The 57671-nt window shown below is 64.3% G+C and carries 51 protein-coding genes and 2 tRNA genes (2 of these 53 running past the window's edge); 38 read left to right on the top strand and 15 right to left on the bottom strand.

Features of this window, described 5'->3' with window-relative positions; genetic code table 11:
- The 11 genes from nuoE to BJI69_RS21455 all read left to right on the top strand — a co-directional run.
- Window positions 1-210, top strand: the final stretch of a protein-coding gene (nuoE, locus tag BJI69_RS21505; RefSeq protein ID WP_046968721.1) for an NADH-quinone oxidoreductase subunit NuoE. Its footprint begins 318 nt before the window's first position; 210 of the gene's 528 nt are visible here — the last part of the coding sequence; its start codon lies beyond the left edge, outside the window; its stop codon occupies window positions 208-210.
- Between the two features lie 10 nt (window positions 211-220).
- Window positions 221-1564, top strand: coding sequence for an NADH-quinone oxidoreductase subunit NuoF (nuoF, locus tag BJI69_RS21500; RefSeq protein ID WP_046968720.1), 1344 nt, complete (start codon window positions 221-223; stop codon window positions 1562-1564).
- Complete coding sequence (nuoG, locus tag BJI69_RS21495) at window positions 1561-3873, top strand: NADH-quinone oxidoreductase subunit NuoG (RefSeq protein ID WP_046968719.1); 2313 nt, start codon at window positions 1561-1563, stop codon at window positions 3871-3873. Before nuoF ends, nuoG begins: the two co-directional genes overlap by 4 nt.
- Window positions 3874-3875: 2 nt before the next feature.
- A complete protein-coding gene (gene nuoH / locus BJI69_RS21490) occupies window positions 3876-4898 on the top strand; it encodes an NADH-quinone oxidoreductase subunit NuoH (RefSeq protein ID WP_046968718.1) in 1023 nt (340 codons plus the stop codon).
- A gap of 5 nt (window positions 4899-4903) precedes the next feature.
- Window positions 4904-5395, top strand: coding sequence for an NADH-quinone oxidoreductase subunit NuoI (gene nuoI, locus BJI69_RS21485; RefSeq protein ID WP_046968717.1), 492 nt, complete (start codon window positions 4904-4906; stop codon window positions 5393-5395).
- Between the two features lie 19 nt (window positions 5396-5414).
- Window positions 5415-6074, top strand: a complete 660-nt coding sequence (locus BJI69_RS21480) for an NADH-quinone oxidoreductase subunit J (RefSeq protein WP_046968716.1) — start codon at window positions 5415-5417, stop codon at window positions 6072-6074.
- Entirely contained in the window at window positions 6071-6376 is a 306-nt protein-coding gene (gene nuoK, locus BJI69_RS21475; RefSeq protein ID WP_036112219.1) for an NADH-quinone oxidoreductase subunit NuoK, read from the top strand. The genes BJI69_RS21480 and nuoK overlap by 4 nt, the downstream gene beginning before the upstream one ends.
- Before the next feature lie 4 nt (window positions 6377-6380).
- Window positions 6381-8471, top strand: a complete 2091-nt coding sequence (gene nuoL, locus BJI69_RS21470; RefSeq protein ID WP_046968715.1) for an NADH-quinone oxidoreductase subunit L — start codon at window positions 6381-6383, stop codon at window positions 8469-8471.
- Between the two features lie 14 nt (window positions 8472-8485).
- Complete coding sequence (locus BJI69_RS21465; RefSeq protein WP_046968714.1) at window positions 8486-9997, top strand: NADH-quinone oxidoreductase subunit M; 1512 nt, start codon at window positions 8486-8488, stop codon at window positions 9995-9997.
- Between the two features lie 13 nt (window positions 9998-10010).
- Window positions 10011-11471, top strand: a complete 1461-nt coding sequence (gene nuoN / locus BJI69_RS21460) for an NADH-quinone oxidoreductase subunit NuoN (protein ID WP_046968713.1) — start codon at window positions 10011-10013, stop codon at window positions 11469-11471.
- Between the two features lie 789 nt (window positions 11472-12260).
- Window positions 12261-12337, top strand: a tRNA-Met gene (locus tag BJI69_RS21455).
- A gap of 55 nt (window positions 12338-12392) precedes the next feature.
- On the opposite strand, the gene BJI69_RS21450 is transcribed toward BJI69_RS21455, so the two are convergent.
- The gene (locus BJI69_RS21450) at window positions 12393-12746 is read right to left on the bottom strand and encodes a hypothetical protein (RefSeq protein WP_046979100.1); all 354 of its coding nucleotides are present in this window, start codon (window positions 12744-12746) and stop codon (window positions 12393-12395) included.
- Between the two features lie 108 nt (window positions 12747-12854).
- Between BJI69_RS21450 and BJI69_RS21445 the strand changes: the two genes are divergently transcribed.
- The 4 genes from BJI69_RS21445 to BJI69_RS21430 all read left to right on the top strand — a co-directional run bounded on the left by BJI69_RS21445 (window position 12855) and on the right by BJI69_RS21430 (window position 14041).
- A tRNA-Met gene (locus BJI69_RS21445) sits at window positions 12855-12931 on the top strand.
- A gap of 107 nt (window positions 12932-13038) precedes the next feature.
- On the top strand, window positions 13039-13266 hold the full coding sequence (locus tag BJI69_RS21440) for a hypothetical protein (protein WP_046979113.1): 228 nt from the start codon (window positions 13039-13041) through the stop codon (window positions 13264-13266).
- A 19-nt stretch (window positions 13267-13285) separates the two neighbouring features.
- Window positions 13286-13534, top strand: a complete 249-nt coding sequence (locus tag BJI69_RS21435) for a hypothetical protein (protein WP_046979101.1) — start codon at window positions 13286-13288, stop codon at window positions 13532-13534.
- A gap of 78 nt (window positions 13535-13612) precedes the next feature.
- On the top strand, window positions 13613-14041 hold the full coding sequence (locus BJI69_RS21430) for a hypothetical protein (protein WP_125903156.1): 429 nt from the start codon (window positions 13613-13615) through the stop codon (window positions 14039-14041).
- 34 nt (window positions 14042-14075) lie between these two features.
- Here BJI69_RS21430 and BJI69_RS21425 read toward each other — a convergent pair whose 3' ends face one another.
- Window positions 14076-15554 (bottom strand): GGDEF domain-containing protein, encoded by a 1479-nt coding sequence (locus BJI69_RS21425; protein WP_053057227.1) that lies wholly within the window; start codon window positions 15552-15554, stop codon window positions 14076-14078.
- 287 nt (window positions 15555-15841) lie between these two features.
- On the opposite strand from BJI69_RS21425, the gene BJI69_RS21420 reads away from it, so the two are divergent.
- From BJI69_RS21420 to BJI69_RS21405, 4 genes are all read left to right on the top strand, one after another.
- Window positions 15842-16315 (top strand): antitoxin Xre-like helix-turn-helix domain-containing protein, encoded by a 474-nt coding sequence (locus tag BJI69_RS21420; RefSeq protein WP_046979103.1) that lies wholly within the window; start codon window positions 15842-15844, stop codon window positions 16313-16315.
- 382 nt (window positions 16316-16697) lie between these two features.
- The gene (locus BJI69_RS21415) at window positions 16698-19175 is read left to right on the top strand and encodes a protease pro-enzyme activation domain-containing protein (RefSeq protein ID WP_071925063.1); all 2478 of its coding nucleotides are present in this window, start codon (window positions 16698-16700) and stop codon (window positions 19173-19175) included.
- A 170-nt stretch (window positions 19176-19345) separates the two neighbouring features.
- Entirely contained in the window at window positions 19346-19909 is a 564-nt protein-coding gene (locus BJI69_RS21410) for an isochorismatase family protein (protein WP_046979105.1), read from the top strand.
- Window positions 19909-20907 (top strand): GlxA family transcriptional regulator, encoded by a 999-nt coding sequence (locus BJI69_RS21405; RefSeq protein ID WP_046979106.1) that lies wholly within the window; start codon window positions 19909-19911, stop codon window positions 20905-20907. The genes BJI69_RS21410 and BJI69_RS21405 overlap by 1 nt, the downstream gene beginning before the upstream one ends.
- 3 nt (window positions 20908-20910) lie before the next feature.
- Here the strand turns inward: BJI69_RS21405 and BJI69_RS21400 are convergent, their stop codons facing one another.
- On the bottom strand, window positions 20911-21540 hold the full coding sequence (locus BJI69_RS21400; protein ID WP_046979107.1) for a GIY-YIG nuclease family protein: 630 nt from the start codon (window positions 21538-21540) through the stop codon (window positions 20911-20913).
- A 122-nt stretch (window positions 21541-21662) separates the two neighbouring features.
- On the opposite strand from BJI69_RS21400, the gene BJI69_RS21395 reads away from it, so the two are divergent.
- A complete protein-coding gene (locus BJI69_RS21395) occupies window positions 21663-23093 on the top strand; it encodes a S41 family peptidase (RefSeq protein ID WP_125903155.1) in 1431 nt (476 codons plus the stop codon).
- Window positions 23094-23141: 48 nt separating this feature from the next.
- On the top strand, window positions 23142-23564 hold the full coding sequence (locus tag BJI69_RS21390; protein WP_046979109.1) for a GFA family protein: 423 nt from the start codon (window positions 23142-23144) through the stop codon (window positions 23562-23564).
- A 127-nt stretch (window positions 23565-23691) separates the two neighbouring features.
- Here BJI69_RS21390 and BJI69_RS21385 read toward each other — a convergent pair whose 3' ends face one another.
- Window positions 23692-24843, bottom strand: a complete 1152-nt coding sequence (locus tag BJI69_RS21385; RefSeq protein ID WP_046979110.1) for a GGDEF domain-containing protein — start codon at window positions 24841-24843, stop codon at window positions 23692-23694.
- 336 nt (window positions 24844-25179) lie between these two features.
- Between BJI69_RS21385 and BJI69_RS21380 the strand changes: the two genes are divergently transcribed.
- From BJI69_RS21380 to gyrA, 13 genes are all read left to right on the top strand, one after another.
- Window positions 25180-25725 (top strand): ribosome maturation factor RimP, encoded by a 546-nt coding sequence (locus tag BJI69_RS21380; RefSeq protein ID WP_046979115.1) that lies wholly within the window; start codon window positions 25180-25182, stop codon window positions 25723-25725.
- A 45-nt stretch (window positions 25726-25770) separates the two neighbouring features.
- Complete coding sequence (gene nusA, locus BJI69_RS21375) at window positions 25771-27285, top strand: transcription termination factor NusA (RefSeq protein ID WP_046979111.1); 1515 nt, start codon at window positions 25771-25773, stop codon at window positions 27283-27285.
- A gap of 133 nt (window positions 27286-27418) precedes the next feature.
- Window positions 27419-30367, top strand: a complete 2949-nt coding sequence (gene infB / locus BJI69_RS21370; protein ID WP_071925062.1) for a translation initiation factor IF-2 — start codon at window positions 27419-27421, stop codon at window positions 30365-30367.
- Window positions 30368-30443: 76 nt separating this feature from the next.
- Window positions 30444-30827, top strand: a complete 384-nt coding sequence (gene rbfA, locus BJI69_RS21365) for a 30S ribosome-binding factor RbfA (protein ID WP_071925061.1) — start codon at window positions 30444-30446, stop codon at window positions 30825-30827.
- Window positions 30828-30953: 126 nt separating this feature from the next.
- Window positions 30954-31871, top strand: coding sequence for a tRNA pseudouridine(55) synthase TruB (truB, locus tag BJI69_RS21360; RefSeq protein WP_071925060.1), 918 nt, complete (start codon window positions 30954-30956; stop codon window positions 31869-31871).
- Between the two features lie 140 nt (window positions 31872-32011).
- Complete coding sequence (gene rpsO / locus BJI69_RS21355; protein ID WP_046981277.1) at window positions 32012-32278, top strand: 30S ribosomal protein S15; 267 nt, start codon at window positions 32012-32014, stop codon at window positions 32276-32278.
- A gap of 25 nt (window positions 32279-32303) precedes the next feature.
- Window positions 32304-34409 carry a polyribonucleotide nucleotidyltransferase gene (pnp, locus tag BJI69_RS21350; RefSeq protein ID WP_071925059.1) on the top strand — a complete coding sequence of 702 codons (2106 nt, stop codon included), beginning with the start codon at window positions 32304-32306 and terminating at the stop codon, window positions 34407-34409.
- A gap of 541 nt (window positions 34410-34950) precedes the next feature.
- Complete coding sequence (locus BJI69_RS21345) at window positions 34951-35607, top strand: poly(R)-hydroxyalkanoic acid synthase subunit PhaE (RefSeq protein ID WP_071925058.1); 657 nt, start codon at window positions 34951-34953, stop codon at window positions 35605-35607.
- A complete protein-coding gene (locus BJI69_RS21340) occupies window positions 35604-36671 on the top strand; it encodes a class III poly(R)-hydroxyalkanoic acid synthase subunit PhaC (RefSeq protein ID WP_046981279.1) in 1068 nt (355 codons plus the stop codon). Before BJI69_RS21345 ends, BJI69_RS21340 begins: the two co-directional genes overlap by 4 nt.
- A 29-nt stretch (window positions 36672-36700) precedes the next feature.
- Window positions 36701-37210: a DUF2165 family protein gene (locus BJI69_RS21335; RefSeq protein WP_046981280.1), complete on the top strand. Its 510-nt coding sequence runs from the start codon at window positions 36701-36703 to the stop codon at window positions 37208-37210.
- Window positions 37211-37317: 107 nt separating this feature from the next.
- Entirely contained in the window at window positions 37318-38331 is a 1014-nt protein-coding gene (gene mtnA, locus BJI69_RS21330) for an S-methyl-5-thioribose-1-phosphate isomerase (protein ID WP_046969119.1), read from the top strand.
- A complete protein-coding gene (locus tag BJI69_RS21325; protein ID WP_046969097.1) occupies window positions 38328-38741 on the top strand; it encodes a GtrA family protein in 414 nt (137 codons plus the stop codon). The genes mtnA and BJI69_RS21325 overlap by 4 nt, the downstream gene beginning before the upstream one ends.
- Before the next feature lie 139 nt (window positions 38742-38880).
- Window positions 38881-41511 (top strand): DNA gyrase subunit A, encoded by a 2631-nt coding sequence (gene gyrA / locus BJI69_RS21320; RefSeq protein ID WP_046969098.1) that lies wholly within the window; start codon window positions 38881-38883, stop codon window positions 41509-41511.
- A gap of 135 nt (window positions 41512-41646) precedes the next feature.
- Here the strand turns inward: gyrA and BJI69_RS21315 are convergent, their stop codons facing one another.
- Window positions 41647-42129: a peroxiredoxin gene (locus BJI69_RS21315; RefSeq protein WP_046969099.1), complete on the bottom strand. Its 483-nt coding sequence runs from the start codon at window positions 42127-42129 to the stop codon at window positions 41647-41649.
- 156 nt (window positions 42130-42285) lie between these two features.
- Between BJI69_RS21315 and BJI69_RS21310 the strand changes: the two genes are divergently transcribed.
- Both BJI69_RS21310 and BJI69_RS21305 read left to right on the top strand, forming a co-directional pair.
- The gene (locus BJI69_RS21310; protein WP_046969100.1) at window positions 42286-42738 is read left to right on the top strand and encodes an Hsp20/alpha crystallin family protein; all 453 of its coding nucleotides are present in this window, start codon (window positions 42286-42288) and stop codon (window positions 42736-42738) included.
- A 90-nt stretch (window positions 42739-42828) separates the two neighbouring features.
- Window positions 42829-43746, top strand: a complete 918-nt coding sequence (locus BJI69_RS21305) for a DnaJ C-terminal domain-containing protein (protein ID WP_046969101.1) — start codon at window positions 42829-42831, stop codon at window positions 43744-43746.
- Window positions 43747-43891: 145 nt separating this feature from the next.
- On the opposite strand, the gene pilH is transcribed toward BJI69_RS21305, so the two are convergent.
- From pilH to BJI69_RS21265, 8 genes are all read right to left on the bottom strand, one after another.
- Window positions 43892-44257 (bottom strand): twitching motility response regulator PilH, encoded by a 366-nt coding sequence (gene pilH, locus BJI69_RS21300; RefSeq protein ID WP_046969102.1) that lies wholly within the window; start codon window positions 44255-44257, stop codon window positions 43892-43894.
- Between the two features lie 236 nt (window positions 44258-44493).
- On the bottom strand, window positions 44494-45084 hold the full coding sequence (locus BJI69_RS21295; RefSeq protein WP_046969103.1) for an LOG family protein: 591 nt from the start codon (window positions 45082-45084) through the stop codon (window positions 44494-44496).
- A 207-nt stretch (window positions 45085-45291) separates the two neighbouring features.
- A complete protein-coding gene (gene lpdA / locus BJI69_RS21290) occupies window positions 45292-46719 on the bottom strand; it encodes a dihydrolipoyl dehydrogenase (protein WP_046969104.1) in 1428 nt (475 codons plus the stop codon).
- A 110-nt stretch (window positions 46720-46829) separates the two neighbouring features.
- Window positions 46830-48038, bottom strand: coding sequence for a 2-oxoglutarate dehydrogenase complex dihydrolipoyllysine-residue succinyltransferase (gene odhB / locus BJI69_RS21285; RefSeq protein ID WP_046969105.1), 1209 nt, complete (start codon window positions 48036-48038; stop codon window positions 46830-46832).
- A 7-nt stretch (window positions 48039-48045) separates the two neighbouring features.
- Window positions 48046-50898: a 2-oxoglutarate dehydrogenase E1 component gene (locus BJI69_RS21280; protein WP_046969120.1), complete on the bottom strand. Its 2853-nt coding sequence runs from the start codon at window positions 50896-50898 to the stop codon at window positions 48046-48048.
- Between the two features lie 132 nt (window positions 50899-51030).
- Window positions 51031-51525, bottom strand: coding sequence for a DUF7931 domain-containing protein (locus tag BJI69_RS21275; RefSeq protein WP_046969106.1), 495 nt, complete (start codon window positions 51523-51525; stop codon window positions 51031-51033).
- Entirely contained in the window at window positions 51522-52724 is a 1203-nt protein-coding gene (locus BJI69_RS21270) for a cupin domain-containing protein (protein ID WP_071925115.1), read from the bottom strand. Before BJI69_RS21270 ends, BJI69_RS21275 begins: the two co-directional genes overlap by 4 nt.
- Window positions 52725-52757: 33 nt before the next feature.
- The gene (locus BJI69_RS21265) at window positions 52758-53741 is read right to left on the bottom strand and encodes a hypothetical protein (RefSeq protein WP_046969107.1); all 984 of its coding nucleotides are present in this window, start codon (window positions 53739-53741) and stop codon (window positions 52758-52760) included.
- A gap of 217 nt (window positions 53742-53958) precedes the next feature.
- On the opposite strand from BJI69_RS21265, the gene BJI69_RS22695 reads away from it, so the two are divergent.
- Window positions 53959-54132 carry a hypothetical protein gene (locus tag BJI69_RS22695; RefSeq protein ID WP_169749268.1) on the top strand — a complete coding sequence of 58 codons (174 nt, stop codon included), beginning with the start codon at window positions 53959-53961 and terminating at the stop codon, window positions 54130-54132.
- A 67-nt stretch (window positions 54133-54199) separates the two neighbouring features.
- Here BJI69_RS22695 and purB read toward each other — a convergent pair whose 3' ends face one another.
- The gene (gene purB, locus BJI69_RS21260; RefSeq protein WP_046969108.1) at window positions 54200-55567 is read right to left on the bottom strand and encodes an adenylosuccinate lyase; all 1368 of its coding nucleotides are present in this window, start codon (window positions 55565-55567) and stop codon (window positions 54200-54202) included.
- Between the two features lie 214 nt (window positions 55568-55781).
- Here purB and BJI69_RS21255 point away from each other — a divergent pair, with 214 nt between their 5' ends.
- A complete protein-coding gene (locus BJI69_RS21255; RefSeq protein WP_046969109.1) occupies window positions 55782-57176 on the top strand; it encodes a class II fumarate hydratase in 1395 nt (464 codons plus the stop codon).
- A 17-nt stretch (window positions 57177-57193) separates the two neighbouring features.
- Here the strand turns inward: BJI69_RS21255 and BJI69_RS21250 are convergent, their stop codons facing one another.
- Window positions 57194-57671: the 3' end of a hypothetical protein gene (locus BJI69_RS21250; protein ID WP_162201002.1), read on the bottom strand. 3032 nt of this gene lie beyond the right edge of the window; only the last 478 of its 3510 coding nucleotides appear in the window; its start codon lies off the right edge, out of view; it ends in the stop codon at window positions 57194-57196.

Here is a 57671-nt window from a genome sequence, read left to right as displayed (position 1 = left end):
TTGAACGGGGCCGAAGGCCTGGTTCGCCATTGCGAGAAGAAACTCGGCATCAAGACCGGCGAGAGCACCGCCGATGGCCGCATCTATCTCAAGCAGGAAGAGGAATGCCTCGCCGCTTGCGCGGGCGCGCCGATGATGGTCGTCAACGGTCACTACCACGAGAAGCTGACGACCGATTCGGTCGACGCGATCCTCGACGGTCTTAAGTGAGGTAAGGGCAATGGCTAGCACCACTGGTCCGGTCGGACCCGCACCGCAGGAACACCAGGTCGTCTACACGACCCTGCATTTCGAGAAGCCCTGGGCGCTCGAGAGCTATGAAAAGGTGGACGGTTACAAGGCATGGCGCAAGATCCTGGCGGAAAAGCCGGATCCGGCCGCCCTGATCGAAGAGATCAAGAAGAGCTCGCTGCGCGGTCGCGGTGGCGCCGGCTTCCCCACGGGCCTGAAGTGGAGCTTCATGCCCCGCACGGCACCGGGCCAGAAGTACATCCTGTGCAACTCGGACGAATCGGAGCCGGGTACCTGCAAGGACCGTGACATCCTGCGCTTCAACCCGCATTCGGTCATCGAAGGCCTGGCGATCGCCTGCTACTGCACGGGCTCGACCGTCGCCTACAATTACCTGCGTGGCGAGTTCCACCACGAGCCGTTCGAGCACATCGAAGAAGCCCTGAAGGAAGCCTACGCGGCTGGCCTGCTCGGCAAGGACATCGATGGCACCGGCATCGACGTGGACATCTACAATGCCCTCGGCGCCGGCGCTTACATCTGCGGCGAAGAAACCGCGCTGATGGAATCGCTGGAAGGCAAGAAGGGCCAGCCGCGCTTCAAGCCGCCGTTCCCGGCCGGCTTCGGCCTGTACGGCCGTCCGACCACGATCAACAACACCGAGACCTATGCCTCGGTGCCGGCGATCCTGCGCAATGGCGCGGAGTGGTTCCTCAACCTCGGCAAGCCGAACAACGGCGGCCCGAAGATCTTCTCCGTCTCCGGCCACGTGGCCAACCCGGGCAACTTCGAGATCCGTCTCGGTACGCCGTTCTCCGAGCTTTTGCAGATGGCCGGCGGTATCCGTGGCGGCAAGAAGCTCAAGGCCTGCATCCCCGGCGGTTCGTCGATGAAGGTGCTCACGGCCGAGAAGATCATGGAATGCACCATGGACTACGACTCGCTGCAGAAGGCGGGTTCGGGTCTGGGTTCGGGCGCCGTGATCGTGATGGACGAGACCACCTGCATGGTCCGCGCCTGCCACCGCATCTCGCGTTTCTATATGGCGGAGTCGTGCGGCCAGTGCACCCCGTGCCGCGAAGGCACCGGCTGGATGCACCGCGTGCTCTCGCGCATCGTCGAGGGCAAGGGCACGCAGGAAGACCTGCATCGCCTGAAGGCCGTCGCCGGCCAGATCGAAGGCCACACCATCTGCGCGTTCGGCGAAGCCGCCGCGTGGCCGGTACAGGGCTTCCTGGCCAACTTCTGGCACGAATTCGAATACTACGTGGAGCACGGCCGTTCGATCGTTGACGGTCCGGCGGACACGGTCACCACTGGAGTCGCTGCATGAGTGCGCAGCCCGTAGCCAATGCCGCGCCGGACCTCGTCAATATCGAAATCGACGGCGTCCCGGTGCAGATCGCCAAGGGGCGGATGATCATCGAGGCGGCCGACGCCGTCGGGATTCCCATCCCGCGCTTCTGCTACCACCGCAAGCTTCCGATCGCCGCCAACTGCCGCATGTGCCTGGTGGAAATCGAGAAGATGCCGAAGCCGGCACCGGCCTGCGCCACGCCGGTGGGCGAGGGCATGAAGGTGTTCACGCGTTCGGACAAGGCGCTGAAGTCGCAGCGCAACGTGATGGAATTCCTGCTGATCAACCATCCGCTGGACTGCCCCATCTGCGACCAGGGCGGCGAGTGCGAACTGCAGGACGTCTCGCTCGGCTACGGCCGTTCGGTGTCGCGCTATAACGAGCGCAAGCGCACCGTGTCCGACGAGAACCTCGGGCCGCTGATCGCGACCGAGATGACCCGCTGCATCCAGTGCACGCGCTGCGTCCGCTTCACCAGCGAGATCGCCGGCACGTACGAACTCGGCGGCATGAGCCGCGGCGAGAACCTGGAAATCGGTACCTACATCGGCAAGACGATCGAGAGCGAACTGTCGGGCAACATCATCGACGTCTGCCCGGTCGGCGCATTGACCAACAAGCCGTTCCAGTTCCAGGCCCGCGCCTGGGAGCTGGTCGCCCGTCCGTCCGTCGGCTATCACGACGCGCTGGGTTCCAACCTGTGGATGCATACGCGCCGCGGTGAAGTGCTGCGCAACGTGCCGCGCGACAACGAGACGATCAACGAATGCTGGTTGTCCGACCGTGACCGTTACAGCCACCAGGGCCTGTACGCCGCGGATCGCGTGAAGTCGCCGATGGTCAAGCGCAACGGCCAGTGGTCGGCGACGACCTGGGACGACGCGCTCGCGGTCGCCTCCGAAGCGCTGAAGAGCGTTCCGGGTTCAGACCTCGGCCTGCTGGTGAATCCGGCGACGTCGAACGAGGAGGGCGAGTTGCTCGTTCGTCTCGCTCGCGGTCTGGGTAGCGCCCACATCGACCACCGCCTGCGTCAGCTCGACTTCGCCGACAACGCCTTCGCGAAGGCCTTTGCCTCGTCCATCGCGTCGTTCGACAAGGTCAAGGCCGCGCTGCTGGTGGGCTCGGACCTGCGTAACGAAGTGCCGCTGCTCAACCACCGCATCCGTCAGGCGGTGAAGAAGGGCGCCAAGGTTTACGCGGTCAACCCGGCCCACTTCAACTTCAACTACCCGCTGGCTGGCGAGTCCGTCGCCGCGCCGCATGCGCTGGTTGCCGAACTGCTGGTCCTGGCCAAGGCTGCCAGCGAGAACGGCGCCACGGTGCCGGAGTCGATCGCGTCCGCCCTCAACGGCGTGCAGACGACCGACGCCCACCGGGCCGCGTTCAAGGCGCTCGGTGAGAATGCGGTGGTCATCCTCGGCCACGCCGCCGTGACCCATCCGGAAGCCTCCTGGCTGCGCGCCATCGCGCGCTTCATCGCCCAGGCCGCCGGTGCCTCGTTCAACGAGATTCCGGTCGGCGCGAATGCACTCGGCCTCGCGTCGGTCGGCGTACTGCCGACCGCCGGCGGTCTCGATGCGCGCGGCATGCTGGCCCAGGCCCGCAAGGGTTACGTGCTCTATAACGTCGAGCCGCCGCACGACTTCGCCGATGGCACGCTTGCCCTGCAGGCGATGCATTCGGCGCAGACCGTGGTCGCGTTCGCCGCCTTCGCCAGCGATGCGCTGAAGGACTCGGCCGATGTGATCCTGCCGATCGGCCTGACGCCGGAAATCGACGCGACCCTGGTCAACGTCGAAGGCACCGCACAGAGCGTGCTGCCGGGTGCCAAGGCACCGGGGGAGGCACGTCCGGGCTGGAAGGTGTTGCGCGCGCTCGGCGGCATGCTGGGCGTCGCCGGCTTCGAGTTCGACGATCTGGTCGGCCTGCGTGCCGGCCTGACCGAGCGTGCGTCGGAGGTTCGTCCTTCGCTCGCCACGCGTGCCTCGGGCGTGACCTTCTCGCGCCTGGCCACCACGCCGATCTACCGCGTCGATGCGGTAGTCCGTCGTGCCGGCGCGCTGGCCTCGCACCCGCTGAACCGTGCCGCCGCCATCCGCGTCAATGCGGATGACGCCGGCAAGCTCGGCATCATCGATGGCGCGAACGCGCGTATCGGCGATGTCGTCCTTCCGGTGGCGATCGACGCCTCGGTGCCTGACGGTGCCGTGTGGATCGAGGCCGCGCACTCCGAAACCGCCATGCTGCCTCCGTACGGCGCGGCCATCACCGTGAGCAAGGCGTAACCATGGGCGCTCAACTCTTCGATCACGTCTTGATGCCGGTGATCTACATCCTGGCGATCGTGCTGCCGCTGGTCATCGGCGTCGCATTGTACGTCTGGTGGGAACGCAAGGTGCTCGGCTGGATGCACGTCCGCATGGGGCCGAACAAGGTCGGTCCCGCCGGTCTGCTCCAGGCCTTCGCCGACGTCGTCAAGCTGCTCCTGAAGGAAGTGGTGCTGCCGACCAACGCGAACCGCGCGTTGTATTACCTGGCCCCCTTGCTCGCCCTGGTCCCCGCGCTCGCCGCGTGGGCCGTGGTGCCGTTCGGTCCGGAAGTCGTCCTCGCCAACGTCAATGCCGGTGTGCTCTACCTGCTGGCGATGACCTCGATGGGTGTCTACGGCATCATCCTCGCCGGCTGGTCCTCGAACTCGCGCTACGCGATGCTCGGTGCGATGCGCGCCGCGGCGCAGGTGATCTCGTACGAACTGTCGATGGGCATGTCCATCGTCTGCGTGCTCGTCCTGACCGGTAGCCTGAACCTCTCGGCCATCGTCAACGCGCAGTCGGGCAACTTCTTCACCTGGTACTGGCTGCCGCTGCTGCCGGTGTTCGTCATCTACTTCGTCTCGGGCGTGGCCGAAACCAACCGCGCACCGTTCGACGTGGCGGAAGGCGAATCCGAAATCGTCGCGGGCTTCCACGTCGAATACTCCGGCTCGCCATTCGCGCTGTTCTTCCTGGCCGAATACGCCAACATGATCCTGGTCAGCTTCCTGACCTCGATCTTCTTCATGGGCGGCTGGCTGTCACCGTTTCCGGAAAGCTGGGGCCTGATCGGCCACGGTGGTTTCCATTGGCTGTTCATCAAGGCCTTCTTCTTCGCCTTCCTGTTCCTGTGGTTCCGCGCGAGCTTCCCGCGCTACCGCTATGACCAGATCATGCGTCTCGGCTGGAAGGTCTTCATCCCCATCACGATCGTCTGGGTCCTCGTCGCCGGCTGCATGAAGTATTTCGGCCTGGTCCACGTTGGCACGGGAGCCTGAAAGCCATGACCCGCGTAACCCATTATTTCAAGAGCCTGCTGCTCATCGAGCTGTTCAAGGGCATGGGCCTGACCATGCGCTACATGTTCAGCCCGAAGTACACGATTCGTTACCCGTTCGAGCACATCCCGAAGTCGAACCGCTTCCGTGGCCTGCATGCCCTGCGCCGTTACGCCAACGGTGAAGAGCGCTGCATCGCCTGCAAGCTGTGCGAGGCGGTGTGCCCCGCGCTGGCGATCACGATCGACTCGGCCCCGCGTCCGGAAGATGGCCAGCGCCGCACCACGCGCTACGACATCGACCTGTTCAAGTGCATTTTCTGCGGCTTCTGCGAGGAGAGCTGCCCGGTGGATTCCATCGTCGAGACGCACGTGCACGAGTACCACTTCGAACATCGCGGCGAGAACGTAGTGACCAAGGCCCAGCTGCTGGCCATCGGTGACCGCTTCGAGCAGGACATCGCTGCCGCCCGCGCGCAAGACGCGGCTTACCGCTGAGCGCCCGGAGAATCACGCGATGAATACCGATCTGCTTCAACTCATCTGTTTCTACCTCTTCGCCGCGGTGGCCGTCATCGGTGCGCTGATGGTGATCACCGTGAAGAACTCGGTCCACGCCGTGCTCTCGCTGGTGCTGACCTTCTTCAGCATGGCCTGCGTCTGGCTGCTGGCCGAAGCGGAGTTCCTGGCTGTCGCCCTTGTCGTCGTCTACGTCGGCGCGGTGATGGTGCTGTTCCTGTTCGTGGTCATGATGCTCGACATCAAGCAGGAGGTCGTCCGCGAGGGCTTCATCCGCTACCTGCCGGTCGGCATCGTCGTCGCCGTCGTCATGCTGGTCGAAATGCTGGCGATGATCGGCGTGAAGGCCATGCACGCCCACACGCTCGGTCCCAACCCGGCCGGTAACTCGAACGTCGCGTGGCTGGGCCAGGCCCTCTACACCGACTTCCTGCTGCCGTTCGAGATCGCCGCCCTGATCCTCACCGTGGGTATCGTCGCCGCCGTGGCCCTGACCCTGCGTCAGCGTACCGGCGTCCGTCACCAGTCCGCGGCGCAGCAGGTCGAGGTCCAGGCCACCGATCGCGTTCGCGTGATCAAGGTCGCCAGCGAACAGATGGCATCCGTCAGTCCGGCTCCGGCCCAGGCTGTCGACCCGACGCAGGAGAACGCCAAGTGATCACGCTTTCCCATTACATCGTCCTCGGCGCGATCCTCTTCTGTATCGCGGTCGCCGGACTCTTCATCAACCGCAAGAACGTGATCGTGCTGCTCATGGCGATCGAGCTGATGCTCCTGGCGGTGAACACCAACTTCGTGGCCTTCTCGCGCTTCTTCGGCGATGTCGGCGGCCAGGTCTTCGTGTTCTTCATCCTTACCGTGGCCGCGGCGGAATCCGCTATCGGCCTGGCGATCCTGGTCCTGCTGTTCCGTAATCGCAGCACGATCAATGTCGCCGAAATCGACAGCATGAAGGGTTGATCCGATGAGTCTCTCGCTTTCAATCCTGCTGACGATCGCACTGGCCCCCCTGGTCGGCGCGATCCTGGCCGGCCTCTTCGGCAAGCTGATCGGCCGGGCAGGGGCGCATACCGCGACCATCCTGGGCGTGGCGATCGCCTGTGGCCTGTCCTTCTACGTTCTCTACCAGCTGGTCTGGGGTGGCGCGCAGAACTTCAACCAGGACGTCTACACCTGGTTCGAGATCGGCCGCTTCCATGCCTCGGTCGGCTTCATGATCGACCGCCTCACCGCCATGATGATGGTGGTGGTGACCTTCGTGTCGTTGCTGGTGCATCTGTACACCATCGGCTACATGGCGGAAGACCCGAGCTACCAGCGCTTCTTCAGCTACATCTCGCTGTTCACCTTCTCGATGTTGATGCTCGTGATGAGCAACAACTTCATGCAGCTGTTCTTCGGCTGGGAAGCGGTGGGCCTGGTGTCGTACCTGCTGATCGGCTTCTGGTACAAGCGCCCGACGGCGATCTTCGCCAACCTCAAGGCCTTCCTGGTCAACCGCGTGGGCGACTTCGGTTTCCTTCTCGGTATCTCGGCGATCCTGTACTTCCTGGGCACGCTGGATTACCAGACGGCCTTCGACCACGCTCCCGAGCTGGTCGGCAAGACGCTGCAGATCACCCAGAACCATGCCTGGGACGCCGCGACCGTAATCGGCATCCTGCTGTTCATCGGTGCGATGGGCAAGTCCGCCCAGGTGCCGCTGCACGTGTGGCTGCCGGACTCGATGGAAGGCCCGACCCCCATCTCCGCGCTGATCCATGCGGCGACGATGGTGACCGCCGGTATCTTCATGGTCGCGCGCATGTCGCCGATCTTCGAGCTGACCGAGGGTGCGCTGTCCTTCATCCTGGTGATCGGTTCGACCACGGCGCTGTTCACCGGCCTGATCGGTATCGTCCAGAACGACATCAAGCGCGTCATCGCGTACTCGACGCTCTCGCAGCTCGGCTACATGACGGTCGCGCTCGGCGTCTCCGCTTATAGCGGCGCCGTGTTCCACTTGATGACGCACGCCTTCTTCAAGGCGCTGCTGTTCCTTGGCGCCGGCTCGGTCATCATGGGCATGCACCATGAGCAGGACATGCGCTACATGGGCGGCCTGCGCAAGTACATGCCGATCACCTGGATCACCATGTGGATCGGTTCACTGGCGCTGGCCGGTACGCCGTTCTTCGCAGGCTTCTACTCGAAGGACGCGATCATCGAAGCCGTCGGCGAGTCGCATCGCTGGGGTGCGGGTTACGCGTACTTCTGCGTCATGGCGGGTGTGTTCGTCACCTCGCTGTACAGCTTCCGCCTGCTGTACATGACCTTCCACGGCAAGGAACGCTTCAAGGTCGAGCACAAGGCGCACGGCCATGGTCATGACGCCCATGCCGTTCACCATGACGCTCACCACGATGATGCGCACGGTGCGCACGACGTGCTGCACGACGATGACGATCACCACGGTACGCCGGGCGTGCTCGAGCATGCGCCGCACGAGTCGCCGTGGGTTGTCACCGTTCCGCTGCTCCTGCTCGCTATTCCGTCGGTCATCATCGGCGGTCTCACGGTCGGCCCGATGCTTTTCGGTGACTGGTTCGGCAAGGCGATCCACGTAGACGAGGCGAACAACGTGCTCGCCGAAGTCGGCCACGAGTTCCACGGCGCCATCGCCATGGGTCTGCACGGCTTCATCCAGTTGCCGTTCCTTCTGGCGCTGGCGGGCTTCATCGTCGCCACCGTCATCTACCTGTTCAAGCCGTCCATCGCCGACAAGGTGAAGAGTGCGCTTTTGCCGGTCTACAACCTGCTCGACCACAAGTACTGGATCGATGAACTCTACTTCGCGGTGTTTGCGAAGGGTGGCGTGAAGCTGGGCGAAGGCCTGTCGAAGGTAGGCGATACCGCCATCATCGACGGTGCGATCGTCAACGGCTCGGCCAACCTTGTGCAGCGCATCGCCGGTGGCGTCCGCCGCCTGCAATCCGGATTCCTCTTCCACTACGTGTTCGCCATGATCCTCGGCCTTATCCTGCTCTTGGGCGGATACTGGCTGATCGGGCAATAAGGGAAACGAGCTCTATGTCGAATCACTTGCTCAGCCTGCTGATCTGGCTCCCGGTCGTCGGCGCCATCCCGGTGCTGCTCGCCGGGACCGGTCGCCCCGGCCTTGCCCGCTGGATCTCGCTGCTGGTCGCGGTTGCTACCTTTGCCGCCAGCCTGGCCCTCATCCCTGCCTATGACGCCACCACGGGTACGATGCAGCTCAACGAATCGTTGAGCTGGATCCCGTCCCTGGGCATCAACTACTCGCTCGCCGTCGACGGTATCTCGGTCGCGCTGATCATCCTCACGACCTTCACCCAGATCCTCGTGATCGTGGGCGCGTGGGAAATCATCCAGAACAAGCCGCATCAGTACATGGCGGCGATGCTGCTGCTCGAAGGCGCCATGATCGGTGTCTTCTGCGCGACGGACGCGATGCTGTTCTACGTGTTCTTCGAAGCCATGCTGATCCCGATGTTCATCATCATCGGTATCTGGGGCGGTCCGCGTCGTGTCTACGCCACGCTGAAGTTCTTCATCTACACGTTCTTCGGCTCGATCTTCATGCTGGTCGGCCTGCTTTACCTCTGGCACAAGACCGGTGGCAGCTTCGCGATCGCCGACATGGCGGCCGTGCACCTGACGCTGACCGAGCAGAGCTGGCTGTTCTTCGCCTTCCTGCTGGGCTTCGCGATCAAGGTCCCGATGGTGCCGGTGCACACCTGGTTGCCGGACGCCCACGTCGAAGCGCCTACCGGTGGTTCGGTAGTGCTGGCGGCAGTGATGCTGAAGATCGGTGGCTACGGTTTCATCCGTTTCAGCCTTCCGATCGCGCCGGATGCCTCGCAGCATTACGAGTGGCTGATCGTCGTCCTCAGCCTGATCGCGGTCTGCTACATCGGCTATATCGCGCTCGTCCAGCAGGACATGAAGAAGCTGGTGGCGTATTCGTCCATCGCGCACATGGGTTTCGTCACCCTGGGCATCTTCATCGCCTTCATCCTGGTTCGCGAGACCAATAACCCGGATGCCGCCCGCCTGGGCATGCAGGGTGCGATGGTCCAGATGATTTCGCACGGCTTCATCTCCGGCGCGATGTTCAGCTGCATCGGCGTCCTGTACGACCGCATGCATACACGTCAGATCAAGGACTACGGCGGCGTCATCAACGTGATGCCGATCTTCGCCCCGTTCTACGTACTGTTCGCCATGGCCAATAGCGGCCTGCCGGGCACGAGCGGTTTCGTCGGCGAGTTCATGGTCATCCTGGCCGCGTTCAGTGCCAATCCGTGGATCGCGCTGTTCGCTGCGTTCACCCTGATCATCGGCGCTGCCTACACCTTGTGGATGGTGAAGCGCGTGCTCTGGGGCAAGGTCACGAACCACCACGTCGCGGAACTGAAAGACGTCAACGGTCGCGAAATCTTCATGCTGAGCGCGTTCGCCGCCGGTGTGCTGCTCTTCGGCATCTGGCCGGAGCCGCTGGTCCACCTGATGGATGCGTCGGTTGCTCGGATTGTCGAGCAGCTGGCCATTACCAAAGTCTGAGCGGGAACTATCCATGCCGAGTATCAACGACATCCTGATCCTGCTCCCCGAGATTTATCTCGTGTTGGCAGCCTGCGTGCTGCTTCTTCTGGATGCTTACCTCAAGCCGGGCCAGAAGGGCGCGGTGCATTGGCTCTCCATCCTCGTCCTGCTGGTCGGCGCGTACCTGGTCGTCAGCGGCCAGCCGCCATCGTCGGTCAGCGCCTTTGGCGGCATGTTCATCCGCGATGGCGTGGCCGAAGTACTGAAGGTGTTCTCGCTGCTGATCTCGGCGATGATCTTCGTCTACGCGCGTCCGTACCTTAAGGATCGGGCGATCCCGTTCGGCGAGTTCTACACGCTGACGATCTTCGCAACCGTCGGCATCATGTTCCTGGTCTCGGCCGGCAGCCTCGTGACCGTGTACCTCGGGCTCGAACTGCTGACGCTCTCGTCGTATGCCCTGGTCGCGCTCAACCGCGATTCGAGCCTCTCATCGGAAGCGGCGATCAAGTACTTTGTGCTGGGCGCACTGGCCTCGGGCATGCTGCTGTACGGCATGTCGATGGTCTACGGTGCCACGCACAGCCTCGACCTGCACACGATCCACGCCGCTATCGTCGGCACCGAGTGGAAGACCCTGCTGCTGTTCGGTCTGGTCTTCATGATCACCGGCATCGGCTTCAAGCTGGGTGCGGCGCCGTTCCACATGTGGATCCCGGACGTCTACCAGGGCTCGCCGACCGCCGTGACCGTGTTCATCGGTTCGGCGCAGAAGCTGGCGGCCTTCGGCATGGCCTACCGTCTGCTCTCGACCGGCATGGGCGATGCCGCCGGTGGCCTCACCGGTCTGGCCTCGCAGTGGCAGTTGATGCTGGCTGTGCTGGCCGTGCTCTCGCTGGCGATCGGTAACCTCGTCGCCCTCGTGCAGACCAACCTCAAGCGCCTGCTGGCCTATTCGACCATCTCGCACATGGGTTACCTGCTGGTCGGCTTCGTCAACGGCGGTCCGGACGGCTACTCGGCGTCGATGTTCTATGCGGTGAGCTACGCGCTGACCAGCGCCGCGGCCTTCGGCATGATCATCGTGCTGTCGCGCTCGGGCTTCGAGTGCGAAGAGATCGACGACCTGAAGGGCCTCAACCAGCGTTCGCCGTGGTTCGCCTTCCTGATGCTGCTGGTGATGTTCTCCCTGGCCGGCGTGCCGCCGCTGTTCGGCTTCTACGGCAAGCTGCTGGTACTGAAGGCCGCCGTCGAAGCGGGCATGCTGTGGCTGGCTCTGGTGGGCGCGGTCGCCGCGATCATCGGTCTGTACTACTACCTGCGCGTGGTGAAAGTCATGTACTTCGACGCACCCGTCGAAGGGACTGACGTACGCGCCACCGCCGATGCACCGGCTCGTTGGGTGCTCTCGCTCAATGCGCTCGCGCTCCTGGTCCTTGGCTTCACCTGGTCGCCGCTGCTGGCCTGGTGCCAGAAGGCCTTCGCGGGCTGAGCTTCGCTGACGTCGATACGAAATGGGCGCGGACTTCGGTTCGCGCCTTTTTTTTGGTTCTGCGCGCATTTCCGGGGCGGCTCGGCTTCGCCGTCGCTCCTCACACTTGGGCGTCTCGCGGGGGAGACCTTGGTGTCCACCCTCGCTGCTCAGACAGGTCCTCCGCGTTCCGTAGCGGAAAGGCCGCTACCGCGGCCCGTGTACTTATCTGGCCTACGGCCGCTCCACTTGTGCGGAACTCGCCTCGAGGGTGGACACCAAGGTCTCTCACGACGATACGGTCAGCGGGAAGGAGAGCCGTTGGAGTGGGGGCGGTCGCCGAAGCGGGCCGTTACGGCAGGTGTGCGGGTACGTACACTCCGGCTCCGTGAACTCATTCCGCGCCGCGGCGCTACCTCGCGAGGCCGATCGCGAGGCAGCGCCGGGGTCGACTGTTTGGCGATGGCGAGGAGCTCGCAGCCAAAGCGGCGTTGCTTCGTCGGCTCGACCCGCACGAACCTCAGGGACGGGAAGAGTCTTCGGTGTCCACCCTCGAGGCGAGTTCCGCACAAGTGGAGCGGCCGCAGGCCAAATAGAACCATGGGCCGCGGTAGCGGCCTTTCCTTTACGGAACGCGGAGGACCTGTCTGAGCAGCGAGGGTGGACACCGAAGGCTCTTTGCCTCAAGCCCACCCCCCGAAGGCTCTGCGCGACGAACCTCCACGCAAGCGATGGCGCCATCAATTGTTGATTTATCGTTGCAGAATGCTTGCAAGAATCTAGCCACCTCCGTATACTTGCCGACTCTGATGCGGGGTGGAGCAGTCTGGCAGCTCGTCGGGCTCATAACCCGAAGGTCGTAGGTTCGAATCCTACCCCCGCTACCAGCTTTATAAGAAAAGGCGCGAACCTCACGGTTCGCGCCTTTTTCTTTGATGGCGATCACTGGCAGTTTCGGGCGATCTTCACCGTCGGATCTCGCGCTGGCTGCATGGAGGAGGCGGTGCGTATGACCACCATGGCACCGCCGCCTACGCCGTCAGCCACATCGATGACGGCGACGGGGGCCGCTGAAGGGTCGCCGCTGACCAGGATTTCCTTCCCCGCTTTTCCGGGGTCGACCCGACTGGCCGGGAAATCGGTTCGGAGTGCCTCGGACATGCACCGGGCGAAGTCATCCGACGTCTTGTGCGTGCTGAAGCTGCTGAGCGGCGACCGGCGGGTCACCCCCTCGGGCGCCTGAGCGAAACCGGTCGTGGTGACGAACATGAGACAGACGATGAGCATGCGGTACAAGGCACTCTCCTTAGCGGCGCGGGACCTGAGTCGAGCCTACGCCGGTCGACGGACAGTGTCGCGGTCATGGTCGAGCGCCGTGTTTCCGGGTATACTTGGCGGCTCTGATGCGGGGTGGAGCAGTCTGGCAGCTCGTCGGGCTCATAACCCGAAGGTCGTAGGTTCGAATCCTACCCCCGCTACCAGTTATTTTTAAAAAGCGCGGACCTCACGGTTCGCGTTTTTTTTTGCTCTGTCTCAGCTCTTGCCGACACAAGGGTCCATGATGGCGGCTTACTCCGAAGGCGACACCATGGAAACGATCTACGTAGTGCAAGGTTTCAAGACGGGGAAACGCGGCAGGACCGAAGCCATGACGCCCCTGTCGTTCAAAACGGAATCCGAGGCGCGGCGCAGGGCCGTGAAAATGGGCGAGACCTGTCTTGGCGTGATCGCGTTTGCGCAGGCGGCCAACCCTGAAACGGGCGACTACGCGGACCCGATCATGCTCGAGAGCATTGGTAACGTACCCGAGATGTGATGGCAAACGAGGCGAGAGCATGAGCCTGGTGACAATCGTTGCAGCCAACCTGACGACCACCGGCGTGGGCTTGCTCATCGTCGCTGTCTCATTGAACCGTTTGCTCGGCATGCTGTGGCCTTTCGCACTCGTCGTTCCCCTGATACCGGTGTTCCTGCTCGCGTACTCCGGCTACCCCGATGCGGTGTACCTGTGGAGCTATCTGCCGATCGGCCTGGCGATCTACGTCCGGAAGAAGGTCGGCACATTTCCCCGGGATTTGTCCTGAGGCCAGGCGTTGCCTTGGGGCTGTCACGAAAACATCGTCCAATGGGCTTTCTGTAAGCTTTTTCTAAGGTCAGGCATTGTGAGCACGACCGCCATGGACCCCGTGATCCCGTCTTCCCGGGCCCTGAATCCTGCCGCCTTCGCTGTGGCCCCGTTGGTTGCCGTGCTCTTCGCGATCGCGACGCCGTTCGTCGTGCCGGATAGCCCGGTGGCGCCAGACGAGGCGGTGATGCATTTGCCGCTCACAGCGATGTTCGGAGCTGCCTACGGCTACGGCGCCATGCTTCTGGTCGGCGTTCCCGCAGCGATCGTTCTGCGTCGTGTAGCGAGACCCTTTGGCGCCGCGTATGTGCTTGCAGCTTTGCTGACCGGTGCGGTCGCGGGCCTGCTGTCAGGATGGAGTGGCCCGATGGTCGTCTGGGGTAGCGTTGCCGGTGCCGCCACCGGACTGGCCTTCCTCGGTTTGAACATCGGCATGGCACCGGATGCGGACCCGTCCGGCCGCTGACACCCCGTCGGAGCACCCGCAGTAGGATGCGCGCTTAGTCCGCCGTCTCCGCCACGAAACGGTTCCTGCCTGCGTGCTTGGCGCGATAGAGCGCACGGTCCGCGTGGGTCACCACGCCATACATCTTCTCGGGCGCACGCGTCGCCACGCCGATGCTGACGGTAACGCGGCTATCGATGCCGTTGATGTGCTCGAGCTGGGCGTCATAGACCACGCGGTTCATGCGCCGGGCAACGACCTGGGCGCCCTCCTGATCGGTTCCTGGCAGGAGAACCACGAACTCCTCGCCACCATATCGGGCGATGAAATCGGTCGGGCGCCTCAGCGCACCGGCAAGCAGGCGGGCTACCGAGCGCAGCGCGACATCGCCTTCGGGGTGGCCGAGCGTGTCGTTGAATGTCTTGAAGTGATCGATATCGATCATCAGCACGCTGAGCGGGCGTTGCTCGCGCACGGAAGCTTTCGTCCGTTCGTCCAGGGCCTGGTCGAAAGCGCGCCGGTTCGGGATGCCGGTCAGCTCGTCCAGCAGGGACACGCGTTCGACGGTGGATAGGGCCTCGGCCAGGCGATCGCGCGTGCGGGCGAACCAGAACTGGGTCTGGGTAACGCGCACCACATAGGCGAGCATGGCCAGAGCGAGCACGGTGCGGCCAAACATGCCTTGCCGCTCGGTGATGCCCAGGCTGAGGGCGAAGATCGCGGCCAACAGCAAGCCAGGGGCCAGGCTCATCGAAAGCTGACGCGCCCAGGCATGCCGGATCGGTTCAAACGGCCGGGGCGCGGCATTCGCGTGAAGCAGGCAGATGAGGGCGACGAAGGGCACCGTTGGCAGGACATCGGCGATGCGCTGCAGTGCGAGCGTTGCCGGATAGAGCTCGTCGTGGTTGTGGACGCCGACACAGATCGCGTAAAGCGCGAGGAAGGCGGTACCGATCCCGAAGAAGCGACGGTCGCCTTCGTTGGGCGCCGTGAGATAGCGCACCAGGAACGTGCCGAGCAGGAAGAGGTTCTCGACGTCGAAAGCCACGACGACCCAGCCCATGTCCTCCGGCTTGAGGAAGCCGTTGCCGTCGGTCAGGTCGCGTACGCCGAGGTAACAGAGCACCACCAGGAGGATCAGCAGGATCCCGTCGACGACCCGGCGCGGATGCGAGGAGGGCTCATCGGAGGTGGTGACAGCGGCATAGAGCAGGGGAGCGCCATAACTGACGAAGAGGACATACGTCGAGACGAGGTTCTCGTCCGTTCCCGATCGCGCAATGGCGTAGCTCATGCCGGCGATCCAGCAGCCGACGCCGAGTGCGAGGCACACCATGTAGCGTCGGTCGTAGCCCGGCTTACGCAGGCAGAGCACGGTGTAGGCAAACGCGAGTACGGCGGAAAGGAGCATCGCGTAGTCGGCGAGTTCGGGCGTCTGCTCGTGAATGGCCGAGGGTACGAGAAGGTGGGCGAGCGGTAATACCGCAATCAGCACGGCGTACATCGCGTAGTGCGTCAGTGGTTGCCTGGCCATGCCTCATCCCCAAATGCGGCGGTTCCCGGTCCCATCCTGACACGATCCGGAGAACGCGCCAAAAAAATGCGGCGCCGAAGCGCCGCGGAAAGCCAATGATCCGGGGGAGGGCCATTGGGATGGGACGAGGCACACATTAAGGGGATTTCATACGCTCGTCTGTCGGCCCGTGCCTACACGTTTTCGGCGCCTCACGACGGCGTCGCTTGGTTCGGTCAGAATTCTCAAGTTAATGCTTGATATTCCTGCCACCTTGGGTGTTTGACATTCCCAAGGAGCGACACGACATGGCGGTTACAACCGAAATCACCGTGCGTTATGCGTCGTACATCGACCTGATCCAGGCGACGCCCGACGAGCGCATGGAAAGGGTTCGCCGCGGTTTTCAGCCAGCATGGCTTGCGCAACTGGCGCATGACCTGCGCGTGCCCGATCGCGATCTGGCGCTCTACCTCGGCCTCAACCGCGCGATGTTGCGGCGGCGCGTCGTCGACGAGGAGCGGCTCAGCACGCAGGAATCGGAAGGTCTGATGGCGATGGCATCACTCGCCGGAAAAGTGATCATGGCGTGTCGACATCCATCGGTGGAACGCGCCATCGTCGCGGATCCGCTCGCCTGGCTGGGTCGGTGGCTGCGCACGCCGGTAACGACAGGCGCGGACGGCCGTCGGGCACCCATTCAGTACATGGATGTCGCGGAGGGCAGGGCAGTCGTCGCGGCGTGGTTGTCGGCGACGCTCAGCCCGGACCGTTCGCCATGAGTTTTCATCGCCGACACGCCATAACGGCAAAAACGCAAGAAGATGCGGATGCGTAAGCATCGACCGATCGTCCTGGGCCGCCGGAAAGTGGCGCAGCTGGAAAAAGTCGGTGTCCGTTTTTGCGGTACCCATCACGACAGCCCGTCGGTCGGCTTGCGAAGACACCCCCCGGAAAGCGTAGTGAAAGATTCACGTCGCATGGCTGAAAGGGAAACAGGGGAGCAAGACGCGGAATGGTGGGGAGATCGTGATTTCCTGCGCTTTATCGAAGTCGGTGCAGGGATACGGGGGACCGGCGGGGAACATGCCGCTTAGCCAGTTCGCCAGTGTGTCAGGGCTTCCGCCTTGGCGGAGGCAAATACGGGCTAACGAAGGATCACACATGAAGATTGCAAAAACGGCGTTGACAGTGGCGATTGCACTGGCGATGACCTCACTTTCCGCGCACGCGGAAGACGCATGGGTTTCCACGCATACCAAGGCCGCGATGCTCCCCGTCGCCGCACCGCAGGCGCTTGCTGCGAGTTCCACGACGTCGACGCCGGTGACCAGCGGGTACGCACTGAACATGACCGGTTCGCCGCACATCGAAGGCGCGGCCGTTACCGCACTCGAAGCCGATCATCCGCTGCACGTCGTGGTCAGCCTCAAGCTGCGCAATCCCGACCAACTGCAGACCTTCCTCGCCGGCGTGACCACGCCAGGCAACGCGCAGTACGGCAAGTTCCTCTCGCCCGCGCAGTTCAAGGCGCAGTTCGGTCCGACGCAGGCGCAGGTCGACGCGGTCGTCGCGCACCTGCAGCAGGCGGGCTTCAGCAATATCGAAGTGGCGCCCAACAACCTGTTGATCTCCGCCGACGGTAACGCCGGTGCCGCGACGACAGGCTTCCACACGTCGATCAAGCGTTTCACTTCAAATGGCCGCGAGTTCTTCGCCAACGACACCCCGGCACTGGTGCCGGCGGCGCTCGGCGACGCCGTCGGTTCGGTGCTCGGTCTGCAGAACGTGTCGGTCAAGCACACCTTGCATCATGTCTATCACCCGGAGAACGTGACCGTGCCGGGGCCGGCGTCGAGCACGCAGGCAGCCGCTGCCGTCGCCGCGCATCATCCGCAGGACTTCGCCGCCATCTACGGCGCGAGCGGTGTGCCGGCAGCGACCAACACCGCCGTCGGTATCATCACCTGGGGTTCGATCACCCAGACGGTGACCGATCTGAACAGCTTTACATCGGGCGCGGGCCTGGCCACGGTCAACTCGACCATCACCAAGGTCGGCAGCGGTACGTTCGCCAACGACAACGACTCGAACGGTGAGTGGTCCCTCGATAGCCAGGACATCATCGGCATCTCCGGTGGCGTGAAGCAGCTGATCTTCTACACCTCGCCCAATGGCGACTCGAACTCCAGCGGCATCACCGATGCGGGTATCACCGCGACGTACAACCGGGCGGTGACCGACAACATCGTCAAGCTGGTCAACGTGTCGCTCGGCGAAGACGAAACGGCGGCCGAAGAGTCCGGTACCCAGGCGGCGGACGATGCGATCTTCCAGCAGGCCGTGGCCCAGGGCCAGACGTTCTCCATCGCCTCGGGCGATGCAGGCGTTTACCAGTGGTCCACCGATCCGACCTCCGGCTCGCCGGGTTACGTGGCCAACTCCGCCGGTACGGTGAAGATCGATCTCACCCATTACTCGGTCAGTGAGCCGGCGAGCTCGCCGTACGTCATCCAGGTCGGCGGCACGCAGTTGTCGACCAGCGGAACGACGTGGTCCGGCGAAACCGTGTGGAACGAAGGCCTCTCGGCCATTGCGCCCAGCCAGGGCGACAACAACCAGCGCCTGTGGGCGACCGGTGGCGGCACCAGTCTCTATGAGACCGCGCCCTCGTGGCAGTCCGTCGTGTCGAGCTCGACCAAACGCGTGGGTCCGGATCTTGCGTTCGATGCCGCCTCGGCATCGGGTGCGTTGATCATCATCGCTGGCCAGACCGAGCAGGTCGGCGGTACCAGCCTGGCCTCGCCGTTGTTCGTCGGTGCGTTCGCGCGTATCGAATCCGCCGCCAACAACGCCATCGGCTTCCCGGCGTCGAAGTTCTACGGCGCCTTCCCGACGCAGACGTCGCTGCTGCACGATGTGACGTCGGGTAACAACGGTTACCAGAATCACGGGTACACCGCCGCCACGGGCTTCGACGAGACGACGGGCTTCGGCAGCTTCGACATCGGCAAGCTCAACACCTACGCGCAGGCCAACTGGGTCACCGGTGGCGGTGGTGGCACGAATGTTCCGCCGGTGGCGAACTTCAGTGTCGTGACCAGCGGCCTCACCGCGACCTTTACCGATAGCTCGACGGACAGCGACGGCAGCATCGCCTCGCATGCCTGGAACTTCGGTGACGGCAGCACGTCGACCGCGACGAGCCCGAGCCACACGTATACGGCGGCCGGCACGTACACGGTAAGCGAGACGGTGACCGATAACGCCGGTGCCACCAATGCCAAGAGCTCGTCGGTGACGGTCACGTCCAGCGGTGGTGGCGGTGGCAACACGTTGCAGAACGGTGTGGCGGTGACGGGCCTCTCGGCTGCGAAGAACGCCAAGCTCAACTACACCGTGGCGGTTCCCGCGGGCGCGAAGAACCTGAAGATCGTGATCTCGGGTGGTTCGGGCGATGCCGACCTCTACGTGAAGTTCGGCTCGGCACCGACGACGTCGACCTACGACTGCCGTCCGTACGTGACCGGGAACGCGGAGACCTGCTCGTTCACGACGCCGTCGACGGGTACGTACTACGTGATGCTCAATGCCTACGCCGCCTTCTCGGGCGTGTCGCTGAAGGCTAGCTGGACCAACTGATCGTGGTTTGAGTGAGGAAGAGGGCGCCCCTTCGCAAGAAGGGGCGCTTTGTTTTTTTGCTCCTACAGGGAGCTATGGCGTGAATTGTCCGGCAATGGTCCCGCCTGGACCTCTCCCTCTTGCAACGGTAAGCGGAAAATGCGATCCATTCCCCCAAGAGGATGCTCGCCATGACTGTTTCCGACACCGCCCTGATCGTCATCGATGCCCAGGAATCCTTTCGCCAGCGCCCTTACTGGCGGGACGAGGACGTGGCCACGTATATCGATCGCCAGCAAGCGCTCATCGATGGCGCGAGAAAGGCCGGCATTTCCGTGGTTCGTATCTTCCATGTGGAGGCGAGCGGTCCGTTCTCCGAGGCGTCGGGTTTCGTGACGACCCTGGCGCCTTTGCACATCGAGCCCGCGGTCACCTTCCGCAAGCAGCGGCACAGCGCCCTGGTCGGCTCCGGACTCGATGTATGGCTGGTTGAGCACGGCATCCGTCGCGTCATCGTGTCGGGTATCCGTACGGAACAGTGCTGCGAAACGACCACCCGGCATGCCTCGGACCTCGGTTATGAGGTCGATTACGTGGGCGAGGCGACACTGACCTTCCCCATGACGGATCGCACCGGTCGCGAGTGGAGCGCTGCCGAGATTCGTGCACGCACCGAGCTGGTGCTGGAAGATCGCTTCGCGCGTATCGCCACGGTCGAGGAGGCGCTCGCCGGGGCGCTTCGCAAGGCCGCCTGATGAAACGCGCCGCACCTCGTGTCATTCCCGTCTTCGTCGTGCTGCCGCCGCGCGTGCTGCTGCTCGACGTGGCGGGACCGATCGAGGTGCTGCGCAAGGCCAACCTCGAGCAGGAGGACGTGCGTTTCGATGTCCGCTTCGTCGGGCCGGCGCGCAAGCTCGGCAGTTCGATCGGATTGGCGGTGACGGGCATCGCGCCTTTGCCCGCGCGTTTGCCGGACGGCGCCATGCTCGTGGTCCCAGGGCATGCCGACGTACCATTGGGCGAGCCGGTGACCACAGCGGCGCAGAACGATCAGTACGAGGCCGCGATCGTCGCCTGGCTTGGCCGTGTGGTTCGACCGGGCATCCGGCTCGCGACGATCTGCTCCGGTGCCTTGCTGGCGGGAAGAGCGGGTCTGCTCGACGGCTTCGAATGCACGACGCACCACGGTTGCGTCGCTGAACTCGCCCACGACGCGCCCGCTGCCCAAGTGCGCGAGAACCGGCTTTACGTGGTGGACGGCGAGCGGATGACGAGTGCCGGTATCACTGCTGGCATCGATCTCATGTTGCATGTCGTTGCGGGTGAAGTGGGGCCGGGATGTGCCCTGGCGGTCGCTCGGTTTCTTGTTGTGTACCTGCGCCGGGCGGGAGGCGATCCGCAGCTTTCGCCCTGGCTGGAAGGGCGCAACCACATGCACCCGTCGATCCATCGCGCACAGGATGCAGTCGCCGGCGATCCGGCGCGCGACTGGACGGTGCCGGCGCTGGCGCGCGAAGCGGCCACCAGTCCGCGCCACCTGTCGCGCCTGTTCAATGAACACGCCGGCATGAGTGTCACCGACTACGTGAACCGCATGCGGGTCGCCCTTGCCAGTGAACTGCTCGCCGGCTCGCGACTCGACATGGAGGCCGTCGCCGAGCGCTCGGGTTTTGGCTCCGCTCGCCAGTTGCGAAGGGCCTGGGGGCGCTTGCACGCCGAACCGCCGAGCCGGTCGCGCGACGCGCTCGCCTGATCGTCAGTCGAAGAGGCGCCGGTGTGCGCCATTCGCGTACCACTCGACCACGCGATCGGGAAGCAACGGTTCCACGCTCACCCCGGCGGCGATGAACATGTCCAGCGTATCGATAAGCGCCCGGCGCAGGCGTTCGGCACCGCGATCGTCCGGCGCGTTGTGCGCAGCCCAATCGAGCGTGTCGACGATGCGTGCGGACCAGTCGTGGAGGCGATCGGCGCGTTCGTTCAGGTAACCGCGCAGCCAGGGAACGAGGCTTCGGTCCAGGGTCAGACCCTCCGCGCTGGCGACGTCATCGAGCAGGGCGGCGACCTCCGCATGAACGCCCCGATACCATTCCGTATGGCCAGCCGCCGATACCGGCACGACGAGCGGTGCCATGGCCCGCTGCTCGGAAAACGTCTCGATCAGCCGTCGCTCGATGCGCCGCGCGTGGACCACGAGCTCGGCGTCGAGAAGCAGCCCGCGTTCGAGATCGAAGAAGTCGTAGAAGCGGCGATGCAGGGTGCTGAATCGCGTGAACGGATCACGCGAGAAGCCGACCTTCAAAAGGTCCTCGTCGCGGCACGGCAGCACATAGACATACGCCTTGCCACGCGAGGCGAAGCGGGGGTAGGGAGCATCGTCTTCCATCGGCCAAGTATGGCGCCTTGGCGACCGCATTTATCTGCGGCGCGAAATGTGCGCAGGGGCCGTGACACCGTCGTGGCATCGTTGCATGATCGGCTCCCTATCCATGGACCGGTGGAGTGCCTGTGCACGGACGTACACGTGATGGAGAAGAGTGCGGCTGGCTGGCGCGTTCTCGCGAGTTCGCCGCTGGGTGCCTGATGGTTGTTGCGGTGACGGCTACCGGGGCAGGGATCGTTGAAGCGCAGACCGCTTCGACGGATGTCCCAACCTTCAAGGCCTTTCCCTGGGCTGCCTACGCGGTCCAGGTCACGGGTAACGCACGTGATGCGGCAGGCGCGACGGTGCGCCTGACCACTAAGGATGGCGAGGAAAAGCCCTTTGGCTCGGCCACGGCGAATGTCGACGGGACGTCGCTGCATCACCATCGCCTTCGCCTGTCTGCCGACCTGACAACACACGGTTCCATCGACGGTGCCGCGATCTGGCTACGTGCGGATGCCGCGGGAAAATCCCGTGCCTTTATGAACTCGGAGAAGGATCTGGTCAACGACCGTGCCGGCCCCGCGCATCGGCAGGTCGAGATCGATGTGCCGGACGATGTGGATCGCATCGCCTTCGGCGTGCTCCTGGAGAAGCATGGCGAGGTTACGGCCGATCGGCTCATCTTCCAGGATCTGGGCGAAGAGCCGTCCTCGTCGCTTGCCGAGCCGACCCTGGATGCCGCGATCGACACTATTCGTAAGAACGCGTACCACGCACGGGATATCGACTGGTCCAGCATCGAGCCTCAGGTGAGGGCGCGCGCAGGCACGGCGGGAAGGCTCTCCGATGTGCACGCGGCAATCAAGGTGTTGCTCGCATCGTTGAACGACCACCACAGCTTCTGGATGGATGCGGACAGGGCGACGGCCTATCGGCACAGCGGCCAGCCCCCGGGCGCTGCCACGGTCGAACGGCGCGGTGACGATCTTGGCTACATCGCCATGCCGGGTTTCATGGGTACGGACCCGACCCTGTCGGCAAACTTCGCCGCGACGATGTCGAAAGCCATCGTGGAGCTTTCGCCGCGTTGTGGATGGGTCGTGGATCTTCGTGGGGACAGTGGCGGCAACATGCGTCCCATGTTGGCCGGGTTGCGGCCGTTGCTCGGGGCGTCACCGGCAGCCTCGTTTGAGCAGGCCAATGGACACGTCATCCCGTTTCCGGTCATCGGCACGACGACCGTGGATCAGTCCGCCGTGCCGGTCGCGGTCTTGACGGGCCCGCACACGGCCAGCTCGGGCGAGGCGGTCGCGGTGGCCTTCCGGGGACGACCGAACACCCGATCGTTCGGCGCGGAAACGGCCGGATTGTCGAGCGGTAATTCGGCGTTTCCGTTGCCGGACGGCAGCGAGATCCTTCTCATGACGACGATCGACCGGGATCGCGACGGTCATCGCTACGGCGGTGTCTTGGAGCCCGACGAAGCTGCCGAGGATGCGGTGGCCGAGACGACGGCTTCGACATGGCTTCGACGCACGTGCCCGGCGGGCGCGAGCAATGCCTCCCGTTAGGAGCGTATCCTCGGCTCCGTTTTCGACTCGATCACCCGGGAGCGATACATGCTGATCCACGGTAGCTGTCACTGCGGCAACCTTTCATTCGAGTTGGTCTGGCCGGTCGCATCGGAGACGATCGCCGCCCGGGCCTGCTCATGCACCTTCTGCGTGAAGCATGGTGCGAGGTGGACGGCGAATGCCGCCGCCGGACTGACGGTTCATCGCAAGGATGCGTCGCTGGTTGAGGCGTATGCCTTCGGAACGAAGACCGCCGACTTCCATGTGTGCAAGGTATGCGGTGTGGTCGCCTGCTCGACGAGCCGTATCGACGGAAGGCTGTATGCCGTCGTCAACGTCAACTCGTTCGACGACTTCGACGCGTCGCGACTGGTGATCGGCGATGTGAATTTCGACGGCGAAGAGGAATCTGAACGGCTGGCCCGTCGTGAGGCGAACTGGATCGGCGATGTTCGTTTCCTCGGTTAACCAGCATCGCTTTCCCATGGCCCCCTACGCGAGGGGAGGGCATCTGCAGCAGAACTACGAACTGGAATGCGCGGAGCGCGCGATCGGCGATGCCCTGAAAGCCATCCGTCCCCGCGCGGCCTCACGCTTAAGCCACTTCGACCCGATTCCGTCCGGCGTTCTTCGCCCGATAGAGCGCTTCGTCCGCGGCCTGGATGAGTACGTGGACCTCGGGGTCGGTCGAGCTGCAGACGCCGACGCTGGTGGTGAAGGCGATCCATTCGCCCGAATAGGGTGCCGGGGCGCTTTCGATCCGGGTGCGCAGGCTCTCCGCCAGGCTGCTGGCGGTGTTCGGCGAGGCGCCGGGCAGAAGTAGCAGGAATTCCTCGCCGCCGTAACGGGAGAACAGGGCGTGTTCCGGGATGCCGCTGGCGCGGACGGTCTCGGCGAAGTGCTTGAGCACGGCGTCGCCACCGGCGTGGCCCCAGGAGTCGTTCACCGCCTTGAAGTTGTCCAGGTCGAAGAGCAGGGCGGAGTTGGTGCGGCCCCGTGTGGTCGCGAGACGACGGTTGGACTCGCGTACGACGGCGGTGCGGTTGAGCAGGCCGGTGAGCCCGTCGATTTCGGCGGCGCAGCGCAGGTCGTGCACCAGGCGCTGGGCCAGCATCAGGGTGAAGCCGGTGCTCAGCAGGAACGTGCAGAGGATGCCGAACAGGTAGTTGGACGTGGTCAGGATCGACGCAAGCATGGCGTGCGAGGCCATCTCAGGGTGCAATGAGATCGCCGCCCGCGCCAGATAGAAGAAGGTGTCGATGACGAAGACCAGCGCAGTGAACGCACAGCCCGTCTTCAATTCGCGCGGTGCCCGGAACAATAGGAGCCAGATCATCCAGACATCCCAGATGATGCTCTTCACGCCGAAGACCGTCGCCTCGACCGCCTGGGGCGGGGGCGCGATGAAGAACGCGACCTGGATCGCGAGGAACAGCGCGATCAGCATGGCCGGCCAGCGCCAGCGCAGGGGGTACTTGATGTGGATGGCGATGCCGCCGAGCATGGCGCCATTGGCGGCGGCTATCAGTACGCTCCCGACGATAGCCGAGAGAAAGCTGCCATTTTCGTCGTAGCCCTCGGCCAGGCCGGCCAGGGTGAGTAGCCAGAACGCGCCAGCCCAGATGTGCAGGGCGAGCATCCCGCGCAGCACCATACTGAGCAGGGTGAAACTCAACGCAATGGTCGCGCCCACGGCCAGGCCGATGATGCCTAACGTGTGGACGTCGAGATTCGCCGTACCATCCATCCTGTCCCCCGGTTTCGCCCCTGGGGCCATTCTAGGGCGGGACCGTCGACCTTGCACGAAGACATTAAAATACGATAGACTTGGTGAATCTTAAGCGCCGTTGGGCCCCGGTTTAGGCCTGACCCAGTGGGCGCTTCAGGAACTTTCTTTTTACAAGAAAGCCTCCTCGTGAGGCTTTTTTGTTGGGCGCACGGAGGCGCCCTGCGACACACTGTGAGCGCCGTCAGGGCATCGCGGCGGGCGCTGGAGGAAAGTGTCGGATACATCGGCGACGTAATGGAATGGGCCGCTCGCGCCCTTTTTTTGTTTCTGGCGAATGGAAAAACCGCAGGTAACGTGGATACCAACGCACTTACACAACGCTTTTCAGACATCGTGGCTGAACTCGGCCTCGAAGTGCTGGGTATGGATTTCGCCCCGTCCGACGGGCAACAAACGCTGCGCGTCTACCTGGACGTGCTCGGCGCCGAACGCGAGCGTCGCGAAGCGGCGGAGCTGCCGGTCGAAGTGACGGTGGAGGATTGCGAGGCCGCGAGCCGCGAGTTCTCCGCCTATCTGGACGTTGAAGATCCGATCCCTGGCAACTATGTATTAGAAGTCTCCTCTCCCGGCATCGACCGCCCCCTGTTCACGGCGGAGCAGTTCGCTCGCGTGAGCGGCCAGGAAGTCAAAGTGCTGCTGAAGGCCCCGATCGAGGGTCGTCGGCGCCTCAAAGGCAACGTCATTGAAATCAATGGCGAGCACATTGTGGTCGAGGGCGAGGCTGGCCGATTCGAATTCGAGCATGCGGACGTCGAAAGCGCCCGCGTGGTTCCCGACTGGGTGGCTCTCGGCTACGCGCCGAAGCCCAAGCCCACGCCGGGCGGAAAGAAACCCAAATAACGAAACGACGGGGTGCCGCGGGGCATCCTTACGGGAGTAGCGGCAATGAGCAAAGAACTTTTGCTGGTAGTCGACGCGGTCGCCAACGAAAAGGGCGTACCGCGCGAAGTCATTTTTGACGCCATGGAAGCGGCGCTGGCCTCGGCCGCCAAGAAGCGCTACCCCGATGAGGATCCGGACATCCGTGTCGAGATCGATCGCAACACGGGTGATTACGAGACCTTCCGTCGCTGGGAGATCGTCGCCGACGACGTCGAGATGGAGGATCCGTCCTACCAGATCCGTCTGATGGATGCCGAAGACGAAGCCGGTGAAGGCGAAGTGGCCGAGATCGGCGGTGCCATCGAGCACCAGGTCGAGAACGCCGAGTTCGGCCGTATCGCCGCGCAGGCTGCGAAGCAGGTCATCGTGCAGCGCGTTCGCGAAGCCGAGCGTCAGCAGGTGGTCGACGCCTTCGTCGATCGCGTGGGCGAACTCGTCACCGGTATCGTCAAGCGCGTCGAGCGCGGCAATGTTTACCTGGACCTCGGCAGCAATGCCGAAGCCTTCATCCCGCGCGACAAGACGATTCCCCGTGAATCGGCCCGCGTCGGCGACCGCGTTCGCGGTTACCTGTACGAAGTGAAGTCGGAAGTCCGTGGCCCGCAGCTGTTCGTTTCGCGCAGCGCGCCGGAATTCATGATCGAACTGTTCAAGCTCGAAGTGCCGGAAGTCGGCCAGGGCCTGGTCGAGATCAAGGGCTGTGCCCGTGATCCGGGTGACCGCGCCAAGATCGCCGTCGTCGCACACGATAGCCGCACCGATCCCATCGGCGCGTGCATCGGCATGCGCGGTTCGCGCGTGCAGGCCGTGTCGAACGAGCTCAACGGCGAGCGCGTCGACATCATCCTGTGGCACGAGAACCAGGCGCAGTACGTCATCAATGCGATGGCGCCGGCCGAAGTCCAGTCCATCATCATGGACGAAGAGAAGCACTCCATGGACATCGCCGTTGCCGAGGACAAGCTGTCCCAGGCGATCGGTCGCGGTGGCCAGAACGTGCGTCTCGCCAGCAAGCTCACCGGCTGGCAGCTCAACGTGATGACGCAGGACCAGGTCACGGCCAAGAGCGAGGCCGAACAGGCCGCCGCCCTGCAGCTGTTCCAGGACAAGCTTGAAGTGGACGAAGAGATCGCCGGCATCCTGGTGCAGGAAGGCTTCTCGTCGATCGAAGAAATTGCTTACGTGCCGAGCGCCGAGCTGCTCAACGTGGAAGGCTTCGACGAGGATATCGTCGAGGAACTCCGTGCTCGCGCCCGCGACGCCCTGCTGACCGAGGCACTGGCTGCCGAGGAAGGTGTGGAAGAAAACCCGCCTTCCGAGGAACTGCTCGGTCTGGACGGCATGGACGATGCGACCGCCTTCGCGCTGGCGGATCGTGGTGTGAAGACGCTGGACGACCTGGGTGACCTTGCCGTCGACGAACTCATCGATATCGATGGCATGACAGAGGAACGCGCTTCGCAGCTGATCATGGCTGCGCGTGCTCCGATGATCGCCCGCCTGGAAAAGGGTGGCTAAGCGCGAGACCGGAAGCGTCCTGGACGGACGCCTCGAGGGAGGCCATGAGGTCTCCCGCCAAGGATGGAGGCAGCCGTACGGGTCATCGTCGGCACGTAAGGTTACGCGCGGGAACGGCGGAGAATAAAGAACGATGTCGGACGTCACAATCAAACAACTCGCCCATCAATTGGGCCTCCCGGTCGACAAGCTGCTTGGACAGCTTGGCGAAGCCGGCATGAAATTCTCCGATGCGGAGCAGGTCATCAGCAGCACCGAAAAGGTGAAGCTGCTCGGATTCCTGCGTCGCACGCACGGCAAGAACGACGCCGCTCCCGAAACGGATGAGACGGCGCCTCGCCAGATCACCCTCAAGCGCCGCACGGTCGGTGAGCTGAAGGTCAGCTCCGGCACGGGGCGTGGCGCTGGCGCGGCAAAGACGGTCAACGTCGAAGTTCGCACCAAGCGTACCTACGTCAAGCGCAGCACGATTGCCGACGACGCCTCGCACGATCCGGAACGTGAGGACGCCGCGCGCAAGCTCGCCGAGTCGCACGCCCAGCGTGAGAGCGACGAGGCACAGCGCCGCGAGGAAGCCGAGCGTCGCCAGGCCGAAGAGGCCCGTCACGCCGCCGAAGCCGAGGCACGCCGTCAGGAAGAGGCGGCCGCCGAGGCACGTCGTCGCGCGGAGGCCGAGCAGGCCGCCGAACGTGCGCGTGCCGAAGCAGCACAGGCAGCGGCCCAGTCGTCGCCGGCATCCGCCGATGCGAAGCCCGCGCCGACGCCCGCTGCCGCTCCGGTCGCGCCGCCCGCTCCGGTGACCACGTTCACTGACGAAAATGGCGTGACCCACCAGACCGGTAAGCTCGATACGCGCAAGCTCGGCATGATCATGCCGACCATTCATGAGCCGCGTAAGCGCGAGCGCGTGATTCCCAAGCCTGCTCCCGCTCCGGCACCGGCGCCTGCGCCCGCACCGGTCGCGGCAGCTCCGGCACCCGCGGCCGCACCCGCACCGCGTGCGGCCGCGCCTTCACCGGCGCCGCGTCCGGCACCGGGTTCCGTTGCCGCTGCCAACGATTCGCGCGGTAACGCGCGTCCGAAGCATGGTGGCGGTGGTGGTGGCGGCGGTAACAGCGGCGGCCCCGGCCGTGGCAACGACCGCGACTCCGGCGGCAAGCGTTTTGGCGGTGGCGAAATGCACCTGTCCGATGCCGACCGCGCGCGTCGCTCCAATGCCAATCGTCGTGGCGGCGGCAAGGTCCGCGGTCGCGCCGAGGCCCCGCGTGGCGGTGCGTCGTCCGGTGGTCCGCATGGCTTCACGCGTCCGACCGCTGCGGTGGTTCGTGACGTCGTGATCGGCGACAACAACCTCGTCACCGATCTCGCCCAGAAGATGGCCGTGAAGGGTGCCGAAGTCGTCAAGGCGCTGTTCAAGATGGGCGTCATGGCGACCATCAACCAGACGATCGATCACGACACGGCGGCGCTGGTTATCGAAGAACTCGGCCACAACCCGGTTCGCGCCACCGAGAACGATGCGGAAGCCGCGCTGCAGACGCAGACGCAGACCGCCGAGCTCGAAGGCGAAAAGGTCACGCGTCCGCCGGTGGTCACGATCATGGGTCACGTCGACCATGGCAAGACCTCGCTGCTGGATTACATCCGTCGCACCAAGGTCGCCTCGGGCGAAGCCGGTGGCATCACGCAGCACATCGGCGCGTACCACGTCGAAACCAGCCGCGGCGTCATCACCTTCCTCGACACCCCGGGCCATGCGGCGTTTACGTCGATGCGTGCCCGCGGTGCGCAGTCCACGGATATCGTGGTCCTCGTGGTGGCCGCCGACGATGGCGTCATGCCGCAGACGATCGAAGCCGTTAAGCATGCGCGCGCCGCCAAGGTGCCGCTGATCGTCGCGCTGAACAAGATGGACAAGGCCGGTGCCAACCCGGACAACGTCAAGCAGGGCCTCGGCCTTCTCGAAGTCATTCCCGAAGAGTGGGGTGGCGACACGCCGTTCGTGCCGCTCTCGGCGAAGACGGGTGATGGCGTCGACGCGCTTCTCGATGCGATCTCGGCCCAGGCCGAAGTCATGGAGCTCAAGGCCGTGGCCGATGGCCGCGCTTCGGGTGTCGTGATCGAATCCAGCCTCGACCGCGGTCGCGGTCCGGTGGCTACGGTGCTGGTCCAGCAGGGCACGCTGAAGAAGGGCGACTTCGTCGTCTGCGGTGTCGAATACGGCCGCATGCGTGCGCTCGTCGACGAAACCGGCAAGCAGGTCAATGAAGCCGGTCCGTCGATTCCGGTGCAGGTGCTGGGTCTGTCCGGCGTACCGGAATCGGGTGACGATTTCGTCGCCGTGAAGGACGAGCGCCTGGCCCGCGAAGTGGCGGCCGAGCGTTTGCTCAAGCGTCGCGAAACCCGCCTGGTCAGCAAGTCGAACCGTCTGGAAGACATCATGGCCCAGATGGGCCAGGGCCAAGGCCAGCAGACCCTCAACATCCTCGTCAAGGCGGATGTGCAGGGCTCGGTCGAAGCACTGCGCGATTCGCTCACCCAGATCGGCAACGACCTGGTCAAGGTGAACGTGATCTCCTCCGGCGTCGGTGGCATCACCGAGTCCGAAGCCACGCTGGCCACGGCCTCCAAGGCGCTGATCATCGGCTTCAACGTCCGTGCCGACGCGTCGGCACGCAAGGTGATCGATACCAACGGCCTCGATGTCCGTTACTTCTCGATCATCTACGACGTCATCGACCAGGTCACCCAGGCGGCTACCGGCCTGCTGGGCATGGAGATCCGCGAAGAGATCATCGGTGTCGCCCAGGTGCGTGACGTGTTCCGTTCGTCGAAGTTCGGCGCGGTCGCGGGCTGCATGGTCATCGAAGGCAACGTCAAGCGCAGCAAGCCGATCCGCGTCCTGCGCGACAACGTCGTCGTCTTCCAGGGCGAACTCGAGTCGCTGCGCCGCTTCAAGGAACTCGTCGACGAGGTCCGTAACGGCATGGAATGCGGTATCGCCGTCAAGCAGTACAACGACGTCAAGGTCGGCGACCAGATCGAGTGCTTCGAGCGTATCGAAGTGCCTCGCACGCTGTAACCCGCGTCAGCTCGCCTCCCCGGTTCGCCGGGGAGGCTTTATTCGTTTATGCACCTCTCAAAAACTGGAGGCGGATATGCCGTCCCGTGATTTCAAGCGTACCGATCGCGTGTCCGCCCAGCTTCGCCGCGAAATCAGCGAACTGCTGCATGCCGCCGTGCGCGACTACGCGCTGCCTTCGGCCAGCGTGTCGGATGTGGAAGTAACCCGTGACCTCGATTGGGCCACCGTATGGGTCACTGCGCTCAAGCCGGAAGAATCGCCGGTGGTAATGAAGGCGCTGAAGGAGCTCGCTCCCGAGTTTCGTCATGCCCTGTCGAAGTCCATGATCCTGCGCAAGGTGCCCCAGCTGAAGTTCAAGTACGACGAGTCCGTCGATACCGGCGAACGGATCGAGCGCCTGCTGCGTGAAAATCCGGTTCCTCCGGCCGATCCGGCCGACGAGCCGAAAGAAGACTGACATAGGTCATGTGGGAGCCGCTTCAGCGGCGAAAAGCCAACGGAGCGGTTTCGCCGAATGCGCTATCGCCGGCATAGCCGGCTCCCACATGGCCCCGTTCCACATCTCCGTGACTTCCCCTCTGCCATGACCCGCCGAACCTTCCGTGATATCCACGGCATCCTCCTGCTCGACAAGCCGCTCGGCCTGAGTTCCAACCAGGCCCTGCAGACGGCGCGACGTCTCGTGGGCGCGGCCAAGGGCGGGCATACCGGTAGCCTGGATCCGCTCGCCACCGGACTCTTGCCGCTGTGCTTCGGCGAGGCGACCAAGCTGGCCGGCTGGTTGCTCGGCTCGCGCAAGGCCTATGAGGCCGAGGTGCGCCTGGGCATGACGACGACGACCGCCGACCTCGAAGGCGAGGTGGTGGAGACGCGTCCGGTTCCCGTGCTGGACGACGCGACGATCGAGGCGGCGCTGGCGCCATTGCGCGGGCTTATAGTGCAGATCCCCCCGGCCTACTCGGCGATCAAGCAGGACGGCGTACCGCTTTACGTGCGTGCCCGGCGGGGAGAGGTCGTGGACGTCCCGGCGCGCGAGGTCGACGTCTACCGGCTCGAGGTCATCGGGCGTGAAGGCGATACCGTCCGTTTGCTCGTGGAATGCGGGTCCGGTACGTATGTGCGCAGTCTTGCCGTGGATTTCGGCGCCCATCTCGGCTGTGGTGCCCACCTGACCGGCTTGCGCCGGCTCTGGGTCGAGCCGTTCATGGCGCCGCCCATGGTCACCCTGGACGAATTGCGCGATGCCGCGGAGATCGGTCCGGACCAGCTCGAAGCGTTCGTGATGCCGGTGGACGCCGGCCTGACACATATCCCCCGGGTGGAACTGGACCCGGAGCAGACGCGTATTTTCGGCTTCGGCCAGCCGGTGCCGCTGGGGCAGGGCGCTGAACCGGGGCGATGCGCGGTGTGGGGGGTGGACGGGCGTCTCATGGCGCTCGGGGAAATCGCCGACGACGGGCTGCTCCGCGTGCTTCGGGGTCTCAACCTCCCGACCGCTTGACCGGGCTTGTTGCCGGTACGCGCACGACGTTACAATAGAGTGCTCATTTCATAGCTTTCAACACAATGCGAAGCTTGCGCAACTTCAGCGGTCCGCTGAGGTTGCGCAAGCTTCGCACCCGCTTTTAAGGAATCGATTCAATGCTTACTCCCGAACAGACCGGTCAGATCATCAAGGATTTCGGCCGCAAGGAAAACGACACGGGCTCGACCGAAGTCCAGGTCGCCCTGCTGTCCGCCAACATCCTGCAGCTGCAGGACCATTTCCAGGCTCACAAGCAGGACCACCACTCGCGTCGCGGCCTGCTGAAGATGGTCAACCAGCGCAAGAAGCTGCTTTCCTATCTGAAGGCAAACGACCTGGGTCGCTATCAGACCCTGATCGAACGCCTCGGCCTGCGCCGCTAAAACGAACCAGGACGAGGAGAACACGGTGGCGAAAGTAACCAAGTCATTCCAGTACGGTAGTCACGAAGTCACACTGGAGACGGGCGAAATTGCCCGCCAGGCCTCCGGTGCAGTCATGGTCAGCATGGGCGGCACTGTCGTTCTGGTCACTGTCGTCGCTGCCCCCAAGGCGCGCGATGGCCAGGACTTCTTCCCGCTCACGGTCGACTACATGGAGAAGTTCTACTCCGCGGGTCGTATCCCGGGTGGCTTCTTCAAGCGCGAAGGCCGTCCGACCGAGAAGGAAACGCTTACCTCGCGCCTGATCGATCGTCCGCTTCGTCCGCTGTTCCCGGAAGAGTTCCGCAACGAAATCCAGGTCATCGCGCAGGTCGTGTCGCTGAACCCGGAAGTCGACGGTGACATCCCGGCGCTGATCGGCGCTTCCGCTGCGATGCGTCTCGCCGGTGTGCCCTTCAAGGGCCCGATCGGTGCAGCTCGCGTCGGTTACGCCGGTGGCCAGTACATCCTCAACCCGACCGCTGCCCAGCTGAAGACCTCGGACCTCGACCTCGTCGTGGCCGGTACCTCCAGCGCGGTGATGATGGTCGAGTCGGAAGCCAAGCTCCTCAGCGAAGACGTCATGCTCGGCGCGGTGGTCTTCGGTCACCAGCAGATGCAGCTCGCGATCGACACGATCAACGCCTTCGTCGCCGAAGCCGGCGTCAAGACGTTCAAGTGGGAAGCTCCGGTCGCCAAGACGGCGCTGTACGACGCGGTCAAGTCCGCTGTCGGCAACCGCTTCACCGAAGCCTTCCAGATCCGCGACAAGCTGGCCCGTCGTGACGTCGTCAGCGCGCTCAAGAGCGACGTGAAGACGGCTATCGCCGCCGATGCCGAAGCCAACGGCTGGACCGATGCCGACATCGGCAACGCGTTTGGCGAAGTCGAGTACCGCACCCTGCGCGACGGCGTGCTCAGCACGAAGGTCCGCATCGACGGTCGTCAGCTCGACGACGTTCGCCCGATCTCGGTGCGCGTCGGCGTCCTGCCGCGCACGCACGGTTCGGCGCTCTTCACCCGCGGTGAAACGCAGGCCCTGGTCGTTGCCACCCTCGGCACCACCCGTGACTCGCAGCTCATCGACGCGCCGGAAGGCGAGTGGAAGGATACGTTCCTCTTCCATTACAACTTCCCTCCGTTCTCGGTCGGTGAAACCGGTCGCGTCGGTAGCCCGAAGCGTCGCGAAATCGGTCACGGCCGCCTCGCCAAGCGTGGCGTGCAGGCTGTCAAGCCGACGATCGAAGAGTTCCCGTACGTGATCCGCGTCGTCTCGGAAATCACCGAGTCGAACGGTTCGTCGTCGATGGCGTCGGTCTGCGGTTCGTCGCTGGCCATGATGGACGCGGGCGTCCCGCTGAAGTCGGCTGTTGCCGGTATCGCCATGGGCCTGGTGAAGGAAGGTAACGACTTCGTCGTCCTCTCCGACATCCTCGGTGACGAAGATCACCTCGGCGACATGGACTTCAAGGTAGCCGGTACCGCCGATGGCGTGTCCGCGCTGCAGATGGACATCAAGGTCGACGGCATCACCGAAGAGATCATGCGTTCGGCGCTGGCCCAGGCCAAGCGTGGTCGCCTGCACATCCTCGGCGAGATGGCCAAGTGCATCACCGAAGCCCGCTCGGAAATGAGCGAGTTCGCACCGCGCCTGCTCACGATCAAGATCCACCCGGACAAGATCCGCGAAGTGATCGGCAAGGGTGGCGCGACCATCCGTTCGATCACCGAAGAGACCGGTACCACGATCGACATCACCGATGACGGCAACGTGGTCATCGCGTCGGTCAATCGCGAAGCCGCCGAAGCCGCGCGCAAGCGCATCGAGCAGATCGTTTCGGACGTCGAGCCGGGCCGCATCTACGAGGGCAAGGTCGCCAAGCTGATGGACTTCGGCGCTTTCGTCACGATCATGCCGGGCAAGGACGGTCTCGTTCACGTCTCGCAGATCTCCAGCGAGCGCGTCGAGAAGGTCTCCGACAAGCTCAAGGAAGGCGACATCGTCAAGGTCAAGGTCCTCGAAGTCGACAAGCAGGGCCGTATCCGCCTGTCGATGAAGGCCGTCACTGAAGACGAGAACGTCACGGGCTGAGTCCAGTCGTAGCTGTTCTTCAGGAAGCCCGGCGTCTAGCGACGCCGGGCTTCTTCGTTTTGTAGCAGCCGATTCATCGGCGATTGAGACATGTGGGAGCCGATTCATCGGCGAAAAGCCAACAGGGCGGCTTGGCAGCAGACAGTTTCCTGAGACCCTCCACGCGGTACGATTACCCCATGTCCGATAAGCCCAACGATTTCATCGATCAGTACCAGGCCTTCGTGCGCGCGGGGCTGGAAACCTGGTCGCGCCAGTTCGATCCAGCCAGTCAGACGGCGGCGGCCCCGTCCGCCGACATCATGGGGCGGATGTTCAACGGCCTGAGTGGCTATGGCGACTGGATGCGCTCCATGGCCGTCGGCGAGCCTGGCGCGGCTCCGTTCGCCATGGGCGGTGTGCCTCCCTTTGGCGGCTCGGGTGTCGCGGGTAACTCACCCTACGGCCCCCCCGGCGCCTTTCCGCCCGGTGCGGCGCCGTTCGGTTATGGTCCCCGCCGGGCGCGGCGCCTTTTGGCTATGGTCCGCCGCCCGGTGCCGAGATGCCGCAGCCGGGCACCGAACAGTTCGACGAGTGGGCACGCGTGGCGCGCGAAACACTGTCGATGCCAGCGTTCGGGCTCACGCGCGAGCAGCAGGAAGAACAACAGGCGCTGTTCCGTGCCTGGATCGATTACGCCGAGCATTACGCGCGTTTTCAGGCCCTGTTGCAGGGTGTGAACGATCGCGCCGGCGCGGCGCTTCGCGAGCAGCCTGCGCCGACGGACGCGGAGTCGATGCGTTCGGTTTACGACCGTTGGGTTAATCTCGCCGAGGAAAACTACGGTCAGGCCGCGCTGTCCGACGAATTTCGCGAGGTGTACGCGTCCCTCGTCAATGCGCAGATGCGCTTGAAGGTGCTGCAGCAGAAGCAGGTCGAGCGCGTGACGAAACAGGCCGGCATGCCGACGCGCACCGAAGTGGACAGCCTGGGTGAGCGGTTGCAGGCGATGCGGCGCGAGTTGCGGCAGATGCACGGTCTGGTGGCTGAAGTGGAAGCACTTCGTGCGGAAGTGGCTGCGTTGAGAGGTGCTGCGGCGCCTATCGCCGCTGAAGCGGCTCCCACAGTGAAGCGGGCTTCCGGGAAGGTGCCTGCGAAGCCCACGGTGAAGACTTCTGCAAAGACTGCAAAGCCTGCAACGAAGGGTCGTACGCGATGAACGGTCATCCGTTTTCGTTCGATCCCGAGGCGGCGCGTGCGGAAGTCGAAGCGTTCCGTCGCAAGCTTGAAGCCGGGATGGAAACGCTCAAGCATATGGGGCCGATCGAGCTCGGTACGACACCGCGCGAGGCGGTGTACACCGAAGACAAGCTCACGCTCTGGCACTTCAAGGGTTCGAAGAAGCCGACCGCAAAGACGCCGTTGTTGATCTGCTACGCACTGGTCAATACGCCGTGGATGGTCGATCTTCAGGAAGATCGCTCGATGGTGCGCAACCTGCTCGCCCAGGGCGAGGATGTATACCTCATCGACTGGGGGTATCCCGATGGCGCCGACCGCTGGCTCACCCTCGAGGATTACATCGACGGCTACCTCGATCGCTGTATCGACGTGATTCGCCAGCGCCACGCCGTGGAATCGCTGAACCTGCTCGGCATTTGCCAGGGCGGCGTTTTTTCGCTCTGCTATGCCACGCTGCATCCGGAAAAGGTGCGCAACCTGGTGACCATGGTCACGCCGGTAGACTTCCATACGCCGGACAACATGCTGTCGCACTGGGCACGCAACATCGACATCGACCTGTTCGTCGACACCTATGGAAACGTTCCGGCGGATGTCATGAACTTCGCGTATCTCACGCTGAAGCCGGTGCGCCTGAACCAGCAGAAGTACGTTGGACTTGTCGATATCCTCGACAACCCGAAAGAGGTCGAGAACTTCCTGCGCATGGAGAAATGGATCTTCGATTCGCCGGACCAGGCAGGCGAAGCCTTCCGCGAATTCGCCCGCGATTTCTTCCAGAAGAATCAGCTGATCAAGGGCGAGGCGCGCATCGGTGGCAAGGTCATCGATCTGAAGAAGATCACGCATCCCGTGCTCAACATCTACGCCGAGCAGGATCATCTCGTGCCGCCGGCAGCGTCCACGCCGATGGCCGGTGTGATCGGCAGCAAGGACTACACCGCGCTCGCCTTCAAGGGTGGTCATATCGGTATTTATGTCTCGGGGAGGGCCCAGGCTCAGGTGCCTCCGGCGATCCACGAGTGGTTGGCGAAGCGCTAGACCTCGTCACGCAAGGAAGGCCTTTCACGATGACAGCACGCCTGGCCAAGATCCTCCTTTCACTCACGCTGGCCGCTTTTGCGCTGGTGGTGGCGTACGACAATCTCGTCGACTACGGCTCGAATTTCGCCTTCGTTCGCCATGTCCTGTCGATGGATACGACCTTTCCGGATAACGCGTTGCGGGATCGCGCGATCACCCGGCCATGGATCTGGCATGCGGGTTACCTGCTGATCATTGCCGGGGAGGCGGCCACGGGTCTGTTGCTGCTTATCGGAAGCGCTGTCCTGTGGCGTGCGCGGCGGCAGTCGGCAGCGGGTTTCCAGGCGGCCAAACGATGGACTGTCGCGGGTTGCGCCCTGGGCTTCGTCGTCTGGTTCTTCGGCTTCATGGTGGTGGGCGGTGAATGGTTCGCCATGTGGCAGTCGAAGGTCTGGAACGGGCAGGAAGGGGCATTCCGGTTTTATATGGCGATCATCGGGGTGCTGGTTTTTGTCAACCAGACCGACGGCGAGTTGGGCGGAGAGCATCGCCGCTGAAGCGGCTCCCACAGGGGGCGCGCGAGCCAAGGCCTGCGCGGGTCTTGTGTGGGAGCCGCTTCAGCGGCGATTCGCGCGGTAGCGCGGCTGGATGCGATAATGGCCGCATGACTACGAACGACTCCCACGACTCCATTCGCGCCGTGCAGTGGCAGGGCGATCGACTTCGCCTGCTGGACCAGCGCCGCCTGCCGGCGGAAGAAATCTGGTTCGATTGCGTGAACTCGAACGACGTCACCCGCGCTATTCGTGACCTCGCTGTGCGCGGTGCTCCAGCCATCGGCATCGCCGCCGCGTGGGGCGTGGTGCTCGCCGCGCAGAAGGGTGAAGACCTCGTCACCGCGATGGCGACGCTGCGCGCGGCGCGGCCCACCGCGGTGAATCTCATGTGGGCGCTGGACCGCATGAACCGGGGTGTCGTCGCCGGTGCCGATGCCGCTGCGCTGGAGACCGAAGCGCAGGCCATCCAGGACGAAGACCTCGCCGCCAACCGTCACATGGGCGAACTCGGCGCTTCGCTGATCGAAGCCGGCTCGCACGTGCTCACCCACTGCAATACCGGTTCACTGGCCACTGCCGGCTATGGCACCGCCCTGGGCGTGATTCGTGCCGGTGTCGCGATGGGCAACATCGAGCAGGTCTACGCCGGCGAGACGCGTCCCTGGCAGCAGGGTGCGCGCCTCACCATGTGGGAGCTTGTGCGCGACGGGATTCCCGCCAAGCTGATCGCCGATTCCGCTGCCTCGCACCTGATGAAGGATGGCAAGGTGAAGTGGGTGATCGTCGGCGCCGATCGCATTGCCGCCAACGGCGACACCGCCAACAAGATCGGCACCTACCAGCTCGCGATCGCTGCCCGCCATCACGGCGTGAAGTTCATGGTGGTTGCGCCGTCGACGACCGTCGATATGGCGACGGCCACTGGCGCGGATATCGAGATCGAATTGCGGGACGCGACCGAACTGCTTTCCATCGGTGGCACGCGCACGGTGATCGAAGGCGCCGATGCCTGGAACCCGGTGTTCGACGTGACCCCGGCCGACTTGATCGATGCCATCGTCACCGAGCGCGGCGTCATCCTCAAACCGGACGAAGATCAGATGCGGATCCTGTTTCCGTGAGTCCGCTCCGCCGCGAAGTCGCGCTTTTCGCGGTGGGGGGGCTGCTGGGTTTCATCGTGGACGCCGGTATCGCCCAGGGCCTGGTCGGCCTGGCCGGGTGGAGCGTATACACCGCGCGCGTCGTATCGTTCCTCAGCGCGGCGACCGTCACCTGGTGGTGGAACCGCAACCACACCTTCGCACAGCGCGATTCGGGTCGAAGTCAGGGCGCCGAATGGATCCGCTGGATGGGCTTGATGGCGGTCGGCGCCTTGATCAACAACGGCGTCTACGTACTCGCTTTCCAGCTGTTTCCCGCGCTGCGTGAGTGGCCTGCGGTCGCCGTGGCCGCGGGGTCGGTGGCGGGCTCCGTGGCGAATTTCGTGTTCGCCAGGACACTCCTTTTCGGCGCCGCCAAAACACCTGCGTAAGTCATTGATTTAGAACGTCTTTTAGCTGTCTTTTAGACGCCCGTTGTGCTACCATCGACGGGTTGGGTCGGCCGCGTCGCGATACCGCGAATCGCGCGGCCGGCGGGGGCCTATTGATGGATATCCAGGAAGCCGATTGATGGCAGAACTCGCCAAAGAAGTCATCCGCGTCAACATCGAAGACGAGATGCGTCAGAGCTATCTCGACTACGCGATGAGCGTCATCGTCGGGCGTGCACTGCCCGATGTGCGCGACGGCCTCAAGCCGGTACATCGACGCGTGCTGTTCGCCATGAACGAGCTGAGCAACGCCTGGAACAAGCCGTACAAGAAGTCGGCCCGCGTGGTCGGTGACGTGATCGGTAAATACCATCCGCACGGCGACGCGTCGGTTTACGACACGATCGTCCGCATGGCTCAGCCGTTCTCGCTGCGCTACATGCTCGTCGACGGCCAGGGTAACTTCGGTTCGGTCGATGGCGACAACGCCGCCGCCATGCGATACACCGAGGTGCGCATGGCGCGCCTCACGCATGAGCTGATGGCCGATATCGACAAGGAAACCGTCGATTTCGGACCGAACTACGACGAAAGCGAACACGAGCCGCTGGTCCTGCCGACCCGCGTGCCGAACCTGCTCGTCAACGGTTCGGCGGGTATCGCCGTCGGCATGGCGACGAACATCCCGCCGCACAACATGACGGAAGTCATCAATGCGGTGCTCGGCCTGATCGAGGATCCCTCGCTCGGCGTCGACGAGCTGATGACCTTCATTCCCGGTCCGGATTTCCCGACCGCCGGCATCATCAACGGCTCGTCCGGCATCGTCGAGGCGTACCGCACCGGTCGCGGCCGTATCCTCGTGCGCGCGCGCACCTCGATCGAAACCGAAGCGAACGGCCGCGAGACGATCCTCGTCCACGAGCTGCCGTACCAGGTGAACAAGGCTCGCCTGATCGAGAAGATCGCCGAGCTGGTCAAGGAAAAGAAGCTCGAAGGCATCAGCGAACTTCGCGACGAGTCCGACAAGGACGGCATGCGCGTGGTCATCGAGATCCGTCGCGATTCCATGGGCGACGTCGTGCTGAACAACCTGTTCCAGCAGACCCAGCTGCAGGTCACGTTCGGTATCAACATGGTGGCCCTGCTCGACGGCCAGCCCAAGCTGATGAACCTCAAGGACATCCTCGAGGCCTTCATTCGCCACCGCCGTGAAGTCGTCACGCGCCGTACCATCTTCGAACTGCGCAAGGCACGCCAGCGCGCACATATCCTCGAAGGCCTCACGGTCGCGCTCGCCAACATCGAAGAGATGATCGAGCTGATCCGCACCTCCGCATCGTCGGCCGAGGCGCGCGAGCGCATGGTCGCCCGTCGCTGGGAGCCGGGCCTGGTCAAGGCGCTGCTCGCCGCCACGGGTGCCGAGTCGTCGCGTCCGGAAGACATGGATCCGCGCGACGGTCTCAATGAGAACGGCTACCAGCTGTCCGAGGCGCAGGCCACCGAAATCCTGCAGATGCGTCTGCATCGCCTCACCGGCCTGGAGCAGGAAAAGCTCTCGGACGAGTACCGCGAAATCCTCAACACGATCCGCGCGCTCATCGAGATCCTCGAGAATCCCGCGCGCCTGCTCGAAGTCATTCGCGAAGAGCTCGAGCAGATTCGCACGGACTACGGCGACGCGCGTCGCACCGAGATCCAGCACTCGCAGGAAGACCTGAACGTGCTCGACCTCATCGCGCCGGAAGACGTGGTGGTGACGCTTTCGCACACCGGTTACATCAAGCGCCAGCCGGCCAGCCTCTACCGCGCGCAGAAGCGTGGCGGCAAGGGTCGCTCGGCCTCGGCACTGAAGGACGAAGACGTCGTCCAGCAGCTGTGGGTGGTCAACACCCATGACACGCTGCTGACCTTCACCAGCACCGGTCGCGTGTACTGGCTCAAGGTGTACCAGATGCCGGAAGCCGGTCCGGGTGCGCGTGGCAAGCCGATCGTCAACCTGCTGCCGCTGGGCGAGGGCGAGAAGGTGCAGGCCCTGTTGCCGGTGCGCGAATACGATCCCACCTGCTTCGTGTTCTTCGCCACCCGCAAGGGCACGGTGAAGAAGACGCCGCTGACCGAGTTCGCGTTCCAGCTGCAGAAGGGCAAGGCCGCCATCAACCTCGACGAGGGCGATGCCCTGGTCGATGTCGCGATGACCGGCGGCGAGAGCGATATCCTGCTGTTCGCGTCGAACGGTAAGTCGGTGCGCTTCGACGAAGGCACGGTCCGCTCGATGGGCCGCACCGCCACCGGCGTGCGCGGCATGCGCCTGGCCGACGAGGCCGAAGTGGTCTCGCTCATCGTGGCGGCGGGTGAGGGCGACATCCTCACCGCGACGGCACGTGGCTTCGGCAAGCGCACGACACTCGACGAGTTCCCGAAGAAGGGCCGCGGCACGCAGGGCGTCATCGCCATCCAGTGCTCGGACCGTAACGGCAGCCTCGTCGCGGCCACCCAGGTCACCGAGACCCAGCAGCTCATGCTGATCTCCGACCAGGGCACGCTGGTCCGCACGCGCGTCTCGGAAGTTTCGCAGCTCAGCCGCAACACGCAGGGCGTGACGCTGATCAAGCTACCCAAGGACGAGACGCTCATCGGCGTGGTTCGCCTGGAAGCCGAGGAAGAGCTGGAGATCGAAGGCGAGGGTGAGGTCATCGATGGTGATGTCGCTGCCGATCTGCCACCGATCGAAAGCGGTCCCGTCGGAGACGAACCGAGCGACGCGTAAGAACAAAAAAACCCGCCGAAAGGCGGGTTTTTTTTGCAGGTTTTTTGTAGGAGCCGATTCATCGGCGATTGGGTGCTCGCGACATCCTGGCCCGCTGCCGCGGGATCGCCGATGAATTGGCTCCTACATGAGCGCTTAGGCGTCGATGGCTTCGAGCATCGCCTCGGCGGCCGTGACGCGGAACTCGCCGGGTGCTTCCACGTGCAGCAGCTTCACCACGCCGTCTTCGGCATAAATCGCGAACCGCTTGGAGCGAATGCCCATGCCGTTCTTCGTGCCGTCGAGCTCGAGGCCGAGGGCGATGGCGAACGTGGCATTGCCGTCGCCCAGCATCAGCAGATCGTCCGGCACGCCCTGCGAGATGCCCCAGGCGTGCATCACGAAAGCATCGTTGACCGAGATGCAGGCGACCTTGATGCCGCGCTCGCGGAAGTCTTCCATGTGCTGGATATAGCCGGGCAGGTGCTTGTTCGAGCAGGTGGGGGTGAAGGCACCCGGCACCGCGAACACGACGACCCTGCCCTGGCCGAGGACGTCGAGGCTGGAGACTGTCTCGAGACCGTCCTTGAACTGGGTGAGGGTGTGATCCGGGAGCTTGTCGCCAACCGCGATGGTCATGGGGTGTCCTTTGTGGGGAGAGATGTCCGAGCTTAGCGCGAACGCCACGTCTCGCCCAATCGGCACGGCAGGGGCGGCACTTGAATCCCGTCAGGTCGGTCATATGTTTGTTCCCAGACGGCCACGGGGCCGAAAAACTTCTTGGGAGTCAAACAGATGAACCAGCTTCGTCATGTGTCGTTCCGTCGTGCGCCGGTGTTCGGCAGCGACGTCCGCAACGTTTTCGAACAGCTCTTCGGCAACGAGATTGCCGCGCCGGTGGCTTCCACGCAGTCCGCCTGGGCACCGCGAGTGGACGTTCGCGAAGAGGACGGCCGTTTCCTGATTCTCGCCGACGTGCCGGGTGTGAACCTTGCCGACATCGAGATCCAGATGGAAAAGAACGTGCTCACGATCAAGGGCGAGCGCAAGGCTTTTGCCAGCGAGACCGAGGGTAAGTTCAGCCGCGTCGAGCGCACCACCGGTGCTTTTACGCGTAGCTTCACCTTGCCGGAAAGCGCCAATGCGGAAGGCATCACGGCCTCCGGCGCTCACGGTGTGCTCGAAATCGCGATTCCGAAGAAGGCTGAGAGCGCGCCGCGCCGCATTGAGATCAACGCGGCGGGCTGATTCGCTTTAAGCTTGTAAACTGGCCCGCGGTGGACATGCGCCACCGCGGGCATTCTGCTTTTTGTTTTCGACACAAGCCCGGGAGAGCCTGTGGAGTTCAAGGATTACTACGAAGCACTTGGGGTGAAGCCCGAAGCGACCGACGCCGAGATCAAGGCGGCGTACCGCAAGCTCGCCCGCAAATACCATCCGGACAAGAACAAGGAGTCGGGTGCCGAAGAAAAATTCAAGGCGATCAACGAGGCCAACGAGGCGCTGAAGGACCCCGAGAAGCGCCGGGCCTACGATCAGCTGCGCGCTGGCGGTTACCGCCAGGGCGAGCAGTTCCGACCACCACCGGGCTTCGGCCAGGGGGGTGGTAGCTACGATTTTGGCGACATGGGTGGCCGCGGTGGCGGCGACTTCAGCGACTTTTTCGAGAGCCTGTTCGGCGGCGCGGGCCGTGGCCGGGGCCATCAGCAGTCCCAGGCGCGGCGCGGCCGCGATATCCAGGCGAAGATCGAAACCGACCTGCAGACCGCCTTCAACGGCGGCAAGACCCGCGTCGTGCTCAATGACGCCTCCGGTGGCGAGCGCGTGCTCGAGGTGAAGATCCCGGCCGGCATCACGCCAGGCCAGACGATCCGTCTTGGCGGGCAGGGGCATCCCGGGATGGGCGGTGGCCCGTCGGGCGATCTGCTGCTCGAGATCGGCATCCGTGACGACGTGCGCTTCCGCCTGGAAGGTCGCACCGTCACGCATACATTGCCGATTACCCCCTGGGAAGCCGCGCTGGGTGCCACGGTGCCGGTGCCGACGCTGGGTGGCCATGTGGACCTGCGTATTCCCGCGGGCTCGCAATCGGGCCGCAAACTGCGTCTGAAGGGTCGTGGCCTGCCGGGCTCGGAGCCGGGCGACCAGATTGTCGTGCTGGAGATCCGCGTTCCCGTGCCGGAGACCCACGAGGAGCAGGCGGCCTACGCGGAATTCAAGGATGCCTTCGCAGGCTTCGACCCGCGGCAGGGGTAGCTGCAGATAGTTGCGGCTGCGCCGCCATGTTTCGGATTCGCCGATGAATCGACTCCTACCCGATGCCGCCCGCTACAAGGCGTGCCCGGTGGGAGCCGATTCATCGGCGAATAAGGGCACGGCGGCGAAGCCGCCTCCATAACCATCAGCCCGGCAGGTGCTCCTTCAGTGCCTTGACCAGCTCTTCTTCCTTGATGGGCTTTACCACGTAGTCCTTGGCGCCCTGGCGCAGGCCCCAGACCTTGTCCGTGTCCTGGTCCTTGGTGGTCACCAGGATGATCGGGATGTGCTTGGTGGTCTCTTCCTTGCTGATCGTGCGCGTGGCCTGGAACCCGTTGAGGTTCGGCATGACGACGTCCATCAGGATCAGGTCGGGAATCTCGCGCTTGGCGACTTCAACGCCCTGCGCGCCGTCCTCGGCCGTGATGGCCTCATGGCCCAGCTTCTCAACGATGCGCTTGATGCCCAGCAGCTGCGACGGCGAATCGTCGACGATCAGGATACGAGCCATTCACTTTCCCCCGGGACCAGGCCCGATGTGTTGTCCTTGATGACGTCCGCCTTCCAGGCGGCCGTCTCGAATACTGCGGCGACGTAAAAACGTCGCGCGTTGCGCCTCTGGCGTGCGCTCATTCTACCGGCCAGCGCGCTTGTATCAATGGTGCAACGGTCGAAACCTGCTTTGGCAGGGTTCCGGGCCTCGCTCCGGGTCGGCGATCGACCGAAAATTGCCCGTTCTATCGGCGATCAGACGGCATCGGAGGTGATCCACTTCGGCGTATACGACGACTCGTACTGCTTCATCCAGTCGAACAGCGCGTCGATGCTCGCGCCGAACCAGACCTGGTCCCGCTGGCTTTTCTTGACGAAACCCTCGGCCACCATGTGGTCCATGCTAGCGGCAAGGCCCGTGTAGAAGCCGCGTACGTCGAGGAAGGCGCAGGGGTAGCTGTGCAGTCCGAGCTGGGCCCAGGTGAGCATCTCGAACATTTCGTCCATGGTGCCGAAGCCGCCGGGCAGGGCGACGAAGGCGTCCGACAGCTCGTACATGCGCGTCTTGCGCTCATGCATCGTCTCGACCACCTGCAGTTCGGACAGGCCGATGTGGGCCACTTCCTTCTCCACCAACTGGCGCGGAATCACGCCGATGACCCGACCGCCAGCCGCCAGCACGGCGTCCGCGACCGTGCCCATCAGGCCGACCTTGCCGCCGCCGTAGACCAGGGCGATGCCTTCCTGTGCGAGGCGCTTGCCGAAGGCTTTCGCCGCCTCGGTGTATTCCGCGTTACCGCCGCTGCTGGAACCGCAGTAGACGCAGAGGGATTTGATGTCACGCATGTGAATTCTCCGATATGTTTGCCAGAGCCCGCGCCTTGGTAGGAGCCGATTCATCGGCGATCCCGCGGAAGCGGGCCGGGTGAGGCAAGCACCCATTCGCCGATGAATCGGCTCCTACAGAAAAGCGGGCTCTGGAAAACACACCCTGAAACGACGAAGCCCGCCCATGCTAATGGCATGGACGGGCTTCGGGTCACACCGGGGCGATCAGTTGCCCTTGTGGATGGCGCGCTTGTCGACCGACAGGGCGGCTTCGTGCACGACTTCCGACAGCGCCGGGTGGGCGTGGACGATGCGCGCGAGGTCTTCCGACGAGCCCTTGAACTCCATCGCCACGACGCACTCGTGAATCAGCTCGGAGACGACCGGGCCGACCATGTGCACGCCGAGGATGCGATCGGTTTCCGCGTGGGCGATCATCTTGACCTGGCCGATGCCTTCGTTCATCGCCACGGCGCGGCCGTTGGCAGCGAACGGGAAGGCGCCGGTCTTGTACGGGATGCCTTCTTCCTTGAGCTGCTCCTCGGTCTTGCCGACCCAGGCGATCTCAGGCTCGGTGTAGATGACCCAGGGCACGGTGTCCAGGTTGATGTGGCCCGGCTTGCCGGCGATCAGCTCGGCGACCATGACGCCTTCTTCGGAACCCTTGTGCGCAAGCATCGGGCCGCGCACGGCATCGCCGATCGCCCAGACGCCATCGACGCCGGTGTGGTTGTGCTCGTCGACCACGATGCGGCCGCGCTCATCGAGCTTCACGCCGGTGTCGTCGGCCAGCAGGCCGGCGGTGTAGGCACGACGGCCGACCGCGACCAGCAGCTTGTCGACGACCAGCGACTGTGCGGCGCCGTCCTTGTCGGTGTAGCTGACATGGACTTCGTCACCCTTGACCTCGGCGGCGGTCACCTTGGCATTGACCTTGATGTCCAGGCCCTGCTTGGCGAACTCGCGGGCGGCCATCTTGGCGATGTCCTGGTCGGCGACGGCGAGGAACTTCGGCAGCGCTTCCAGCACGGTCACGTCGGAACCCAGGCGCTTCCACACGCTGCCGAGTTCGAGGCCGATCACGCCGGCGCCGATCACGCCCATGCGCTTGGGCACGGCGGTGAGGTCGAGCGCGCCGGTGTTGTCGATGATGTGCGTGTTGTCGAACTTCGCGAACGGCAGCTCGATGGGCACCGAGCCCGAGGCGAGGATGACGTTGGTGGCGGAGATCGTCTGGACCGTACCGTCGTTACCGGTGACTTCGACCTGGTTGCCCTTGAGCAGCTTGCCCTTGCCGAAGAACGAAGTGACCTTGTTCGCCTTGAACAGCATGGTCACGCCGCCGGTGAACTGCTTGACGATCTTGTCCTTGCGGCCGATGAAAGTCGCAATGTCGATCTGCGGATTCTCGGCGGTGATGCCGTGATCCTTGAAGTTGTGCGTCAGGTTGTGGAACTGCTTGGACGAATCCAGCAGTGCCTTCGACGGGATGCAACCGACGTTGAGGCAGGTACCGCCGAGGGCGGCCTTGCCGTCCTTGCCGACGAAGGCGTCGACCACGGCGGTCTTGAGGCCCAGCTGCGCGGCGCGGATCGCGGCCACATAGCCCGCGGGGCCCGCACCGATGACGATGACGTCGAACTTGTCGCTCATTGCTTTGCTCCGGATGTCACTGCGGTATCTGCTACCGCCCAATATGGGGTCGGAACATAAAAACGGGAGTCTTTCGACTCCCGCCTTCACATTTGACGTTTAGCCGACCATCAAAGGCCGAGCAGCATCCGCTGCGGGTTTTCCAGCTGGTTCTTGATGTCGACCAGGAAGAGCACGGCGTCCTTGCCATCGATGATGCGATGGTCGTACGACAGGGCGATGTACATCATCGGGGCGGCGATCACCTGGCCGTTCTCGACGATCGGGCGCTCCTTGATCGTGTGCATGCCGAGGATGGCGCTCTGCGGCGGGTTCACGATCGGGGTGGAGAGCAGCGAACCGAAGGTGCCGCCGTTGGTGATCGTGAAGGTGCCGCCCTGGAGGTCGTCCAGGCCGAGCTTGCCGTCACGGGCCTTCTTGGCGTAACCGATGATGCCCTTCTCGACATCGGCGAAGGACATGTCCTGCACGTCGCGGAGGACCGGCGTAACCAGACCCTTCTCGGTCGACACGGCGATCGAGATGTCCTGGTAGCCGTGATAGATGATGTCCGAACCGTCCACCGAGGCGTTGATCACCGGGTAGCGCTTGAGCGCTTCGGTGGCCGCCTTGACGAAGAAGCTCATGAAGCCGAGCTTGACGCCGTTGGCCTTCTCGAACTGCTCGCCCAGGGCCTTGCGCAGCTTGACGACCTCGGCGAGGTTCACTTCGTTGAACGAGGTGAGCATCGCGATCGAGTTCTTCGACTGCATCAGGCGCTCGGCGATGCGCGTACGGATACGCGTCATGGCCACGCGCTCTTCCGGACGGCTGCCCGGGGTCGGCTTGGCGGCCGGAGCGGGTGCGGCGGCGGGAGCGGCGGTGCCACCCTTGCCGGCGTTGACCAGGTCTTCCTTGGTCACGCGGCCGTCGCGGCCGGTGCCGGCGACCTTGGACGGGTCGATGTTGTCTTCGACGGCGACGCGGCGGCCGGCCGGGGAGAGCTCGTCGACGCCCTTCGGCGCGGCGGCTTCGGACTTCTCGGCCTTCGGGGCCTCGGCGGCGGCTGCGGCCGGTGCCGGGGCGGGCGCGGCAGCGGCGGCGCCTTCCTCGATCACGGCGATGACCTGGCTGCTGGTGACCGTCGAGCCTTCCTCGAACTTGATTTCCTTCAGCACGCCGTCGACCGGCGAGGGCACTTCGAGCACGACCTTGTCGGTCTCGAGGTCCAGCAGGTTCTCGTCACGCTTGACCGCATCACCGGCCTTCTTGTGCCAGGTGGCGATGAGCGCGTCGGAGACCGACTCGGGCAGGACCGGGACTTTGACTTCGATGGACATGCTTGCCTTACTCCGCTGCGTGATCGGTGCCGACTGGCGCGACGAGTGCTTGCTCGACGAGCGCCGTCTGTTCGGCGATATAGGTGTTGAGATGGCCCGGAGCCGGCGACGGCGAACGCGAGCGTCCTGCGTAGGACAGGCTCTGCTTCGAACCGATGCAGGCCTGGAGGTGGTGACGGATCTGGAACCAGGCGCCCTGGTTCATCGGTTCTTCCTGGGCCCAGACCACTTCCTTGGCGGAAGCGAACTTTTCCAGCTCGGCCGAGACTTCCGGGCGCGGGAACGGATAGAGCTGCTCGACGCGCACGATGGCGACGTCGGTCAGGCCGCGCTTGTCGGCGTCTTCGAGGAGGTCGTAGTAGACCTTGCCCGAGCACAGCACCACACGCTTGACCTTCTTCGCCGGCAGATCGCGATGTTCGCCGATCACCAGCTGGAACTTGCCGTTGGCCAGTTCGTCCAGGGACGACACGGCCAGCTTGTGACGGAGCAGGGACTTCGGCGTCATCACGATCAGCGGCTTGCGCACCGGGCGCACCTGCTGGCGGCGGATCATGTGGAACGCCTGGGCCGGGGTGGTCGGCACGCAGACCTGCATGTTGTCGAGCGCGCACAGCTGAAGGAAGCGCTCCAGACGGGCGGAGGAGTGCTCCGGGCCCGCGCCTTCCTGGCCGTGCGGCAGCAGCAGTGTGAGGCCGCAGAGGCGGTCCCACTTGGCTTCACCCGAGCTGATGAACTGGTCGATCACGACCTGGGCGCCGTTGGCGAAATCGCCGAACTGGCCTTCCCAGATGGTGAGCTGGTCCGGCGAGGTGGTCGCTTCGCCGTATTCGAAGGCCATGACGGCTTCTTCGGACAGCAGCGAGTCGATCACGTCGACGCGGGCGTCGGCGCGCACCTTGGACAGCGGCATGTAGGTGTTGTCGCTGGACTGGTCGTGGAGCACGGCGTGGCGGTGGAAGAACGTGCCACGGCCGGCGTCCTGGCCGACGATGCGCAGATCGTTGCCTTCGGCGATGAGCGTGCCGTAGGCGAGGTTCTCGGCGAAGCCCCAGTCACCCGGGAGCTCGCCGGCGGCCATCTTGCGGCGGTCGTCGTAGATCTTGGCGACGCGCGCGTGGAGCGTGACATCGGACGGGATGGACAGGAGAACGTCGGCGACCTTGGCCAGCTGTTCGCGCGGCACGCCGGTGTTCACTTCCATCGCCAGGCTGGTCTTCTGGAAGCGGCTCCAGTCCACCGGGATGTCGCGGGTCGGGTTCGGATCGATCGCGATCAGCGGCTCGCCCTTTTCGAGGCGGGCGCGATACTCGTCGAGCATCTTCTGCCCGTCGTCCGCGGCGATATCCGAGGACTTCACCAGCGCCTGCGCGAAGAGGTCGCGCGTGGTCGGACGCTTGCGGATGACCTGGTACATGAGCGGCTGGGTCGCTGCCGGCTCGTCGGCCTCGTTATGGCCATGACGGCGGTAGCAGACGAGGTCGATGACCACGTCCTTCTTGAACTGCTTGCGGAACTCGTAAGCCAGGCGGGTGACCTGGATCACGGCTTCCGGGTCGTCACCGTTCACGTGGAATACCGGCGCGTTGACCATCTTGGAGAGGTCGGTGCAGTACAGCGTGGAACGGGCGTCTTCGCGCTTGGACGTGGTGAAACCGACCTGGTTGTTGATCACCAGGTGCAGCGTGCCGCCGATGGCGAAGCCACGGGCCTGCGACATCTGCATCAGTTCCATGTTGACGCCCTGGCCTGCGAAGGCGGCGTCGCCGTGGATGATCAGGGCCATCGACTTTTCGCGGGCGGTGTCGCGGCGGCGCGACTGGCGCGCGTGCACGGAACCGGCGACCACGGGGTTGACGATTTCCAGGTGCGACGGATTGAACGCCAGCGCCACGTGCACGCCACCGTTCGGCGTCTTCACGTCGGCGGAGAAGCCCAGGTGGTACTTCACGTCGCCCGTATGCATCGGGCTGTCGTCATGCTCGAACTTGCCTTCGAACTCGTTGAAGAGCTGCGAGGGCGCCTTGCCGAGGATGTTGACCAGGACGTTGAGGCGGCCGCGGTGGGCCATGCCGATGATGACTTCCTTGACGCCGTTGTCGCCGGCGGCACGGACGATGTCATCGACCATCGGGATCATGCTTTCGCCGCCTTCGAGCGAGAAGCGCTTCTGGCCGACGTACTTGGTGTGGAGGAAGCGCTCCAGGCCTTCGGCGGCCGTGAGGGCTTCGAGCACGCGGACTTTCTCGGCCTTCTGCAGGCCCGGCGAACCGGCGGCCTTTTCCAGGCGCGAGTAGATCCACGAGCGCTGCTCGTAGTCGGAGATGTACATGAACTCGGCGCCGACGGTGCCGGTGTAGATCTGCTTGAGCTTGGCGAGGAGGTCGCGCAGCGGCATGCGCTGGCCGCCACCGGCGAAGGTGCCGGCGTCGAACTCCGTACCGAGATCGGCGTCGGAGAGACCGTGGAAGGCCAGGCCGAGGTCGGGGGTGTCGATATCCGGGACGGTCAGGCCGAGCGGATCGAGCTGCGCTGCGATGTGGCCGCGCGAGCGGTAGGCCGTGACCAGACGGAGCACGCCGGCCTGTTTCTGCGCGTAGGCGTTGTCGGCGGAGCCGGCGGCGGGAGCCGCGGCGGCCGTACGGCGCTGTTTCTGCGCGGCTTCGATACGGGCAATGGCACCGGAATGGGCGACATCGCCGGCCTCGCGACCCTTGAAGGATTTGAAATAGGTATCCCACTCGCCCGGAACAGAGGCGGGATCGGCTAGCCATGCTTCGTAGACTTGCTCTACGTAGTCGGCGTTGCCGCCGGCGAGCTGGGAGGATTCGGAAAACTCGCGGATCAGGTTTGCGCTCACGTCACCACCGGCACACACGAAAAGGACGGGCTGCCGCTGGACTCGTGGGGACGCGCCGCGGCATAAGAATCCGTTAAGTATAGCTCCGTGGTGCTGCGACGCGCCAACCCGGATTCACGTTTCGTATGCCTTTCAGATCCCGAGTGGTCTTATCTGCCACGCTGGCTCGGCCCGCTCCCAGACTTCGTCGAAATACGCCATCAGGCGAGAGGTCTCACCCGGGGCATCGAGGTCGCCACGCGCCTCATAGCGGTTGGCGATGGGCCTGAACAGATATCCACGGGTGGTATCGGCGAGGAAGGCCGAGGCATAGGCGAGGTGGGTCTCGTCCACCGGCATGCGGATCGACACGGCGGTCGGCAGCCGTTGGGCAAGGCCGATCAGCCGGTGCCCCTCCCGATGGGCCTGTTCGGCGTCGTGGGTGAGGACGCGGACCTGGGCCTGGCGGCCGCTGGTGGCGAGCCGGCGTAGCTCGGTGAGAATCGCCTCACTGTCGAGAATGCCCGGCTCCATGCGGGGCAAATACATCGCAACGCGGTACCGAGCCTGGGTCAGCAGGCGGACATGGGCGGCCTCGAGACCGGCGCGGTCCTCGACGGTCAGCACCGTGTCCGCCGTGCCGGTCACCGGCGGCGACCCTTGCGAACGATCAGCTGGCCCTCGTTGACCAGGGCGAGCAGCACCTCGCGCTCGGCTGCCTTCACCTTGCCGTCGAGCCGGAACTCGCGCTCCGCCGACAGTCGCTCGGCGAGGTCGAGGGAGCAGGGGTAGGCGTGACCACTCACATAAAGAGTCGCGTCTTTCTTGCCGCGGACCCAGGCCAGGCGGGCGAACGGGTGGCGGACGAGGGCGGCACCGCCGTCGAGCGCCTTGTCCAGCGCAGCGGCCGTGCTCGGCTTGGGCGGCGCGGCGGGGACCTGGGCGTTCCGATAGCGGGTGATGAAGCGGCCGAACCAGTCGGCCAACAGGTCCCGGTCGAGCGCGGCCGCGAAGGGCAGGGCCTGGCGCAGGCGATTCAGGGCGGCGGTGTCGATCTCGCCGACCCGCTTGGCGGGTACGAGGTCCGGATCGGTGTAGCGCAGCTCATCGGGCATGCGCTCGGCGAGGAAGTCCGCGAGGTCGCCGGTGAGTTCCGCCTGCGACGGCGCGCGCATGCCGACCGAGAGCGTCATGCAGTCGCCGAGGGCGACACCGTCGTGGGGCACGCCCGGCGGTAGATAAAGCATGTCGCCCGGTTCGAGCAGCCATTCGTGGGTCGGCAGGAATTCCTTGAGCTGCTTCAGTTCGACATCGGAACGGAAGTCGAGCGGTGCATCCGGGTCGTCGCTGATCGCCCAATGGCGCTGGCCGATGCCCTGGAGCAGGAAGACGTCGTATTGGTCGACATGCGCGCCGACGCCACCGCCGTCCTCGGCGTAGGAGATCATCACATCGTCCACCCGCCAGCTCGGCAGGAAGGAAAAATGCTCCAGCAGGCCGGCCACGTCGGCGTCCCACTTGTCGACGTCCTGGACCAGCAGCGTCCAGTCGCGCTTGGGCGTCTTGCCGAATTCGGCCTCGTCGAACGGGCCACTCTTGACCGTCCAGCGGTCGCGCTTCTCGTCATGAATGATAAGGCGGGCGAGCACGCCCTCTTCGCAGGCGAGCCCGGCGAGGTCGTTCGGCTGGATCGGCGGCTGGAAGTCCGGGAAGGCGTTACGGATGAGCAGCGGACGCTTCTGCCAGTAATCGCGCAGGAACTGCGTCGCACTCATGCCGAGCGGCTGGCTGGCGCTGCCGCGCACTTCGATCGGGAGGGTCTTGCGGGTGGGGGTCTGGATGGCCATGGGCGGCATTGTAGCTGCGTTATGGCTCATGTCTCAGGGGTGCGCTGTCCGTGAGCGAAGGCGCTGGATCGTCGGCTGGCAACGGTCGACGACGAGCTGGCGGAACCAGGGCATTTCCGCATCGCGCAGGGGCGTGAGGTCGGGGTCGGTCATCAGGCCCATGCAGATCTGGTCGTCAATGCGACCGGCGTCGGCGAGACCCTGCAGCTCTTTGTGAGCGGCCGGCAGGTCGCCGAGCAGGATCCGGTCGATGGCGATGTTGTAGGGGGCGAGGGGATCGGTCGCGCGGTTCGCTTCGAACGCGCCGATGCTTTCCTCGATCGCCTTGCGCCACTCGGGGCTGCCCTTCGGCGCGCGCTTGGCGATTTCGCCCAGTGCAATGCCATAAGGCTCCATGACCTCGGATTTATCCGTCGCTTTCTCGATGCCGGCGCGCGCCGTCTGGAGTGCCTTGGCGAGCATGGCGTCGACGTCGGCCGGTTCCACTGCCGCTTTCGCGGCGGTGAGATACCAATGCGCCGGGAAGTAATAGCCCATGCCGCGTGCGACGTTCTTGGGGTCTTTCGCGTGGGCCTCATTAGCGATGTATTCGGCAATGAGTGCGTCGGCCCTGGTCAGGCGTTCGCTTTTCATCGCCGGGTCGCTTGTCACAGCAAGGATGAGGAGTGCCTGCGCTTCGCTTCCCCGCGCCATATTGATCCAGTTGGATGTCGACGGCTCGTTCTTCAGGAAAAACGCCGCGCCTTGCGCGGCGTTCTCCAGCATCGCTGTCTTGCAGGCAGGCTCGTGAGTGAACTCGGTCCACTGCACCTGCACGTCGAACGCCATGTATACACGCCAGTCTTCCGGTGCCTCGATACCCTTCAACTCGGTGAGGTACTTCAGCGGCTGACTCGGAATCGGGTGGCAAACCGTCTGTAGCTTGTCGAGTTGACTGGAGGCCAGGTCCTGGATGGCGCTGGCATATGCAAGCGAGGGCAGCAGGAGAACGGCAAAAGCGAGTGCTCGAACGAACATGGTTGACATCCCTGTACGTGACTATCCCGCCTTTGCGGCGGTAACTGAACCGTGGAAGCCCGCTCGACGACGGCGCCTTCCCCGAGGGTCGGCATCATATCGTCCCGGTGTGTCCCTCGCCAGACGTAACAGCCACCAGCACGTTTCATCGCTCCTTGATGCAACCGCGCGTACGTTGTAACGACATAACGCGCCGTCGTTATCTCCGGAGTCACCCATGAAACGCCTTCTCCTGATCGCCGTGCTTCTTTCGTCCGTTGCTTCCCTCAGCGGTTGTCTCATTCGCGATCACCGCGATGGCGGACCCGGCCGCTACAACAACGGCCCCGATCACCATTGCGACGATCGTGACCATCACGATAACAACTGCAACGATCGCGACCACCACTGAAGCCTGCAGATACGAAAAAGCCCGGCATCTGCATGCCGGGCTTTTTTTGCACGATGTTTTCGCGCGATCAGATGGCTTTGGCGAGCTTGTCTGCAAGACCGATGTACGAGGCCGGCGTCAACTCGGCCAGCGCCTGCTTCGCATCGGCAGGCAGGTCGAGCGTGGCGATAAACGCACGCATCGAATCCTTCGTGATGCCCTGTCCACGCGTGAGCGCCTTGAGCTGCTCGTACGGCTCCGGCAGGCCGAAGCGACGCATGACGGTCTGCACGGCTTCAGCGAGGACTTCCCAGCTATTGTCGAGATCGGCGGCAACGCGCTCGGCGTTGACATTGAGTTTGCCCAGGCCCTTCAACAGCGATTCGATCGCGACCAGCGAGTGACCGTAGGCCGTGCCCAGCGCGCGGAGCACGGTGGAGTCGGTGAGGTCGCGCTGCCAGCGGCTGATCGGCAGCTTCTCGGCGAAGTGGCCGAGCAGGGCGTTGGCAAGGCCGAAGTTACCTTCGGCGTTTTCGAAGTCGATCGGGTTCACCTTGTGCGGCATCGTCGACGAACCGACTTCGCCGGCCTTCAGTGCCTGGCGGAAGTAGCCGAGCGAGATGTAGCCCCAGATGTCGCGCGCGAGATCGATCAGGATGATGTTGATCCGGCGCAGCACGTCGGCGAACTCGGCGATGCCGTCGTGCGGTTCGATCTGCGTGGTGTACGGGTTGAACGTGAGGCCGAGGCCGTCGACGAAGTTCGACGCGAGTGCCGGCCAGTCGACCGCCGGATAGGCGATGACGTGCGCGTTGTAGTTACCGACGGCACCGTTGATCTTGCCGGGAATCTCGATGGCGACGAGCTGGCGACGCTGGCGCTCGAGACGCGCGACGACGTTGGCGATTTCCTTGCCCATCGTGGTCGGCGACGCGGTCTGGCCGTGCGTGCGGGCAAGCAGGGAGAGGCCGGCGTGTTCGTGTGCGAGGCCGCGCAATCTTGCGATCACCTGGTCCAGCGCCGGGAGCAGCACCGACTCACGCGCATCACGCAGCATCAGCGAGTAGGCGAGGTTGTTGATGTCTTCGCTGGTGCAGGCAAAGTGCACGAACTCCTTGGCCTGGGCGAGCGCGGGATCGTTGCCGATCTTTTCCTTGATCAGGTATTCGACCGCCTTGACGTCGTGATTCGTCGTTGCCTCGATCGCCTTGATGCGCTCGCCGTCTTCGATCGAGAAGTCGTCGGCGATGGCGAGCAGGCGGGTCACGGCGTCGGCCGGGAAGGCCGGCAGCTCGACGATGCCCGGGTGCGCGGCCAGGGCCAGCAGCCAGTGGATCTCCACATGCACGCGGCGATGCATGAGGCCGAATTCGCTGAAGATCGGGCGCAGCGGCTCCACTTTGGAGGCGTAGCGGCCATCCAGCGGCGAGAGGGCGGTCAGCGTGGCGTGGGACATGGGGCGTTCCTGGAGGCGAGGCGGGAGCAGCCGGCGATTATAAGTCATTGGGCGCACTGGGGTCCCGGCTCGACCCCCTGTAGGAGCCGATTCATCGGCGATCCCGCGGCAGCGGGCCGGTTTGGGGCGAGCACCCATCGCCGATGAATCGGCTCCTACAAAAGAGCGGCTATCGGCCTTACTGTAGGAGGAGTCCCCCCACCGAGATCCCCGCATGAGCAAGTTCCGTACCGAACGCGACAGCATGGGCGAGTTGAAGGTACCCGCCAAAGCCCTCTATGGCGCCCAGACCCAGCGGGCGGTGGATAACTTCCCGGTGTCGGGGCTGACCCTGCCGCGCGAGTTCATCCGTGCGCTGGGCCTGATCAAGTCGGCGGCGGCGGAGGCGAACGTCAAGCTCGGGCACCTCGACAAGACCTCGGCCAAGGCCATCCGGGCCGCGGCGGAGCAGGTGGCCGCTGGCGGCGTGGACGAGCACTTCCCGATCGATGTCTTCCAGACCGGTTCGGGCACCAGTTCCAACATGAATGCGAACGAGGTCATTGCCCATCTCGCCGGGGCGGCTGGCACGACGGTGCACCCGAACGACCACGTCAACGCGGGACAGAGCTCGAACGATGTGATCCCCACGGCCATCCTGGTCAGCGCCACCCTGGCGACGACCGAGAAGCTGCTGCCGGCGCTGAAGCACCTGCGCAAGACCATCGACACGCGGGCGAAAGAGCTGAAGAAGGTGGTCAAGACCGGGCGCACCCATCTGATGGACGCCATGCCGATCACCTTCGGCCAGGAACTTTCGGGCTGGTCGGCGCAGATCGCGGATGCTTCCGAGCGCATCACCGATACGCTCAAGCGCACGCGCCGACTGCCCCAGGGCGGAAGCGCCGTGGGCACCGGGATCAACGCGGATCCGAAATTCGGACCGGCGGTGGCGGCGGAGCTGTCGAAGCTCACGGGCGTGAAATTCGAATCCTCGGAAAACTACTTTGCGGGCATGGCCGCGCAGGACGCGCCGGTGGAACTGTCGGGTCAGCTCCGCGCTCTGGCCGTCGCAGTCATGAAGATCGCCAACGACCTGCGCTGGATGAACTCCGGTCCGCTGGCCGGCCTCGGTGAAATCGAGTTGCCGGCGTTGCAGCCGGGCTCGTCGATCATGCCGGGCAAGGTCAATCCGGTGATTCCGGAAGCCGCCGCGATGGTCGCTGCACAGGTCATCGGCAACGACGCGACGATCGCCATCGGCGGGGCGTCGGGCAACTTCCAGCTCAACGTCATGCTGCCGGTGATCGCGTACAACCTGCTGCAGTCGATCGAGATCCTCGCCAACGTCACCGTGTTGCTGGCCGACAAGGCGATTGCCGGCTTCAAGGTCAACGAAGACCACATTCGCGAAGCGCTCGACAAGAATCCGATCCTGGTCACCGCGTTGAACCCGGTCATCGGTTACGAGAAGGGCGCCGCCACGGCCAAGCAGGCCTACAAGGAAAAGCGTCCGATCATGGACGTGGCCCTCGAGACGACGGGCCTGTCGAAAGCCGACCTGGCCAAGTTGCTTGATCCGGCCGCGCTGACCAAGGGCGGCATTCACGGCGGCGGCGGTGGTGGCTGAGGAGGCGACCTGAAGCCTCAGCGGCTGGCCCGCGGCCTCGGTATCCACAATTCGAGGACATTGGGCTGGCCGCTACCCGGCGGCAAGGCGACCGCGCGGGCCGGCTGCTTCGTCAGGGCGGGAAGCGCTGCATTGGCCCAGGCCACCAGGGCAGTGGCACACACGGCACCCTGCGGCGCGTAGAGCACGGTCGGTGTGCGCCACTCGAACGGCGTGCGCTGGCCCGAGCGACGCGCGGTATCGCTGACGTTCTCGATGCCTGGCACCACGATGCCGAGGTCGCGTACGGGCGCCAGGCTCGCCATCACCTCGTCCCGCTGGCGGTCGTCGTAGATTTGCGTGTACAGCAGGAAGGCCTGTTTCGTCTGGCCGCAGGCATCGATGACGCGCTTGCGTAGCGCGACGGCGTCGACGGTGTCGACGGCAAGCGTGGGCTTTGCGGCCGGGAGGGCAGGGCTCGCCGGCAACGGGACCGGTCTGGACGGTGCCGATGCA

The organism is Luteibacter rhizovicinus DSM 16549 (assembly GCF_001887595.1).
Taxonomy (GTDB): domain Bacteria; phylum Pseudomonadota; class Gammaproteobacteria; order Xanthomonadales; family Rhodanobacteraceae; genus Luteibacter; species Luteibacter rhizovicinus.
The sequence above is the reverse complement of the archived record's forward strand: the minus strand, read 5'-3'. Positions and strand labels throughout refer to the sequence as shown.

What these genes read in the sequence shown, in the direction of transcription:
- rpsO (WP_046981277.1), top strand. Translation starts at nt 32,012, where the DNA reads ATGCTTACTCCCGAACAGACCGGTCAGATCATCAAGGATTTCGGCCGC.
- nuoI (WP_046968717.1), top strand. Translation starts at nt 4,904, where the DNA reads ATGACCCGCGTAACCCATTATTTCAAGAGCCTGCTGCTCATCGAGCTG.
- BJI69_RS21415 (WP_071925063.1), top strand. Translation starts at nt 16,698, where the DNA reads ATGAAGATTGCAAAAACGGCGTTGACAGTGGCGATTGCACTGGCGATG.
- pilH (WP_046969102.1), bottom strand. Translation starts at nt 44,257, where the DNA reads ATGGCTCGTATCCTGATCGTCGACGATTCGCCGTCGCAGCTGCTGGGC.
- rbfA (WP_071925061.1), top strand. Translation starts at nt 30,444, where the DNA reads ATGCCGTCCCGTGATTTCAAGCGTACCGATCGCGTGTCCGCCCAGCTT.
- nuoL (WP_046968715.1), top strand. Translation starts at nt 6,381, where the DNA reads ATGAGTCTCTCGCTTTCAATCCTGCTGACGATCGCACTGGCCCCCCTG.
- BJI69_RS21405 (WP_046979106.1), top strand. Translation starts at nt 19,909, where the DNA reads ATGAAACGCGCCGCACCTCGTGTCATTCCCGTCTTCGTCGTGCTGCCG.
- BJI69_RS21390 (WP_046979109.1), top strand. Translation starts at nt 23,142, where the DNA reads ATGCTGATCCACGGTAGCTGTCACTGCGGCAACCTTTCATTCGAGTTG.
- BJI69_RS21295 (WP_046969103.1), bottom strand. Translation starts at nt 45,084, where the DNA reads ATGCGTGACATCAAATCCCTCTGCGTCTACTGCGGTTCCAGCAGCGGC.
- nuoG (WP_046968719.1), top strand. Translation starts at nt 1,561, where the DNA reads ATGAGTGCGCAGCCCGTAGCCAATGCCGCGCCGGACCTCGTCAATATC.
- BJI69_RS21385 (WP_046979110.1), bottom strand. Translation starts at nt 24,843, where the DNA reads ATGGATGGTACGGCGAATCTCGACGTCCACACGTTAGGCATCATCGGC.
- gyrA (WP_046969098.1), top strand. Translation starts at nt 38,881, where the DNA reads ATGGCAGAACTCGCCAAAGAAGTCATCCGCGTCAACATCGAAGACGAG.
- nuoN (WP_046968713.1), top strand. Translation starts at nt 10,011, where the DNA reads ATGCCGAGTATCAACGACATCCTGATCCTGCTCCCCGAGATTTATCTC.
- nuoF (WP_046968720.1), top strand. Translation starts at nt 221, where the DNA reads ATGGCTAGCACCACTGGTCCGGTCGGACCCGCACCGCAGGAACACCAG.
- BJI69_RS21440 (WP_046979113.1), top strand. Translation starts at nt 13,039, where the DNA reads ATGGAAACGATCTACGTAGTGCAAGGTTTCAAGACGGGGAAACGCGGC.
- BJI69_RS21425 (WP_053057227.1), bottom strand. Translation starts at nt 15,554, where the DNA reads ATGGCCAGGCAACCACTGACGCACTACGCGATGTACGCCGTGCTGATT.
- purB (WP_046969108.1), bottom strand. Translation starts at nt 55,567, where the DNA reads ATGTCCCACGCCACGCTGACCGCCCTCTCGCCGCTGGATGGCCGCTAC.
- mtnA (WP_046969119.1), top strand. Translation starts at nt 37,318, where the DNA reads ATGACTACGAACGACTCCCACGACTCCATTCGCGCCGTGCAGTGGCAG.
- BJI69_RS21315 (WP_046969099.1), bottom strand. Translation starts at nt 42,129, where the DNA reads ATGACCATCGCGGTTGGCGACAAGCTCCCGGATCACACCCTCACCCAG.
- BJI69_RS21435 (WP_046979101.1), top strand. Translation starts at nt 13,286, where the DNA reads ATGAGCCTGGTGACAATCGTTGCAGCCAACCTGACGACCACCGGCGTG.
- BJI69_RS21420 (WP_046979103.1), top strand. Translation starts at nt 15,842, where the DNA reads ATGGCGGTTACAACCGAAATCACCGTGCGTTATGCGTCGTACATCGAC.
- BJI69_RS21345 (WP_071925058.1), top strand. Translation starts at nt 34,951, where the DNA reads ATGCCGCAGCCGGGCACCGAACAGTTCGACGAGTGGGCACGCGTGGCG.
- BJI69_RS21465 (WP_046968714.1), top strand. Translation starts at nt 8,486, where the DNA reads ATGTCGAATCACTTGCTCAGCCTGCTGATCTGGCTCCCGGTCGTCGGC.
- lpdA (WP_046969104.1), bottom strand. Translation starts at nt 46,719, where the DNA reads ATGAGCGACAAGTTCGACGTCATCGTCATCGGTGCGGGCCCCGCGGGC.
- infB (WP_071925062.1), top strand. Translation starts at nt 27,419, where the DNA reads ATGTCGGACGTCACAATCAAACAACTCGCCCATCAATTGGGCCTCCCG.
- BJI69_RS22695 (WP_169749268.1), top strand. Translation starts at nt 53,959, where the DNA reads ATGAAACGCCTTCTCCTGATCGCCGTGCTTCTTTCGTCCGTTGCTTCC.
- nusA (WP_046979111.1), top strand. Translation starts at nt 25,771, where the DNA reads ATGAGCAAAGAACTTTTGCTGGTAGTCGACGCGGTCGCCAACGAAAAG.
- BJI69_RS21310 (WP_046969100.1), top strand. Translation starts at nt 42,286, where the DNA reads ATGAACCAGCTTCGTCATGTGTCGTTCCGTCGTGCGCCGGTGTTCGGC.
- nuoH (WP_046968718.1), top strand. Translation starts at nt 3,876, where the DNA reads ATGGGCGCTCAACTCTTCGATCACGTCTTGATGCCGGTGATCTACATC.
- BJI69_RS21340 (WP_046981279.1), top strand. Translation starts at nt 35,604, where the DNA reads ATGAACGGTCATCCGTTTTCGTTCGATCCCGAGGCGGCGCGTGCGGAA.
- BJI69_RS21335 (WP_046981280.1), top strand. Translation starts at nt 36,701, where the DNA reads ATGACAGCACGCCTGGCCAAGATCCTCCTTTCACTCACGCTGGCCGCT.
- BJI69_RS21265 (WP_046969107.1), bottom strand. Translation starts at nt 53,741, where the DNA reads ATGTTCGTTCGAGCACTCGCTTTTGCCGTTCTCCTGCTGCCCTCGCTT.
- truB (WP_071925060.1), top strand. Translation starts at nt 30,954, where the DNA reads ATGACCCGCCGAACCTTCCGTGATATCCACGGCATCCTCCTGCTCGAC.
- BJI69_RS21410 (WP_046979105.1), top strand. Translation starts at nt 19,346, where the DNA reads ATGACTGTTTCCGACACCGCCCTGATCGTCATCGATGCCCAGGAATCC.
- BJI69_RS21270 (WP_071925115.1), bottom strand. Translation starts at nt 52,724, where the DNA reads ATGGCCATCCAGACCCCCACCCGCAAGACCCTCCCGATCGAAGTGCGC.
- BJI69_RS21255 (WP_046969109.1), top strand. Translation starts at nt 55,782, where the DNA reads ATGAGCAAGTTCCGTACCGAACGCGACAGCATGGGCGAGTTGAAGGTA.
- BJI69_RS21480 (WP_046968716.1), top strand. Translation starts at nt 5,415, where the DNA reads ATGAATACCGATCTGCTTCAACTCATCTGTTTCTACCTCTTCGCCGCG.
- odhB (WP_046969105.1), bottom strand. Translation starts at nt 48,038, where the DNA reads ATGTCCATCGAAGTCAAAGTCCCGGTCCTGCCCGAGTCGGTCTCCGAC.
- BJI69_RS21400 (WP_046979107.1), bottom strand. Translation starts at nt 21,540, where the DNA reads ATGGAAGACGATGCTCCCTACCCCCGCTTCGCCTCGCGTGGCAAGGCG.